This is a genomic window from Cupriavidus sp. SHE (assembly GCF_000812445.1).
Lineage (GTDB): Bacteria > Pseudomonadota > Gammaproteobacteria > Burkholderiales > Burkholderiaceae > Cupriavidus > Cupriavidus metallidurans.
The window spans coordinates 1-57,671 of the sequence record NZ_JWMB01000020.1 but is presented as its reverse complement, the minus strand read 5'-3'; the positions used below and the strand labels follow the sequence as shown (position 1 = coordinate 57,671).

At 64.0% G+C, this 57,671-nt stretch carries 50 protein-coding genes and 1 tRNA gene (1 of these 51 running past the window's edge); 33 read left to right on the top strand and 18 right to left on the bottom strand.

Features of this window, described 5'->3' with window-relative positions; genetic code table 11:
* From RN01_RS10800 to RN01_RS10775, 6 genes are all read right to left on the bottom strand, one after another.
* Nucleotides 1–308 carry the 5' portion of a hypothetical protein gene (locus tag RN01_RS10800; RefSeq protein WP_017515614.1) on the bottom strand. 382 nt of this gene lie to the left of the window's left edge, so 308 of the gene's 690 nt are visible here — the first part of the coding sequence; the start codon lies at nucleotides 306–308; the stop codon falls past the left edge of the window.
* Nucleotides 309–450: 142 nt separating this feature from the next.
* A complete protein-coding gene (locus RN01_RS10795; RefSeq protein WP_024570374.1) occupies nucleotides 451–1,638 on the bottom strand; it encodes a cytochrome c in 1,188 nt (395 codons plus the stop codon).
* Between the two features lie 15 nt (nucleotides 1,639–1,653).
* On the bottom strand, nucleotides 1,654–2,442 hold the full coding sequence (locus RN01_RS10790; protein ID WP_011516928.1) for an ABC transporter ATP-binding protein: 789 nt from the start codon (nucleotides 2,440–2,442) through the stop codon (nucleotides 1,654–1,656).
* Nucleotides 2,436–3,479, bottom strand: a complete 1,044-nt coding sequence (locus RN01_RS10785; protein ID WP_024570373.1) for an ABC transporter permease — start codon at nucleotides 3,477–3,479, stop codon at nucleotides 2,436–2,438. Before RN01_RS10785 ends, RN01_RS10790 begins: the two co-directional genes overlap by 7 nt.
* A 4-nt stretch (nucleotides 3,480–3,483) precedes the next feature.
* Entirely contained in the window at nucleotides 3,484–4,509 is a 1,026-nt protein-coding gene (locus tag RN01_RS10780) for an ABC transporter substrate-binding protein (RefSeq protein ID WP_008641586.1), read from the bottom strand.
* A 36-nt stretch (nucleotides 4,510–4,545) separates the two neighbouring features.
* Nucleotides 4,546–5,637, bottom strand: a complete 1,092-nt coding sequence (locus tag RN01_RS10775) for an LLM class flavin-dependent oxidoreductase (RefSeq protein ID WP_017515339.1) — start codon at nucleotides 5,635–5,637, stop codon at nucleotides 4,546–4,548.
* Between the two features lie 194 nt (nucleotides 5,638–5,831).
* On the opposite strand from RN01_RS10775, the gene RN01_RS10770 reads away from it, so the two are divergent.
* From RN01_RS10770 to bluB, 5 genes are all read left to right on the top strand, one after another.
* Nucleotides 5,832–7,040, top strand: coding sequence for an acyl-CoA dehydrogenase family protein (locus RN01_RS10770; protein ID WP_024570372.1), 1,209 nt, complete (start codon nucleotides 5,832–5,834; stop codon nucleotides 7,038–7,040).
* Nucleotides 7,041–7,142: 102 nt separating this feature from the next.
* A complete protein-coding gene (locus RN01_RS10765) occupies nucleotides 7,143–7,763 on the top strand; it encodes a cysteine dioxygenase (RefSeq protein ID WP_017511737.1) in 621 nt (206 codons plus the stop codon).
* Nucleotides 7,760–9,358, top strand: coding sequence for a rhodanese-related sulfurtransferase (locus RN01_RS10760; RefSeq protein ID WP_017511736.1), 1,599 nt, complete (start codon nucleotides 7,760–7,762; stop codon nucleotides 9,356–9,358). The genes RN01_RS10765 and RN01_RS10760 overlap by 4 nt, the downstream gene beginning before the upstream one ends.
* 164 nt (nucleotides 9,359–9,522) lie before the next feature.
* Nucleotides 9,523–10,119, top strand: a complete 597-nt coding sequence (locus tag RN01_RS10755; RefSeq protein ID WP_017511735.1) for a ParB-like protein — start codon at nucleotides 9,523–9,525, stop codon at nucleotides 10,117–10,119.
* Between the two features lie 103 nt (nucleotides 10,120–10,222).
* Nucleotides 10,223–10,912: a 5,6-dimethylbenzimidazole synthase gene (gene bluB / locus RN01_RS10750; protein ID WP_017511734.1), complete on the top strand. Its 690-nt coding sequence runs from the start codon at nucleotides 10,223–10,225 to the stop codon at nucleotides 10,910–10,912.
* Between the two features lie 123 nt (nucleotides 10,913–11,035).
* Here bluB and RN01_RS10745 read toward each other — a convergent pair whose 3' ends face one another.
* The 6 genes from RN01_RS10745 to RN01_RS10720 all read right to left on the bottom strand — a co-directional run bounded on the left by RN01_RS10745 (nucleotide 11,036) and on the right by RN01_RS10720 (nucleotide 17,508).
* Nucleotides 11,036–11,923 (bottom strand): universal stress protein, encoded by an 888-nt coding sequence (locus tag RN01_RS10745; protein WP_038315058.1) that lies wholly within the window; start codon nucleotides 11,921–11,923, stop codon nucleotides 11,036–11,038.
* Nucleotides 11,924–11,953: 30 nt separating this feature from the next.
* The gene (locus tag RN01_RS10740; protein WP_024570371.1) at nucleotides 11,954–14,692 is read right to left on the bottom strand and encodes a cation-transporting P-type ATPase; all 2,739 of its coding nucleotides are present in this window, start codon (nucleotides 14,690–14,692) and stop codon (nucleotides 11,954–11,956) included.
* 618 nt (nucleotides 14,693–15,310) lie between these two features.
* Nucleotides 15,311–15,385: transfer RNA gene (locus RN01_RS10735), tRNA-Val, on the bottom strand.
* Between the two features lie 124 nt (nucleotides 15,386–15,509).
* Entirely contained in the window at nucleotides 15,510–16,235 is a 726-nt protein-coding gene (dnaQ, locus tag RN01_RS10730; protein ID WP_017511732.1) for a DNA polymerase III subunit epsilon, read from the bottom strand.
* A gap of 22 nt (nucleotides 16,236–16,257) precedes the next feature.
* Nucleotides 16,258–16,695: a ribonuclease HI gene (gene rnhA / locus RN01_RS10725; RefSeq protein ID WP_008641621.1), complete on the bottom strand. Its 438-nt coding sequence runs from the start codon at nucleotides 16,693–16,695 to the stop codon at nucleotides 16,258–16,260.
* 18 nt (nucleotides 16,696–16,713) lie between these two features.
* Nucleotides 16,714–17,508: a methyltransferase domain-containing protein gene (locus RN01_RS10720; RefSeq protein ID WP_035835790.1), complete on the bottom strand. Its 795-nt coding sequence runs from the start codon at nucleotides 17,506–17,508 to the stop codon at nucleotides 16,714–16,716.
* A 12-nt stretch (nucleotides 17,509–17,520) separates the two neighbouring features.
* On the opposite strand from RN01_RS10720, the gene gloB reads away from it, so the two are divergent.
* The 16 genes from gloB (at nucleotide 17,521) to RN01_RS10640 (ending at nucleotide 37,922) form a co-directional block, all read left to right on the top strand.
* Entirely contained in the window at nucleotides 17,521–18,321 is an 801-nt protein-coding gene (gloB, locus tag RN01_RS10715) for a hydroxyacylglutathione hydrolase (protein WP_017511730.1), read from the top strand.
* A gap of 137 nt (nucleotides 18,322–18,458) precedes the next feature.
* The gene (locus RN01_RS10710) at nucleotides 18,459–20,171 is read left to right on the top strand and encodes a transglycosylase SLT domain-containing protein (protein WP_017511729.1); all 1,713 of its coding nucleotides are present in this window, start codon (nucleotides 18,459–18,461) and stop codon (nucleotides 20,169–20,171) included.
* Between the two features lie 171 nt (nucleotides 20,172–20,342).
* On the top strand, nucleotides 20,343–21,302 hold the full coding sequence (locus RN01_RS10705) for a glycerophosphodiester phosphodiesterase family protein (RefSeq protein ID WP_017511728.1): 960 nt from the start codon (nucleotides 20,343–20,345) through the stop codon (nucleotides 21,300–21,302).
* An 82-nt stretch (nucleotides 21,303–21,384) separates the two neighbouring features.
* Nucleotides 21,385–23,274: a propionate--CoA ligase gene (locus RN01_RS10700; protein ID WP_024570370.1), complete on the top strand. Its 1,890-nt coding sequence runs from the start codon at nucleotides 21,385–21,387 to the stop codon at nucleotides 23,272–23,274.
* Between the two features lie 148 nt (nucleotides 23,275–23,422).
* Nucleotides 23,423–25,798 (top strand): bifunctional salicylyl-CoA 5-hydroxylase/oxidoreductase, encoded by a 2,376-nt coding sequence (locus RN01_RS10695; RefSeq protein ID WP_024570369.1) that lies wholly within the window; start codon nucleotides 23,423–23,425, stop codon nucleotides 25,796–25,798.
* 2 nt (nucleotides 25,799–25,800) lie between these two features.
* Complete coding sequence (locus RN01_RS10690; RefSeq protein WP_035835788.1) at nucleotides 25,801–26,595, top strand: SDR family NAD(P)-dependent oxidoreductase; 795 nt, start codon at nucleotides 25,801–25,803, stop codon at nucleotides 26,593–26,595.
* Between the two features lie 30 nt (nucleotides 26,596–26,625).
* Nucleotides 26,626–27,477, top strand: a complete 852-nt coding sequence (locus RN01_RS10685; RefSeq protein WP_017514508.1) for an enoyl-CoA hydratase family protein — start codon at nucleotides 26,626–26,628, stop codon at nucleotides 27,475–27,477.
* Between the two features lie 9 nt (nucleotides 27,478–27,486).
* Nucleotides 27,487–28,653, top strand: a complete 1,167-nt coding sequence (locus RN01_RS10680) for an acyl-CoA dehydrogenase family protein (RefSeq protein WP_017514509.1) — start codon at nucleotides 27,487–27,489, stop codon at nucleotides 28,651–28,653.
* A gap of 21 nt (nucleotides 28,654–28,674) precedes the next feature.
* A complete protein-coding gene (locus RN01_RS10675; RefSeq protein ID WP_017514510.1) occupies nucleotides 28,675–30,336 on the top strand; it encodes an AMP-binding protein in 1,662 nt (553 codons plus the stop codon).
* Between the two features lie 2 nt (nucleotides 30,337–30,338).
* The gene (locus RN01_RS10670; RefSeq protein WP_017514511.1) at nucleotides 30,339–30,758 is read left to right on the top strand and encodes a thioesterase family protein; all 420 of its coding nucleotides are present in this window, start codon (nucleotides 30,339–30,341) and stop codon (nucleotides 30,756–30,758) included.
* Between the two features lie 35 nt (nucleotides 30,759–30,793).
* Nucleotides 30,794–31,207, top strand: coding sequence for a RidA family protein (locus tag RN01_RS10665; RefSeq protein WP_011516903.1), 414 nt, complete (start codon nucleotides 30,794–30,796; stop codon nucleotides 31,205–31,207).
* A gap of 320 nt (nucleotides 31,208–31,527) precedes the next feature.
* The gene (gene carA, locus RN01_RS10660; protein WP_011516902.1) at nucleotides 31,528–32,676 is read left to right on the top strand and encodes a glutamine-hydrolyzing carbamoyl-phosphate synthase small subunit; all 1,149 of its coding nucleotides are present in this window, start codon (nucleotides 31,528–31,530) and stop codon (nucleotides 32,674–32,676) included.
* 34 nt (nucleotides 32,677–32,710) lie between these two features.
* Nucleotides 32,711–33,382: a leucine efflux protein LeuE gene (gene leuE, locus RN01_RS10655; protein ID WP_024570366.1), complete on the top strand. Its 672-nt coding sequence runs from the start codon at nucleotides 32,711–32,713 to the stop codon at nucleotides 33,380–33,382.
* A 70-nt stretch (nucleotides 33,383–33,452) separates the two neighbouring features.
* Entirely contained in the window at nucleotides 33,453–36,701 is a 3,249-nt protein-coding gene (carB, locus tag RN01_RS10650; RefSeq protein ID WP_008641645.1) for a carbamoyl-phosphate synthase large subunit, read from the top strand.
* 237 nt (nucleotides 36,702–36,938) lie between these two features.
* Nucleotides 36,939–37,415: a transcription elongation factor GreA gene (gene greA, locus RN01_RS10645; RefSeq protein ID WP_008641647.1), complete on the top strand. Its 477-nt coding sequence runs from the start codon at nucleotides 36,939–36,941 to the stop codon at nucleotides 37,413–37,415.
* 15 nt (nucleotides 37,416–37,430) lie between these two features.
* Nucleotides 37,431–37,922 carry a DUF4149 domain-containing protein gene (locus RN01_RS10640; RefSeq protein WP_017513923.1) on the top strand — a complete coding sequence of 164 codons (492 nt, stop codon included), beginning with the start codon at nucleotides 37,431–37,433 and terminating at the stop codon, nucleotides 37,920–37,922.
* Nucleotides 37,923–37,987: 65 nt separating this feature from the next.
* Here RN01_RS10640 and RN01_RS10635 read toward each other — a convergent pair whose 3' ends face one another.
* Entirely contained in the window at nucleotides 37,988–38,497 is a 510-nt protein-coding gene (locus RN01_RS10635) for a YhbY family RNA-binding protein (protein ID WP_011516897.1), read from the bottom strand.
* Nucleotides 38,498–38,653: 156 nt separating this feature from the next.
* Between RN01_RS10635 and RN01_RS10630 the strand changes: the two genes are divergently transcribed.
* From RN01_RS10630 to phoR, 11 genes are all read left to right on the top strand, one after another.
* Nucleotides 38,654–39,319 (top strand): RlmE family RNA methyltransferase, encoded by a 666-nt coding sequence (locus tag RN01_RS10630; protein ID WP_017513922.1) that lies wholly within the window; start codon nucleotides 38,654–38,656, stop codon nucleotides 39,317–39,319.
* A 201-nt stretch (nucleotides 39,320–39,520) separates the two neighbouring features.
* Complete coding sequence (gene ftsH / locus RN01_RS10625; RefSeq protein WP_008641654.1) at nucleotides 39,521–41,422, top strand: ATP-dependent zinc metalloprotease FtsH; 1,902 nt, start codon at nucleotides 39,521–39,523, stop codon at nucleotides 41,420–41,422.
* A gap of 112 nt (nucleotides 41,423–41,534) precedes the next feature.
* Nucleotides 41,535–42,404, top strand: coding sequence for a dihydropteroate synthase (folP, locus tag RN01_RS10620; protein ID WP_024570365.1), 870 nt, complete (start codon nucleotides 41,535–41,537; stop codon nucleotides 42,402–42,404).
* 5 nt (nucleotides 42,405–42,409) lie between these two features.
* Nucleotides 42,410–43,753, top strand: a complete 1,344-nt coding sequence (glmM, locus tag RN01_RS10615) for a phosphoglucosamine mutase (RefSeq protein ID WP_017514654.1) — start codon at nucleotides 42,410–42,412, stop codon at nucleotides 43,751–43,753.
* Nucleotides 43,754–44,056: 303 nt separating this feature from the next.
* The gene (gene pstS / locus RN01_RS10610) at nucleotides 44,057–45,088 is read left to right on the top strand and encodes a phosphate ABC transporter substrate-binding protein PstS (protein ID WP_017514653.1); all 1,032 of its coding nucleotides are present in this window, start codon (nucleotides 44,057–44,059) and stop codon (nucleotides 45,086–45,088) included.
* A gap of 113 nt (nucleotides 45,089–45,201) precedes the next feature.
* On the top strand, nucleotides 45,202–46,167 hold the full coding sequence (pstC, locus tag RN01_RS10605; protein WP_024570364.1) for a phosphate ABC transporter permease PstC: 966 nt from the start codon (nucleotides 45,202–45,204) through the stop codon (nucleotides 46,165–46,167).
* Complete coding sequence (gene pstA / locus RN01_RS10600; RefSeq protein WP_017515597.1) at nucleotides 46,164–47,075, top strand: phosphate ABC transporter permease PstA; 912 nt, start codon at nucleotides 46,164–46,166, stop codon at nucleotides 47,073–47,075. The genes pstC and pstA overlap by 4 nt, the downstream gene beginning before the upstream one ends.
* Nucleotides 47,076–47,096: 21 nt before the next feature.
* Entirely contained in the window at nucleotides 47,097–47,885 is a 789-nt protein-coding gene (gene pstB / locus RN01_RS10595) for a phosphate ABC transporter ATP-binding protein PstB (protein ID WP_008641660.1), read from the top strand.
* A 70-nt stretch (nucleotides 47,886–47,955) separates the two neighbouring features.
* A complete protein-coding gene (phoU, locus tag RN01_RS10590) occupies nucleotides 47,956–48,660 on the top strand; it encodes a phosphate signaling complex protein PhoU (protein WP_008641661.1) in 705 nt (234 codons plus the stop codon).
* 36 nt (nucleotides 48,661–48,696) lie between these two features.
* Entirely contained in the window at nucleotides 48,697–49,404 is a 708-nt protein-coding gene (gene phoB / locus RN01_RS10585; RefSeq protein WP_008641662.1) for a phosphate regulon transcriptional regulator PhoB, read from the top strand.
* Nucleotides 49,405–49,527: 123 nt separating this feature from the next.
* Nucleotides 49,528–50,880 (top strand): phosphate regulon sensor histidine kinase PhoR, encoded by a 1,353-nt coding sequence (gene phoR, locus RN01_RS10580; protein ID WP_017514150.1) that lies wholly within the window; start codon nucleotides 49,528–49,530, stop codon nucleotides 50,878–50,880.
* 89 nt (nucleotides 50,881–50,969) lie between these two features.
* On the opposite strand, the gene ppk1 is transcribed toward phoR, so the two are convergent.
* Entirely contained in the window at nucleotides 50,970–53,090 is a 2,121-nt protein-coding gene (ppk1, locus tag RN01_RS10575; RefSeq protein ID WP_080672868.1) for a polyphosphate kinase 1, read from the bottom strand.
* Between the two features lie 110 nt (nucleotides 53,091–53,200).
* Between ppk1 and ppx the strand changes: the two genes are divergently transcribed.
* On the top strand, nucleotides 53,201–54,733 hold the full coding sequence (gene ppx / locus RN01_RS10570) for an exopolyphosphatase (RefSeq protein ID WP_024570363.1): 1,533 nt from the start codon (nucleotides 53,201–53,203) through the stop codon (nucleotides 54,731–54,733).
* A gap of 122 nt (nucleotides 54,734–54,855) precedes the next feature.
* On the opposite strand, the gene RN01_RS10565 is transcribed toward ppx, so the two are convergent.
* The 4 genes from RN01_RS10565 to RN01_RS34285 form a co-directional block, all read right to left on the bottom strand.
* Nucleotides 54,856–55,707 (bottom strand): GNAT family N-acetyltransferase, encoded by an 852-nt coding sequence (locus tag RN01_RS10565; RefSeq protein WP_080672867.1) that lies wholly within the window; start codon nucleotides 55,705–55,707, stop codon nucleotides 54,856–54,858.
* Between the two features lie 248 nt (nucleotides 55,708–55,955).
* Nucleotides 55,956–56,432, bottom strand: coding sequence for a histidine phosphatase family protein (locus RN01_RS10560; RefSeq protein WP_008641667.1), 477 nt, complete (start codon nucleotides 56,430–56,432; stop codon nucleotides 55,956–55,958).
* A 162-nt stretch (nucleotides 56,433–56,594) separates the two neighbouring features.
* Entirely contained in the window at nucleotides 56,595–56,816 is a 222-nt protein-coding gene (infA, locus tag RN01_RS10555; protein ID WP_008641674.1) for a translation initiation factor IF-1, read from the bottom strand.
* A gap of 429 nt (nucleotides 56,817–57,245) precedes the next feature.
* On the bottom strand, nucleotides 57,246–57,398 hold the full coding sequence (locus RN01_RS34285; RefSeq protein ID WP_011516884.1) for a hypothetical protein: 153 nt from the start codon (nucleotides 57,396–57,398) through the stop codon (nucleotides 57,246–57,248).
* Nucleotides 57,399–57,671 lie beyond the last annotated feature (273 nt).

Below are 57,671 nucleotides of genomic sequence, written 5' to 3'. Positions count from 1 at the left end.
GCCTTCCACAAGCCGCCCACTACCATCAACGAGTCACGTTCCTCCGGTGGTGGCAGTGCCGTCATGGCTTCCCATACACCAAGCATGTCGCCATTCAGATCGAAGAGATGGCAGCGATCGGCGAATGCGCGCTGGTAGCCGACGATACAGTCGAGGTCGTCGTCAAACACCGGCAACACGTCGCGCGGCATTCGCGCAGGGCGGACTTCGAAGAGCCCGGACGAGACGGGATAGCGGCCCGTCCAGGGCTTGGCAGCCCCCACGGCAAAGCCGGGGCCGGCATCCGCGGGCAGAAAATCCAGTGACATCGGAATCAGTCCGTAGCGATTGAGGATTGCATACGCTACGGGGGGCGAACGGGCGCGACATGAGGATTTTTCGACGCGCGATGGCGGCCCTTTCTGAAGCTGCCCCGTGACTTGATCCGACGCAACCAGATGCCTGGGTGGACTAGTGAATAACGCCTCCCTGGACGAATCGGACGGGTTCGGCATCCATGCGCAACAGCAGTGACGTGAGGCCATCCGTGCCGGGCGATGTCGGGCCACGGTCCTTGTTGACCTGACCGGTCGAACAGAGCAGATCGGCGGTACCCCACGCATCTCGGCCCGGCAGGGATCGTGCGCGCAGCCAGCCATCGCGATCGGCCAGGAACTCGGTGCCAGCCAGCCTGTTGGGGGCAACGCCGGCGATGCGGGCGTATGCGTCCCAGGCCAGCGGTGATGCGGCGACGCACCCGGCGCGAAACTGTGGGACGTTGACGGGCGGTTGCCCATCGCGCGTTAGCAGCAAAGTCAGGAAGCGTGGGTCTTCCAGTGGCAACCCGCCGGCATCACCCTCGAACGCCACCACACGGACGCGCTGATGTCCGCGCCAGTCGGCCATCGGGCGGCCCCCATCCTGTCCGCAGCGTACCGTGACATCGAACAGACGCAATGGGATCGGCCAGTTCCCGAACGTGCTGGCGGCAGTGCCGGCTGCCAGCGCCTTGGTGTATTCGATGACAGCCCAGGTGTCGGCATCGTCGAGCTTTCGCGAGAAAGCGGGCATCGTCTGCCGGCCGTCGCTATCGCGCATCCCATTGGCGATATGCCAGAACAGATCGCCGTCGGCGCGACGTCCCAATAACGGGCCGACAAACGTTGGCGGCCAACGCGACAGCCCGGCCGCGAGCGGTCCTTCACCCCGGCCATCCTCGCCGTGGCAAGCGGCGCAATGTTGCGCGTAGAGGCGTGCGCCATGCGCGATGCTTTCGGTTGAGAAGCGGGTGGGGCTGATGTGAAAACTGGTGGGTGCGGCAGGCGTGAACAACAATGCCGGCGATGGCCAGGGTGCGAGGATAAGCGTCAGCGCCGCGGCAGCGAGCCAGGTCAGCCGCTTGCCACGCCAGATGCTGGCGACGGCGAGGCAGGCCAGCGCCACGGAGATTGCCGCAAGGCGCCATGCGACCTGACGTGCCAGACCGAGATCGATCAGCAGCGTTTCCCCTGCGATTCTTCGGGCCCACGGCCAGGCGGGCTGGCCATGCGCGTCACCGGAGAGGTGCAGCACATGCCAGAGCCGCAATAGCGCAAGCTGCCCGTCCTGCAACAGCGTGAGCAGCGTGTTGAGCCACGCCTGTGCCGGTGGTCCATTCATGCGTTGCGCTGCCAGTTACCAGCTGGCATCCAGACCCAGATGCCGCAACGCTTCGTGCCGCAGTTCGGTCAGCCGAGGGTCGCCGCGATGCCGTGGGTAGGGCAGGTCCACCTCGATCTGCGCGGTGATCTTGGCCGGACGCTGGCTGAACACGATGACGCGTTGCGCCAGGAACAGCGCCTCCTCGACATCATGCGTGACCAGCAGGGCGGAGAATCCAGCGCGTTGCCACAGTTCGACCAGATCGCTCTGCATGGCCAGGCGCGTGAGCGAGTCCAGTTTGCCGAGCGGTTCGTCGAGCACGAGCAGCCGTGGATCGTTGACCAGCGCGCGGGCCAGCGCCACGCGTTGCGCCATGCCGCCGGAGAGTTGATGCGGGAAGGCATCCGCGAACGCTTCGAGGCCCACGCGTCGGAGCGCGGCGTCGACGCGATGGCCTTCACGTCGCAACAGGCCGCGAGCCTGCAGGCCGAGCGCGACGTTGTCACGCACGCGCCGCCACGGGTACAGCGTGGGGTCCTGGAACACCACGATGCGGGAGGGATCGGGGTGGTCGATGGGCGTGCCATCCTGCCGGATCTCCCCGGCGTTCGGTGTTTCGAGCCCGGCCACCAGCCGCAGCAGCGTGGACTTGCCGCAGCCACTCGGGCCGAGCAGCGCGACGAACTCGCCGGGCGCGACGTCGAGGCTGACGTCGTCCAGCACCGGCAGCCGCCGCGCGCCGTCGCCGAAGGCGTGGCTGACACCGCGAATGTCGATCCGGGCGCCAGCGGCCTCGGGGGCGTGTTCCAGTACAGCTACCATTTGACGGTTCCTTTCTGCCAGGAGAGCGCGCGGTCGCGCACGGCGAACAGCAATGTGATAACCCCCGAGAACAGCAGCGCCATGACGATCAGCGCCGCATACATGTTCACGTACGATGCCCACCCCTGAGCCCAGGTCAGGTACCAGCCCAGACCGGATTTCACGCCCATCATCTCGGCCGTGACGAGCACGGAGAACGATGCGCCAAGCCCCATGAACAGGCCGACGAATACCTGCGGCAGCGCGGCGGGGATCGCCACGCGCAGCACCAGGAACCAGCCCGATGCGCCCATCGTGCGCGCCACGTCGTAGTAGCTCTTGTTGACGCCGGCCACGCCCGACCACGTCAGCACCGCCACCGGAAACGCGGTGGCCAGCGCGATCAGGAACACCGCTGCGGAATAACTCGACGGAAAGAAGTAGAACGTGAGCGGCAGCAGCGCCGTGGAGGGCAGGGGGCCAAGCACGCGCAGCACGGGGTGAACCCAGTAGCCGATGCGGCGCGACCATCCGATCGACACACCGATCAGGAAGCCGGCCAGCGCGCCGTAGCCCACGCCAAGGCCGAGCAGCTTCAGCGTGTTGAATGCGCTGTCGCCCAGACGTTGCCAGTCGTCGAGGTAGACCTCGATCAGCGCCTGGGGCGGCGCGAAGAATGGCGTCGGCAGGATCGCCGTCTTTGCGGTCAGGATCTCCCAGGCGGTGAAGACCAGAGGCAGGGCGACAAGCCAGGGACCGGCTGCCCGCAGTGCGGCGACCGCGCGCTGAAGCGGCCCGCTTCGGCTTGCGTACCCGCCCGTCAGGGCCAGCAACAACAGCGCGGCGGATACACCGAGCACGACGATGCCGAGTTCCTCCGTATAGGCCCAGTCGTTGAACCCGGCCATCTTGTTGGGCCAGCGCCAGGTCACGGCGCCGAACACGCCCCAGGCCAGTGCTGCCACGATGCCCGTGGGCCAGACCGTCACGCGTGGGGCGACGGTCCTGGGGGCGGGTTGCGCGAGCCGCGCGTCGAGCGTGCTTTGGTTGGTCGTCATGGTCTTACCCCAGCACGTTGGCGTAGACATGCTGCGCCAGGCGTTTGGCATCGGTGGACTTCTTGAGCACGCCAATGCGGCGGAAGTCGTCGGCGTAGAACGCGATCTCCTCCTGCAGATCCACGCCGGTCGGGTGGTGTGTGTAAGTGAGCGTGGCGTAGAGCTTGCGCAGATCGTCCGGGCTGATCTTGGGCGAGTACTTGGCGAACACCTTTGCCGCCTCGTTGGGGTTCTCGTTGACGTAGTCCGTCGCCTGCACGATCGAACGCGCCAGCGCGGCCGCCGTCGGGCGATCGTTGCGAACCAGCTCGCCCCGCGCCCCCACCACGCAGCAGACCTTCCGTGCGTATTCGCCCGTCAGGTTGGTGGCCAGTTCCACGTACGCGCCGTTGGTGCGCTTCTCCAGCAGGTAGAGGTTCGGGTCGCCATCGGCGATTGCCTGGATCTCGCCCTTGTCGACGGCCACGCCGAGCAGGTCGGCCGGGTACTGCCGCCAGGTGATGTCGCGGTCGGGGTCGATGCCGTTCTTGGCCAGCAGGATCGTGAAGAAATGCTTGCCCGGTGCGGCCAGGTCGCTGACGCCGACGGTCTTGCCCTTGAGTGCCTGAAGATTCGTGACGCCGGCCGCCTTCGCGCCAACCAGCCGCACGCAGCCGCCGTGCGAGCTGCCGATGATCTTCACGTCGAAGCCGGCTTCGAGCGGCTTGAGCCAGCGATGGATCATGCCCACGGCGGCATCGGCCTTGCCGGTGGCGATCGACTCGAGCAACTGGTCCGTGGACCCGCTGTAGTTGATCAGATCCACCTGCAAGCCGTTCTTTTCGAAGAAGCCTTTCTCCTGCGCCACGACGATGGGCGTCAGGCAGAAGGAATTCTGGTTCCACGCGAAGGTGAGCTTGCGCGGGGCCGACCACGCCTGACGGCCCAGGATCAGCGCGGGTGCGGCGATGGCCGTGGTGCCGGCCAGGCGCAGCAGGCTGCGGCGACGATTGTCAGGGCGGGACGATTGTTGGGACGGCTTCTGGCTCATGGTTTTTTCTCCCCGTTTTCAGTTGTTCAGGCCGGCTCAGGCTGCCTTGCGCTGGCGCTCGGCATCGCGTTGCGCAACGAGCGCGCGCACGCGCGGAATCAGTTCGCGACCGTAGTCGACGGCATCGTCAAGCGGATCGAAGCCGCGGAGCAGGAATGTGCTGACGCCGAGGTCGTAGTAGGCCAGCAGCGCATCGGCCACCTGTTCCGGCGTGCCGACCAGACCGGTCGAATTCGAACGGCCGCCGGTTTCGCGCGCGATGGCGGTCCACAGACGTTGATCAACGCGGTCGCCCTTGTCGGCGGCGGCGAGCAGGCGACGCGCGCCCTCGCTCTGCTGCGGGCCGCCACGGCTGTAGCCGGCCTGCACGCGCAACGCGCGCGTGCGTTCCAGGATGCTGTCGGCGCGGGCCCACGCCTTTTCCTCGGTGTCCGCCAGCACGGGCCGGAACGACACCGAGAAACGCACCTCGCGGGCATGCCTGGCGGCCTCGGCACGCACGCGCGTGGTCAGCTCGCGTACCTGGTCGAGGGATTCGCCCCACAGTGCGTAGACGTCGGCATGTTTGCCGGCCACGGCGAGTGCTGCCTCGGAAGCACCGCCGAAGTAGATCGGTACATGTGGCTGCTGGGCGGGTTTGACTTCGGAGAAGCCGCGCTGGAAGCGGTAGAACGTGCCCTCGTGATCGAAGGGCTGGTCCTCGGTCCAGAGGCGGCGCAGGATGCCAAGGTACTCGTCGGTACGGGCATAGCGCTGGTCGTGATCGAGATAGTCGCCGTCGCGCCGCTGTTCGTCGTCTGACCCGCCCGAGATGAAATGCACCCCTAGCCGGCCGCCGCTGAACTGGTCGAGCGTGGCGATCTGCCGGGCGGCCAGCGTCGGCGCCGTGAAGCCGGGCCGGTGCGCCAGCATGAAATGGATGCGCTCGGTCACGGTGGCCGCGTAGGAGATCGTCAGCGTGGCCGATGGCCCGGTGGAGTGGTGAGGCACCAGGATGCGGTCGAACCCGGCCTGCTCATGGGCCTGCGCGAACGCGCGCACGTAGTCGCGATCGATCACGGGCCCGTCAGGAGGGTGAATCTCGGACTGCTTCTGGCTCTGGATCATGCCGATGATGTCGACGCTCATGGGTGACGCTCCTGGTTCGTGAAACGGTTCGAGCCGCCACCGTAAGCCAGCGCGCGCCGTGCGAGAACGAATAAAAACGCGACTCCATATGCGCTGGGAACCGATGCTCGATATGCGAATTGCGTCGTTATCGCCAGCCCACTTCGGGCGGTACGCTATGCAGCGATTCGTTCACGTCTTCCGAAGGATTCCCGATGTCTTCGTCCCCCTTGCGCCGGCTGCCGACCAGTGAGGCGCGGCTGGCCAAAGCTCTTGCAGAACTCACGCCGCGCCTAGCTGCCACGGCTGCCGATCACGACTCGCGCGGCACATTTCCCCACGACAACTTCGCGTTGTTGCACCAGTACGGCCTGATCTCACAGGCGGTACCTGTGGCTTCGGGAGGCGGTGGTGCCGGGCTGGCAGAGGCGCGCCGCATCATCGCCGCCGTGGCCGGTGGAGACGCCGCGACGGCGCTGGTGTTGACGATGACCTACCTGCAGCACCGCGCGATCGGCCGGGACGAGGCACGCTGGCCGGAGGCGGTGCGCGAGCAGGTGTTCCGCTCGGCCGTGGAAGAGGGGGCGCTGATCAACTCGCTGCGTGTGGAGCCGGAACTGGGCTCGCCGGCGCGGGGTGGTCTGCCGGGCACCGTGGCCACGCGCGTGGGCGATCGCTGGCGGCTGCGGGGGCACAAGCTCTACAGCACCGGCATCCCCGCGCTGCGCTGGCTGGCGGTCTGGGCGCGCACGCACGAACCGGAGCCGCGGATCGGGGTGTTCCTTGTGCCGAAGCCCGAAGCCGATACGCCGGGCATCCGTGTGCTCGAAAGCTGGAACCACATGGGACTGCGGGCATCGGGCAGCCATGAGACCTTGCTGGAGGACGTGTGGATCCCGATCGAGCATGCGGTGGATATCCGTCCGCCATCGGCCTGGGCCCCGGCGGGCGCGAGCCAGGCCGATATCGACGGCAATATCGACCAGCAGGCGTGGATGGTGGTGCTGCTCGGCAGCCTCTATGACGCCGTGGCGCGTGCCGCGTACGACTGGATTCGGGATTTCGTGCGCGAACGCGCACCTGGCAGTCTTGGCAAGCCGCTGGCAACCCTGCCGCGTGTGCAGGAGACCATCGGCGAGATTGCCGCGCTGCTGCGCGCCAACGAAGTGCTGCTGGACGATGCGGCGGGGCGTACCGACGCCGGCACGCCGCCGTCGGCCGAAGATAGCGGGCTGCTCAAGTTCACGGTGACCGGGAATGCCATCCGCGCAGTGGAGCTGGCGCTGCAACTCTCCGGTAATCAGGGGTTGAGTCGCAATAACCCGCTGGAGCGGCATTATCGCGATGTGCTCTGCAGCCGCATCCACACGCCTCAGAACGATTCGATCCTGACTGCCGCCGGCCGCGCGGCGCTGGCCGACTGATCCCCGCAACGGAACGTCGCCGTCGTGCTATGTTTGCGGCAAACGTTATCGGCCGCGACGCCTTGCCCAGGCACGACGGCCGAATGATCCAGGAGACATGGCATGTCCACATCGCCAACCCCTGCGCAGGCGCTCAAGCCCCTGCGCGATTTCATTACCGCCTTCACGGCGCTGCTCGACCAGCGTCCCGACGAAGCTCGCATTCTCGACGAGGGCGGCAGCCTGCTGGCCAAACTCGTGGCCAGAGACGATTGGTTGCCCGATGCCTACGCGCAGCCGCATCCCGAGTACTACCAGCAGATGCTGCTGCACTGCGACTCCGCCGAACGCTTTTCGATTGTCAGTTTCGTGTGGGGGCCGGGCCAGCGCACGCCCATCCACGATCACACCGTATGGGGGCTGATCGGCATGTTGCGCGGGTCCGAGTACGCGCAGCCGTTCGAGATCGATGCCGATGGCACGCCACGGCCACAAGGCGAGGCAACGCGGCTGGAGCCCGGTGACGTGGAGGCGGTGTCGCCGACGGTGGGCGACATCCATCGCGTGCACAATGCCTACGACGACCGCGTATCGATCAGCATCCATGTGTACGGGGCCAATATCGGCGCGGTACGCCGGCATGTCTTTCCGGAGACCGGCGGCAGCAAGGCATTCATCTCCGGCTATTCCAATTCCACCTTGCCCAATCCATGGGATCGTTCGAAGGACCCCATCGCGTCATGACTGAAGTTCAATCGTTTCCGACGACAACCAGCCTGGCTGTGCGTCAGGCATTGCTGGACCGCACCGAGATCGCCTTGATCGACGTGCGGGAGGAAGACCCCTATGCGCAGCAGCATCCGTTGTGGGCGGCCAACTTTCCGCTGTCGAAGCTCGAACTCGAAGCCTGGGCGCGCATCCCGCGCCGCGACACGCGCATCGTCGTGTACGGCGAGCACGATGGCGAGGATCTGGCCCCGGGCGCGGCGGCCAGACTGCGGGAACTTGGCTACACCGACGTCTCGTTGCTGGATGGTGGTCTGACCGCATGGATCGCTGCAGGCGGTGAGGTCTTTCGTGACGTGAACGTGCCGAGCAAGTCGTTCGGTGAACTGGTGGAGGCGAAACGTCACACGCCGTCGCTGGCCGCACCCGAGGTGCAGGCGCTGATTGACGGCAAAGCCGACGTGGTGATCGTCGACGCGCGCCGCTTCGACGAATATCAGACCATGAGCATTCCCACGGCCACGAGCCTGCCCGGTGCCGAACTGGTGCTGCGGATTCGCGAGTTGGCCCCTAACCCGGCGACGCAGGTGATCGTCAATTGCGCGGGCCGCACGCGCAGCATCATCGGCACACAATCGCTGGTCAACGCCGGAATTCCGAACCCGGTGGCGGCGCTGCGCAATGGCACGATCGGCTGGAAGCTGGCCGGCCAGGAACTGGACCACGGCGCGAGCCGTGTGGGGCCGGTACAGGTGGATGCCGCCAACCACGACAAGGCGCGCGAAGGCGCCCGTGCCATTGCCGCGCGGGCTGGGGTCCGTCGTGTCGGATTTGGCGAATTGGCGTCCCTGCATGTGCCCGGCCGCACGGTCTACCAGTTCGACGTCCGCACGCCCGAGGAATACGCGGCCGGCCATCTGCCGGGATTCCGCAGCGCGCCCGGTGGACAACTGGTGCAGGAGACCGACCATCAGGCGCCAGTACGTGGCGCGCGCATCGTGCTGGCCGATGACGATGGCGTACGCGCGAACATGAGCGCGTCGTGGCTGGCGCAGATGGGGTGGGAAGTCTATGTTGTCGATCCCGTTGGCGAACATGAGCGCAGCGAACGTGGATTGGCGGCCGCGAACGTTCCGCCATCGCCCGAGGTGGCGACCGTTTCGCCTGCCACGCTGGCCGCATGGCTGAAGGAAGGCGACGTCGCCGTGATCGACGTGACCGCCAGCGTCAACTACGTCAAGCGCCATATCCCCGGCGCATGGTTTGCCATCCGTGCCCAGTTGGCTCAGGCGATCAAGGCGATTCGGCCAGCGAAGCGCTATGTGCTCACCTGTGGATCGAGCCTGCTGGCGAGGTTCGCAGCGGTTGATCTGCGGGCGCTGACGTCGGCCGAGGTCTTCGTGCTCGAAGGCGGCACGGCGGCCTGGGTGGAGGCCGGTTTGCCGGTAGAGCAGGGGGAAACTCGTCTCGCCGTACCGCGCACGGATCGGTATCGCCGGCCCTATGAAGGCACCGACAATGCCGCGGCTGCCATGCAGGCGTATCTCGACTGGGAGTTTGGCCTGATCGCCCAACTCGACCGGGACCGCACGCACTTCTTCGAGGTGGTCTGACACGGGTAACGCCGAACGCACGTGCCGAGCGGAGGGGCGGCCCTGGTTTCCTATACTTGCGGGAACCAGGGCCGCTTTCTTTATGAGACGTACGTTGCGAGACGCGGCTTTCACGCTTCCGATTGCGGCCCTGGATCGAACCATGTGCCAGGAGGGCGACCGCCGTGCCGAAGATCCGAGAATCACTGATCCACGATCTGCATCCCACCCAGCTGACAGTGGGCATGATCGAAGTGCAGGACAAGAAGACGCACCTGGCCTCGCTGAAGCCCAAGGATCAGCAGGCGTTCATGGAGGCGCATCCGATTCCGGCCGTCGAAGGCCCCGGAGGCAAGCTCTACATCACCGATCACCATCACCTTGGCCGGGCGGCGCTGGAGGCGGGCCTTACGTCCGGCTTCTTTATGGTGGAGGCCGATCTCTCCAGCAGCGCGCCAGGCGATTTCTGGGGGGAGATGGACAAGAACCAGTGGGTGCATCCGCTGGACGAGAACGGGGTGCGCCACTGCTACACCCTGATCCCGTCCCATCTGGAAAAACTGATCGACGATCCGTACCGGTCGCTGGCCGGCTACGTGCGCGATGCCGGTGGGTATCAGAAGACGCCTACGGCCTTCGCCGAGTTCGTCTGGGCCGATTTCTTTCGTCGCCACATCGCCGTTGAGGACCTGAAGGCCGACTTCCAGGCCGCCGTCAAATGCGCGAAGGTGCTGGCCGCCAGCAAATGGGCGTCGAGCCTGCCGGGGTTCCAGGCGAAGTAGCCTGCGACTTGCGCTTGTCGCTGCTGTTTGGTATTTGTCGGGCGTCCAGGCGTTGCATTCCGTTTCGGGATAACGCGGACATCGACAACAAGGAAGAAAAAGCATGTCAGGCCCGCACGTTGAAGCTTCCGAGCGCGAAGCGCTCTACCGCATCATGGCGTTGCGGCGCGATTGCCGTCATTTCACGCCCGGGCCGTTGCTTGGCGATGACCAGTTGGAACGGCTGCTGGATGCGGCGCACCAGGCGCCCTCGGTGGGCCTGATGCAGCCGTGGCGCTTCATGCGCCTGAGCACGCCAGCCTGGCGCGAGCACCTGATTCCATTCGTGGAGGCCGAGCGACAGGCCACGGCACAGGCTCTGGGGGAACGGGCCGCGGAATTCCTGCGGATCAAGGTGGAGGGTATTCGCGATTGCGCTGAACTGCTGGCCGTGGTGCTGGCGCCCGATGACGGTACCGTCTTTGGACGGCGCAGCATGCCGCGTGAGATGGCGTGGGCGTCCGCTGCGTGCGCCGTGCAGAATCTCTGGCTGGCGGCTCGCGCCGAAAACCTGGGGCTAGGCTGGGTCTCGATGTTCGACCCCGAAGCGCTGGCACGCGAACTTCAGCTTCCCGCAGGCGCCACGCCGTTCGGGCTGCTGTGCCTGGGGCCGGTGCCGGCATTCTATGAAAAGCCGATGCTCGAGCAGATTGGCTGGCGGCAGCGCCGCCCGCTGCAGGAGATGTTGTGGGCATCCCCGGACCTGCCGCCTTCCTCTGGTTCTGGTGGCGGGGAACAGGCCGGAGGCGACTGACAGCGGCGGGCGACCGCTTGCGGCATGGGGTGGCTATCGCAAAGGCTCCCGGCCGTGAGAACGTCGCGGGCGTCGGTGTTGTTGACGCTGCGTCTGGCCGGGTTGCCTCTATCCCCGATACCTTCAACCCGCCGAGCGCGGCCGGGGCACGACCATTGAGTCGCAGGGCAGGCAGTCGAGCAGTTTTGCGGCAGTGCTGCCCAGCAACGCGCCAGTCAGGGCATCGCGACCCTGCGCGCCCATCACCACCAGGTCGACATCGTGCTGGCGGACGTGCTGGGTCAGGTGCAATTCCAACCCACCACGCACGATCTGCGGTGTGACGCGCGTTCCAGCGGGCAAGGCGGTGGCAGCGATGAACGCGTCGTACTGCGCTCGCTCCTGCGCTTGCGCAGAGGCAGGCTGCGGTTGCGTGTCGGTCAGCCCCGCGAAAGGCGGCAGGTAGGCGTGAAAAGCCGTTAGTTCGCATCCCGGGAAAAGCTGCGCCGCCGTCAGCAGCGCATTACGCGAGGCTTCGGAGAAGTCGGTCGCCACAACGATTCGGCGGTAGGGCGCGTGCGGGCGATTGCGCACTATCAGCAACGGCTGCGCGAGCGTGCGCGCCAGGCGCTCGACGCTAGAGCCGAGCAGGAACCGGCCAAGCAGCTCATACCGCGCAACGCCGGTGACCACCAGGCCGACGCCGGAAACGGTTGCCATGTTGCGGATCGTCTCCGAGATATCCCGGGACTTCATGATCCGCACCTCGGCACGTACGGGGAGTCCGGCCAGGTCACGATCGATCTGTTGGCGGGCGATATGCAGGGCATCGCCGTCACCGCCGGTATCGGCAGCCCAGGCCAGTGCCTGGTCCGGGTGCGCGGCGGGGTCGAGTACATGGGCCACGATCAGTTCGGCCTTCCATGCCTGGGCCAGTCCCGCTGCACGGTCCAGGGCGCGATCGCAGCGTGGGCTCAGGTCGGTGGCCAGCATCAGGCTTGCGGGCGGGGAGGTTGCGGGGAGAGTTGTCATGGGCATCTCGCTAATCGTTCAATGGCAGATTCAATCGGCAGCCAGACGCTTACCAGCCGGTTTGCGTCGGATCAGGATCTTTTCGAGTTCGGCGACGCAGAACACCAGCAGGCCGGCGCCGATCACCTTGCACCATTCCAGCGCGGACAGGTCGGTGGAATCAAACACTGCCTGCATCAGTGGCAGGTGTGTGTAGGCTAGCTGCAGCGGCACGCAGGCGGCAATGGCCAGCAGCACATACGGGTTGCCGAACAGCCCCTCGCGGTTGAGCACGGTCTTCAGGGTATGCCGACTGTTGAGCAAGTAGAACATCTCGGCGGCCACCACTGCGTTGACGGCCATCGTGCGCGCGGTTTCCAGGCTGGTGCCGTCGGATAGCTCCCACAGGAACAGACTGAGCGCCCCCGCCATCATCAGGATGGATACCATCGTTACGCGCCAGACAAAGAAGCCCGACAGCAGCGTTTCTCCAACCGGGCGTGGAGGCTTCGCCATGATGCCGGCCTCGGCGGGCTCGAAGGCCAGCGCCAGCCCCAGCGTGCTGGACGTGACCATATTGATCCAGAGTACCTGGGCAGGGGTGACGGGCAATGGCAGGTCGAACAGGATCGCGGCAATCACGATCAGCGCCTCGCCGCCGTTCGTCGGCAACATGAAGAGGATGAACTTCTTCAGGTTGTCGTAGACCGCGCGGCCCTCGCGCACCGCGTGGGCGATCGACGCGAAGTTGTCGTCGGCGAGCACCACGTCGGAAGCCTCCTTGGCTGCCTCGGTGCCCTTGAGCCCCATCGCGACGCCAACGTCGGCCCGCTTGAGCGCGGGCGCGTCGTTGACGCCGTCCCCGGTCATCGACACGACCTGGCCGCCGTCCTGAAGCGCGCTGACCAGGCGCAGCTTGTGCTCCGGACTGGCGCGCGCGAATACGTCCACCTCCATCGCCACCCGGCGCAGTGCGGCATCGTCCATCAGTGCCACCTCGCTGCCGGTCAAAGCGGGCTTGCCGACGCCGATCGCCAACTGCGCGCCGATCGCGCGTGCTGTTTCGACGTGGTCGCCGGTAATCATCTTGACCCGGATGCCGGCGTGGTGGCACTCGTTGACGGCGCGGATGGCTTCCTCGCGCGGGGGATCGATGATGCCGACCAGCGCCAGCATCGTGTAGCCGGTTTCCATATCGGAGAACGCGAGCTTGTCGCCCGCGGGCGCCGCGCGCTTGCAGGCCAGGGCGAGCAGGCGTAGGCCCTGCGCCGCGGTGTCGGTCGCCATGCGGCGCCAGTAATCCACGTCCAGCGGGCGCTCCCCATCGAGATTCCACTGCCGCGCGCACATGTCGAGGATGCGCTCAGGCGCACCCTTTATCAGGATCCACGGCGCATGATCGGCATCGTGGTGGTAGGTGGCCATGAAGCGGTGCTCGGATTCGAAGGGGATGGAATCGAGTCGATGCCAGCCGGATTCAGGATTCTGGTGTTCCACGCCCGCCTTGGCGCCAGCCACCAGCAATGCACCTTCGGTCGGGTCGCCCTCGACGTGCCACATGCCTTCGTCATTGCGCATGTTGGCGTCGTTGCAGAGTACGCCGGTGCGCAGGGCCATGGCCAACGGCGCGCAACTCATGGGGTCGACGATGTGCCCGTCGATGCTGAAGTCTCCCACCGGCGCATAACCGACGCCCCCGACATCGAATACATGGCCCGCGCAGACCATGCGCTGCACGGTCATCTCATTGCGCGTCAGCGTGCCGGTCTTGTCGGAGCAGATCACCGTCACCGATCCCAGCGTCTCCACCGCCGGCAGGCGCCGCACGATGGCATGGCGCCGGGCCATGCGCTGCACGCCGAGCGCAAGCGTGACGGTCATGATTGCAGGCAGCCCTTCAGGGATGGCGGAGGCCGCCAGCGCCACGGCCATCATGAACATGTCAGCTGCAGAGTGGCCACGCCAGAGAATGCCGGCCACGAACACCACGGCGGAGAGCAACAGGATGGCTACCGCCAGACCGCGCCCAAAACGATCGATCTGCCGTACCAGCGGCGTTGACAGGCTTTCGATGCTGCTGAGCATCTCGTTGATCCTGCCCAGTTCCGTGGCGCTACCCGTCGCGACCACGATGCCGGTCGCCTGTCCGTAGACCACTAGCGTGCCGGAGTACGCCATGTCGAAGCGATCGCCCAGCGGCGCGTCTTCCGCCACGGGCGCGGCATTCTTTTCCACGGGCAACGATTCGCCGGTGAGCGCGGCCTCCTCGACCCGCAGTTCTTTGACCGAGGTCAGGCGCAGATCGGCGGGCACCCGGTCCCCCGAAGCCAGCGCGACCACATCGCCCGGCACCAGATCCGCAGCGGCGATTTCGTGCCGCTGGCCATCGCGAATCACGAACGCAAGCGGGGCGAGCATGGCGCGGATGGCATCAATGGCGGCTTCGGCCTTGCCTTCCTGGATGAACCCGATGACGGCATTGATCACGACCGCCACGAGCAGCACGGCCGCATCGACCCAGTGACCGAGAATCGCCGAGACGATCGACGAGCCGAGAATGATGTAGAGGAGGATGTTGTGGAACTGCAGCAGCAGCCGCATCAGCGGGCCGCGGCGCTTGGGTGGTGCGAGACGGTTGGGACCGTACTCGTCCAGTCGACGGGAGGCTTCGGCTGCGCTCAGACCGGCTGCGCTGGTCTGCAAGGTCTGCCCGACCTGTGTGTCGGTGAGCGTGTGCCAGATGGGGGGCGATTGGTTTTCGGTGTCGTGGCTGGCAGGAGGACCAGTCATGTGGAGTCGGGGCCTTTTTCTGCAACCGGGCGGGCCGGTCTCGCGTTTCGATCGGAGGCGCGCATCGCCTAGTCAAGCCGCAGGCATCTTCTGGGGGGCCTGCGACACGGCGACGGCCTGACGGAGAAAGGGCGTATCAGATACTAGCTTGCTTCGATCACGCCCCGATGACAACACCTTGGAATGCACTGCACATCTCTATTTCAACATCGCTTGGCGCTTGAGGGAGATGATCTGCGTCAAAGTGGTCAAAGCTCTTCTTCGCGAATTGGGGCAGGGCGGAGTCACCGTCAACGGCGCATTCGGAGCCGTCAATCCGCCAGGGAGGTGCGATATCTGCAGGCTCGGCGCCCGCCCGCGAGCCTCATCCGGGATGAGCAAGCCGCAGCGTCGCAAGGCATGGGTTTGCCGAAGCGGCAAGAATCACCAGCCATGATCGGCAGGTCGAGAGGGTGGATAGGGAGTCGACGTTATCGATGAGCGTTCGATGGGCGCGCCCAGTATCGTGATCGGTGAAGGATGACGAATACCTTCGGCCATCGACAGACAACAAAAAACCCGGAAAGCTCGTCAGCTAACCGGGTTCAGGGCAACGTAAGGCGTTGCTAGCCAATAATTTGGTGGGTGGTACAGGGATTGAACCTGTGACCCCTGCCGTGTGAAGGCAGTGCTCTACCGCTGAGCTAACCACCCATGCTGCTTCGTCATCGTTGCTGCTGATGTCGTGCAGTGGAGAAACGAGATTATGCCGATGGGCCGGTATCTTGTAAAGCCCTTTTTCGAATTTTCTTCGAGATCCCTCGGGAGGCGCCAGGCCCTACTGCGTGGCGGCTTCGGCAGGAGAGGCCTCTTGCCAGACCGTCTTGCCGCCACTTGCCTTGTCGAGTTCCTTGAGCACGCCCATGTGCGCCGAGATTTCTTCCTCGGAGGCCAATAGCACGGGCAGCGTCATGGCGGACAGGTCGGCGGTGCTACGCGTCTCGCCATCCGTGGTGGCGCCGTCGAGCATGTCGATGACCAGTGAGTTCTGGCCGCGCGTCATCGCCAGGTAGACCTCGGCGAGCAGTTCGGCATCGAGCAGTGCGCCGTGCAGCGTGCGGTGGGAATTGCTGACGCCCAGTCGGTCGCACAGCGCATCCAGCGAGTTGCGCTTGCCCGGGAACATCTGGCGGGCTTCACGCAGCGTATCGATCACGTTGCTGGCGTGCTGGCGGAACGGCGGCAGGTCCAGGCGCTGGAATTCCATATCCAGGAAGCCAAGGTCGAAGGGCGCGTTGTGGATGATCAGTTCGGCGTCCTGCACGAAGTCACGGACCTCGTTGACGACCTCGGCGAACTTGGGCTTGTCGGCCAGGAAATCGAGCGTGATCCCGTGCACGGCGATGGCATCCTCATGGATGTCGCGCTCTGGATTGACGTAGAAGTGGAGGTGGCGGCCTGTCAGGCGGCGATTCACCAGTTCCACACAGCCGATTTCGATCAGGCGGTCGCCTGTTGCGTGATTGAGGCCGGTGGTTTCGGTATCGAGAACGATTTGTCGCATGGGCGGGATTGTAAACGACGGGTCAGGTATTGATCGACGCCACCCCGCGATTGGCCAGCGCATCCGCGCGTTCGTTGCCGGGGTGCCCGTTGTGACCGCGCACCCAGTGCCACGTGATCTGGTGAGGTTTCTGGGCTTCGTCCAGTACCTGCCAGAGGTCGGCGTTCTTGACCGGCTTCTTGTCCGCCGTCTTCCAGCCGCGTGCCTTCCAGCCGTGAATCCACTCGCTGATGCCTTTCTGCACGTATTGCGAGTCCGTATAGATATTGACGATGCATGGGCGCTTGAGCGCGCGCAGCGCCTCGATGACCGCCATCAGCTCCATGCGGTTGTTGGTGGTGGGGCTTTCGCCGCCGAACAGTTCTTTCTCGTGGCCGCCGGCGACGAGCACGGCGCCCCAGCCGCCGGGGCCGGGATTGCCCTTGCAGGCTCCGTCGGAGTAAATCGTGACTTCTTGCATGTATATAAGGTGATGGTCCTAGCTGTCCTGGCCAGGGGTCTTGCCGTGTGTGCCCGTGGGCGTGGCAACCGGAGCCGCTACTGGCTTCAGCGCTGACTTGGGCGTTTTCCAGGCCGGGCCCACCAGGCGGATATTCTTGACGCGCTTGACCGCCGAGATCATATAGACCGCGCCGAAGATCGGCCACCAGCGGTCGCCTGCCTTTTCCATGAATGCCGCGCGCTGCAGCCAGCGCTCCGTGCGATAGGGCGGGCAGTAGCAGCCGAAGCGGCCCCGGATGATCTCGAACCCGAGCAGCTTGAGCCAGTCCTTGATCCGCACGAACCCGATGGTCTGGGCGTCACTTGGCAGGAAGGGCATGGCGCCAACGCGGTTCAGGCCCTGCCGCGCCCCCCACAGGCTCATCGGGTTGAAGCATGTCACCACCACGCGCCCTTCGGGCATCAGCACGCGCGAGACTTCGCGCAGCACTTCGTGCGGGTCTTCCGAGAATTCGAGGACGTGCGGTAGCGTGACGAGGTCGATGCTCTGCGTATCAAAAGGCAGTTCGTCGAACCGGCATAGCAGTTGCCGCGCATCGGGATGGGTCTCCCTTGGCCCGTGCGGGCCCGCGCGGCCGTCCAACGCCAGCGCCGAGAACGGCATCCGGTTCTCGCGCAACGTGTCGATGGCGGGCAGGCCGAACTGCACCGCGTGATAGCCAAAAATGTCCGCTACCGTCCGGTCGTACTGCTGGCCTTCCCACTCGAGCACATACTGCCCGGGTGGCGAGGCTAGCCATTCTTCCCAATCTATAATCGGTCGGTTGGACATAGAGGAGCACGCATGTTGAAAGTGGAGCCGATCCCCGCCTTTCAGGACAACTATATCTGGGCAATCCACGACGGGCATAGCGCGGCCGTGGTGGACCCAGGCGAGGCCGCACCGGTCGAGCAGTTTCTGGCGCAACGCGGGCTGGCACTGGGCGCTATTGTAATCACCCATCACCATGGGGATCACCAAGGTGGTGTATCAGACCTCCTCGCGCGTCATCCGAGTGGGCCGAACGGCGAGCCGCTGCCGGTGATCGGCCCGCAGGGCGAGCGAATCGGCCACCGGACGCAGGCCGTGCGCGAAGGCGACACGGTCACGCTGCGTCATCCGGCAGTGACGTTCCGGGTACTGGATGTTCCCGGCCACACTGCGGGCCATGTGGCCTATGTCGGCGACCTGCCTGGCGCCGGCCCCGTGGTGTTCTGTGGCGACACGCTGTTCGCCAGCGGCTGCGGGCGCCTGTTCGAAGGCACGCCGGCCCAGATGCTGGCATCCCTGGACAAGCTCGCGGCACTCCCCGGCGACACGCGCGTCTACTGCGCCCACGAGTACACGCGCAGCAACGTCCGCTTTGCCCGGGCCGTCGAGCCGGCCAACCCCGATCTGGCGGCGTGGGCGGCGCGGGTGGATATCCTGCGCGAGGCCGGCACGCCTACCGTGCCAACGACCGTGGCGCATGAGCGCGCGGTCAATCCGTTCTTGCGGTCCCGCGAGTCCACGGTCCGCCATGCTGTGCGGGCGCAGGGCGGAGACGTGAGCGATGACGCGGCGGCTTTTGGTGCGCTGCGAGGCTGGAAGGACGGCTTTCGTTAACGCGGATGGGACAATCCGATCGCAGGCTGGCCGGGGGCAATTGATTCAAATTGCATCATGGGGAAAATCTCATTGACGCGAGGGGGGCTTTTCCATAGCATCAGGCCAACTTTTTGGCGTCACTTTCAGAGAACTTAATGCGATTTGGTCGATTTCTGGCGGTAGTTGCGTGTGCCACGCTGCTTGCAGCCTGCGCCAGCACACCCACACCGCCCGCCGGCGAATTGTCCGGCACGCCGACCGCCCTGGAATCCGGTCCGAAGAAGGACCCGCTCAATACCCTTAACAGCACCGGCCGCGCCGGTACGTTATCCCGTTCCACCGTCGTGAATGTCGACCAGTCCAGCGTGGACTGGCTGCGCGGGCCGTCCAGCGATATCTGGGACCGCATTCGCAAGGGTTTCGCGATGCCTGACCTGGAAGGCACGCTGGTCGATGATCGCACGCAGTGGTACGCGGCCCGCCCTGACTATATGGAGCGGATGGTGGGGCGGTCGAGCCGCTACCTCTACCACATCGTCGAGGAACTCGAACGGCGCAAGATGCCGACCGAGCTGGCCCTGCTGCCATTCGTGGAGAGCGCATTCAATCCCCAGGCGGAATCCACGGCCAAGGCGGCCGGCATGTGGCAGTTCATCCCGAGCACGGGCAAGACGTACAACCTCAAGCAGAACATGTTCCGCGACGAGCGGCGCGACGTGCTGGCATCGACCGACGCTGCGCTCGACTATCTGCAGCGGCTCTACGACATGTTCGGCGACTGGCAACTGGCGCTGGCCGCCTACAACTGGGGCGAAGGCGCCGTGTCGCGGGCCATCGCGCGCAATCAGGCCCGGGGGCTGCCCACGGACTACGCCAGCCTGACCATGCCGACCGAGACGCGCTATTACGTGCCGAAGCTCCAGGCGGTCAAGAACATCATCGCCAACCCGGCCGCGTACGGCGTCAGGCTGCCTGAGATTCCCGATCATCCGTACTTCGTGACGGTCACGACCTCGCGGGATATCGACGTGGCGCTGGCGGCCAAGCTGGCCAACATGCCGCTGGACGAGTTCAAGGCGCTCAATCCGTCGTTCAACCGACCGGTGATCCTGGGTGCGGCCAATCCGCAGATCCTGCTGCCGTTCGAGAACGCCGAGCGCTTCCAGTACAACCTCAATACCTATCGTGGCGGGTTGTCGAGCTGGACGGCGGTGACCGTGGATAGCCGCGAACGTGTGGAGTCGCTGGCCGCGCGGCTCAACGTGGATGTGGACACGCTGCGCGAGATCAACCGGATTCCCAAGGGAATGCGCCTGAAGGCCGGTTCGACCGTCATGATTCCGCGTACCGAGCGCCACGACCAGGACATCAGCGCATCGCTGGTCGATACGGCCATGCTGGCCGTGGAGCCAGACGTGCCTGACGCCAAGCGCGTCGTGGTGCGGGCGGGGCGCAAGGATACGGTGTCCACGGTGGCGCGTCGCTATGGCGTGTCGGTCAAGCAGGTGCAGTCGTGGAACAAGCTCTCCGGCAGCAAGCTTGTTGCCGGCCAGAGTCTGGTGCTGATGCTGCGTCCGAACTCCGCCGCCGCCATGCGGGCGGAGCGCGCCGGGGACGAAGACGACACGCCAGCCAAGGCCGCGCCACATGGCAAGTCGGGTGGCAAGACACAGGCCGCGGCAAAGTCGGAGAAATCCGATAAGGTCGAGAAGTCGTCGCGATCGGCCAAGGCCGAACCCCGCAAGCGGGTGGTGGTGGAGGCCTCGCCGCACAGCTCCACGAGCAAGTCGTCGGGCAAGTCCGCCACGCGCGAAAGCAAGTCGTCGCCGACGCCAGCGACCAAATCCAAGTCGAGCCGCGCGCAGTAGTATCTGCGCGCGGCCACCTCCTGACGCCACGAAATTCTGGCAACCCGGTTCCACGCTAGACGCTGGGCCGGGGACGCGCCGTGCCTCCGTCATGCAAATTGATGGGCATCAAGAACGTAGTCGGCGAAGGGTGGCAAAAAGGGCAGTCTGATCCACCACTGGAACTGCCCGATGTCCTTCCCCAAAACCGTCTGTTGCCTGCCGATTCTCTTGGCGTGCCTTGGCGCGTCATGCGAGCGCGCGCAGGACGATGACGAACCCGATTACCCTCTGCCCAAGCTCGTGGCGCATCGCGGTGGCACGGCGGATCGCCCGGAAAACACGCTTGTGGCGATCGAGTCGGCATTGCGCCAACGTGCCGACATGATCTGGCTGTCAGTGCAAACGAGCCTCGATGGCGTGCCGGTGCTGTACCGCCCGAGCGACCTGTCCGCGCTGACCAATGGATCGGGCAAGGTGGCCGATTTCAGCGCCGCCACGCTTGCGACGCTCAATGCCGGATGGTCCTTCGCCGAAACGGGATCGGATGGCGTGAAGCGCTACCCCTATCGCGACAGTCCGGTCGGCATTCCCACGCTGAGGCAGGCATTGCGTGCCATCCCGGCCAACGTGCCGATCATCCTCGACATGAAGTCGATGCCGGCGGCGGCGCAGACGGCCGCGGTGGCTGCAGTGCTGGATGCCGAAAACGCCTGGAGCCGCGTGCTGATCTACTCGACCGAGGCCGATTACCAGAATACGTTCGCAGCCTGGCCACGCGCGCGGCTGGCCGAGGCGCGTGACGTGACCCGGCGTCGACTGGTCTCCGCAACGCTTGGCCAGCGCTGCGATGCGCCATCCGTTTCAGGTGTGTGGGCGGGATTCGAGATGCGGCGCAACGTGGACGTGGTTGAGACCTTCACGCTCGGGGAGGGGCATTCGCCGGTCCAGGCGGTGCTCTGGACCAAAGCCTCTGTCCAGTGCTACCGGTCGAAAGTGGCGGCCAACCTCGTGGCATTCGGCGTGAATGATCGGGCTGACTATTGCGAGGCAAAGCGTTTGGGGCTGGATGCTGTCATGGTAGATTCTCCAGAAAAGATGGCGGGCATCCGAACGCAGGTGGAAACGAACCCCGCGTCGTGCAACCAGTAGGGCAGTCGGCAGGTTTCCGCCTGTCGAACTGTTCAAGCCATCAACACCGCACTGATCACCCATATAGCGGAGGAGACATACCATGACGGCAAGCCGCGCACTGCACGCGCGCTCCCTTTCCGACCCGGCAGGATTCTGGGCCGAACAAGCCGCACGTATCGATTGGGAGACCCCCTTCGAACGCGTGCTCGACGACAGTCGCCCACCTTTCGCCCGCTGGTTCGTCGGCGGGCGCACCAACATCTGCCATAACGCCATCGACCGGCACCTGGCCGCGCGTGCCGACCAGCGGGCGCTGGTCTATGTCTCGACCGAAACGGATACCGAACGCACCTACACCTACCGCGAGTTGCATGACGAAGTCACGCGCATGGCGGCGACGCTCCAGGGGCTGGGCGTGCAGCGCGGCGACCGGGTGCTGATCTACATGCCGATGATTCCGGAGGCAATGTTCGCGATGCTGGCCTGCACGCGCATCGGCGCCGTGCATTCGGTGGTGTTCGGTGGGTTTGCTTCGGTCAGCCTGGCAGCCCGTATCGACGACGCCAAGCCACGCGTGATCGTGAGCGCCGATGCTGGCTCGCGTGCGGGCAAGGTGGTGCCGTACAAGCCGCTGCTTGATGAAGCGATCCGGCTGGCTGGTCATCATCCCGAAAAGGTGCTGCTGGTGGACCGCAAGCTGGCGGAGATGCCGCTGGTCAGCGGCCGCGACGAGGACTACGCGGCCTGGCGGGACAAGGTGGCCGGTCAGGCCGTGCCATGCGTCTGGATGGAATCGAGCGAGCCGTCCTACGTGCTCTACACGTCGGGCACCACGGGCAAGCCCAAGGGCGTGCAGCGAGACACCGGTGGCTACGCGGTGGCGCTGGCCACGTCGATGGAAAACATCTTCTGTGGCAAGCCGGGCGACACGATGTTCACCGCGTCCGATATCGGTTGGGTGGTGGGCCATAGCTACATCGTCTATGGGCCGCTGCTGGCTGGCATGACCACGGTCATGTACGAAGGCACGCCGATTCGTCCTGATGGCGCGATCCTGTGGAAGATCGTCGAGCAGTACGGCGTCAACATCATGTTCAGCGCGCCTACGGCGATCCGTGTACTCAAGAAGCAGGACCCGGCGCTGCTCACGCGTCACGACCTGTCCAGCCTGCGGCTGTTGTTTCTGGCGGGCGAGCCACTGGACGAACCTACCGCGCGCTGGATTCAGGACGGCATCGGCAAGCCCGTGGTCGACAACTACTGGCAGACCGAATCGGGCTGGCCGATCATCGCGATCCAGCGCGGCGTGGAAGCGCTGCCACCCAAACTGGGATCTCCCGGGGTGCCGGCCTACGGTTACGACCTGCGCATCGTCGATGAGGTCACCGGCGAGGAGTGCCCGCCAAACACCAAGGGCGTGGTGGCGATCGACTATCCGCTGCCACCGGGCTGCATGTCGACGGTCTGGGGCGACGACGACCGCTTCATTCGCACGTACTGGTCGGCGGTGCCGAATCGTCAGTGCTACTCCACATTCGACTGGGGTATCCGCGACGAGGATGGCTACGTCTTCATCCTCGGCCGCACCGACGATGTGATCAACGTGGCGGGCCACCGGCTGGGCACCCGAGAGATCGAGGAAAGCCTGTCGTCGCACCCGGGCGTGGCCGAGGTGGCCGTGGTCGGCGTGCAGGATGCGCTGAAGGGCCAGGTCGCCATGGGCTTCTGCATTGCGCGTGACGCCGGGCGCACGGCGACCGAAGCGGACCGGATGGTATTCGAGGGGGAGTTGATGAAGACGGTGGAACAGCAGCTCGGCGCGGTGGCGCGACCGGCGCGCGTGTTCTTCGTCAATGCGCTGCCCAAGACACGCTCGGGCAAATTGCTGCGCCGCGCCATTCAGGCGGTGGCGGAAGGCCGTGATCCGGGTGACCTGACCACGATCGAGGACCCGACGGCGCTGGAGCAGGTGAAGGAGTCGCTGGCCTGACGCAGGCATAGAAGGGCAGGGAGCCCGGCACTTGCGGGCTCCCTGAAAAACCCCTTGCCAGATCCCGGCATGCCGCCTAATATTTTAAGCATAAAATATTTAACCCTGATGTAGAGCCGTCGACTGACGGCTTGCAGGAGGCGATCAGATGCGCGTGCTATGTATTGGTGGCGGCCCGGCGGGCTTGTACTTCGGCTTGCTGATGAAGCTGCAGAATCCGTCCCACGAGGTGATCGTGGTCGAACGCAATCGGCCATACGACACCTTCGGCTGGGGGGTGGTGTTCTCTGATGCGACGCTCGAGAACCTGAAACAGGCCGATCCGGTCAGCGCGGCCGAGATCAACGCGGCATTCAATCACTGGGACGACATCGACATTCATATCGGTGGGCGCACCATCCGATCCGGTGGGCACGGATTCATCGGCATCGGCCGCAAGCGCCTGCTCAACATCCTGCAGGCACGCTGTGAGGCGCTCGGCGTGAAGCTGGTGTTCGAGACCGATGTCAGCGATGACCAGGCGCTGGCGCGGCAGTACAACGCGGATCTCGTGATTGCTTCGGACGGCCTTAACAGCCGCATCCGCACACGCTATGCCGAGAGCTTCCAGCCAGATATCGACACGCGCCAGTGCCGCTTTGTCTGGCTCGGCACGCACAAGCTGTTCGACGCCTTCACGTTCGCATTCGAGAAGACCGAGCATGGCTGGTTCCAGGCGCACGCCTATCGCTTCGACGACAACACGTCGACGTTCATCGTTGAGGCGCCTGAGCCGGTATGGAAGGCCGCCGGCATTGAACAGATGAGCCAGGAGGAGGGCGTGGCCTACTGCGAGAAGCTGTTCGCCAAGTACCTCGACGGCAACAGGCTCATCAGCAACGCCGCGCATCTGCGTGGCTCGGCGATCTGGATTCGCTTCCCGCGGGTGATCTGCCATCACTGGGTGCACTGGAACACCCTGGACGACGGCCGCCGCGTGCCGGTGGTGTTGATGGGGGACGCGGCGCATACCGCGCACTTCTCGATCGGATCGGGGACCAAGCTGGCGCTGGAAGATGCGATCGATCTGGCGGAGGCGATCGGCGAGCATCGCGCCGCCGGTGTCGACGGCTTGCCCGAAGCGCTGGCCCGCTACGAGGCCACACGCAGCGTGGAAGTGCTCAAGATCCAGAACGCGGCGCGCAATTCGACCGAATGGTTCGAGAACGTCGAGCGCTATGCCGGAATGGCGCCCGAGCAGTTCGCCTATTCGTTGCTGACGCGCTCGCAGCGGATCTCGCACGAGAATCTGCGCGTGCGCGATGCGCAATACGTCGACAACTTCGAGCAATGGCTGGCCGCGCAGGCCGGCGTGCCACAGGAGACGCTGAAACTGCGCGCGGCTGCCGGCGATGCTGCCTTGCCGCCGATGTTCACGCCATTCACGGTGCGCGGCGTCACGCTGAAGAACCGCGTGGTGGTGAGCCCGATGGCGATGTACTCGTCGGTCGATGGCGTGCCCGGCGATTTCCACTTGGTGCATCTCGGTTCCCGCGCCCTCGGTGGCGCCGGCATGGTTGTGGCCGAGATGACCTGTGTGTCGCCAGACGCGCGCATCACGCCGGCTTGCCCGGGTTTGTGGAATGACGCGCAGCGCGATGCGTGGAAGCGCATCGTCGACTTCGTGCACGCCAACGGCGATACGAAGATCGCCATGCAGCTTGGCCACGCCGGGCGCAAGGGATCGACCCAGCTTGGCTGGGAGAAGATGGACTACCCGCTGGCGGACGGAAACTGGCCGTTGATCTCCGCGTCGGCGTTGCCGTACATGCCCGATGTGTCGCAGGTGCCACGCGAAATGACGCGGGAAGACATGGACCGCGTGCGTGATGACTTCGTGGCCAACGCGAAGCGCGCGGCGGAAGCTGGCTTCGACTGGCTTGAGCTGCACTGCGCCCACGGCTATCTGCTTTCGAGTTTCATCTCGCCGTTGTCCAACACGCGTACCGACACGTACGGCGGATCGCTCGCCAACCGTCTGCGCTATCCGCTGGAAGTGTTTGCAGCCGTGCGGGCCGTGTGGCCGCAGGACAAGCCTATGTCGGTGCGGATCTCGGCGCACGATTGGGTCGAGGGCGGTATCACCGCCGACGATGCGGTGGAGATCGCACGCGCCTTCAAGGCGGCCGGCGCGGACATGATCGACTGTTCATCAGGCCAGGTCAGCCCGGATCAGGCGCCGGTCTACGGCCGGATGTACCAGACGCCATTCTCCGACCGCATCCGCAATGAGGCGGGCATCCCGACCATCGCCGTGGGCGCGATCTTCGAGGCCGATCATGTCGATAGCATCGTCGCGGCTGGCCGGGCCGATCTTTGCGCGATTGCGCGTCCGCATCTGGCCGATCCGGCGTGGACGCTGCACGAGGCGGCCAGGCTGGGCTATCGCGATGTCACGTGGCCGAAGCAGTACGTGTCTGGCAAGCGGCAACTGGAAACCAACCTCGCCCGCGCCGCATCGTACGCGCAGCAGCCGGGAAAATGATCATGGGCAATGCATTGCAAGGGCGTCACGCCCTGGTGACTGGCGGTGGGCGTGGCATCGGTGCCGCCATCGCGCGCCGGCTGCTGGCCGATGGCGCTAGCGTCACGCTGCTGGGTCGCGAGCAGGCAGGGCTTGATGCGACCGTTCACGCGCTGCAGTCGTGCGTGACCGAAGGCGCGGCGCTGGGCGCGGTCAGCGCGGACATCACGGATGCCGATTGGGTGAGCGGAGCCTTTGCCGGTGCCACTGAAGCACGCGGGCCGATCACGCTGCTGGTCAACAACGCCGGTCAGGCGCACAGCGCGCCGTTCGGCAAGACCGATCTCGCGCTCTGGCAGCGGATGCTCGAGGTCAACCTGACCGGCACCTTTATCTGCACGCAGGCGGCGCTGCCGGCGATGCTCGAGGCAGGCTGGGGGCGCATCGTGAATGTCGCCAGCACGGCCGGCCTGATCGGGTACGGCTACGTCAGCGCCTATTGCGCGGCGAAGCACGGCGTGATCGGCCTGACCCGCTCGCTGGCGCTGGAACTGGCGACCAAGGGCGTGACGGTCAACGCGGTGTGCCCGGGCTATACCGAAACCGACATCGTGCGCGACGCGGTGGCCAATATCGTCGGCAAGACGGGGCGCTCGGAAGAACAGGCGCGCGCGGAACTGGCCGCGCGTAACCCGCAGCGGCGTCTGGTACGGCCCGATGAAGTGGCTGACGCGGTGGCCTGGCTGTGCCAGCCCTCGGCGTCCGCGATCACGGGGCAAGCCGTGCCGGTGGCCGGCGGCGAGGTGATGGCGGGCTGAACGATCAAACAGAGTGGAGTGAGACAACACATGAGCGATATTGCACTGGACATGCGCCACCACAAGCGCGCCTTTGCGGACTATCAACCGAAGCACTTCCTGTGGTCCGTCTCGGCGGACGGCAAGGTCGGCACGATCACGCTGAACCGGCCGGAGCGCAAGAATCCGCTGACGTTCGATTCCTACGCCGAGCTGCGCGACCTGTTCCGTAGTCTGTGCTACGCCACCGACATCAAGACCGTGGTGGTGACCGGCGCGGGCGGGAATTTCTGCTCTGGCGGCGATGTACACGAGATCATTGGCCCGCTGACGCGCATGACCATGCCGGAGCTGCTCGACTTCACGCGTATGACCGGCGACCTGATCAAGGCCATGCGCGCCTGCCCGCAGCCGATCATCAGCGCGATCGACGGCATCTGTGCCGGCGCCGGCGCGATGATCGCGCTGGCCTCCGACATGCGTCTGGGTACCGCGCTGGCGAAGACCGCGTTCCTGTTCGTGCGCGTTGGTCTGGCTGGCGCCGATATGGGCGCCTGTTCGCTGCTGCCCCGCGTGATCGGGCAGGGGAGAGCGAGCGAACTGCTTTACACCGGCCGCTCGATGAGCGCCGAGGAAGGGCTGCAATGGGGCTTCTTCAACGCGCTGCACGCTTCCGAAACGCTGCTGGCCGAGGCGCAGTCGCTGGCCACGCAGATCGCCGCGGGTCCGACTTTCGCACATGGCGTTACCAAGAAGCTGCTCCATCAGGAGTGGAATATGGGGCTCGACGAAGCAATCGAGGCCGAGGCGGAGGCCCAGGCCATCTGCATGCAGACGCGCGACTTCCGGCGGGCCTATGACGCGTTCGTCGCGAAGCAGAAACCGGTGTTCGAAGGCGATTGAGGGGCTGGCATGAGCGACAAGACCTACCTTGAACTACCGTTCTTCGACGATGCGCACCGTTCGCTCGAGCGCGATCTGGATGCCTGGTGCGGCGAGAACCTGCGGGACGTCGATCACCACAATGCCGACGCGGCGTGCCGCACGCTGGTGCGCCAGCTTGGGCAGGCGGGATGGCTCCGCTACTGCGTGCCGGCGGCGTTCGGCGGCGCGCTGCCCGCGCTCGATTCGCGTGCGCTCTGCCTGCTGCGCGAGACACTGGCGCGCCACGACGGCCTGGCTGATTTTGCCTTCGCGATGCAGGGCCTTGGCTCGGGCGCGATCACACTGGCGGGTAGCGACGCGGTGCGCGAGCGCTATCTGCCGCGCGTGGCGAAGGGCGAGGCCATTGCGGCATTCGCGCTGTCCGAGCCCGAGGCGGGTTCCGACGTGGCAGCGATGCAATGCAGCGCGAAGCTGTCCGATGACGGCACGCACTACGTGCTAAACGGCGCCAAGACGTGGATATCGAACGGCGGCATCGCCGACTTCTATTGCGTGTTCGCACGCACTGGGGAGGCAGCCGGCGCGCGCGGCATCACGGCGTTCGTGGTGGATGCCAATACTCCGGGCCTGTCTATCGCGGAGCGCATCGACGTGATCGCGCCCCATCCTCTGGCAACACTGCGTTTCGATGACTGCCGCGTACCCGTTGGCAACCGTCTGGGCGAGCCGGGGCAGGGCTTCAAGGTGGCGATGATGACACTCGACATCTTCCGGGCCTCGGTGGCCGCCGCCGCGCTTGGCTTTGGTCGCGCGGCGCTGGACGATGCGCTGGCACGCGCCACGTCGCGCCCGATGTTTGGCGGCGTGTTGGCGGATCTGCAACTCACGCAGGCGGCGATCGGTGACATGGCTACGGCCATCGATGCCGCCGCGCTGCTGACCTATCGCGCCGCCTGGCTGCGCGACGTGAGGCAGCAACGCACGACGCGCGAGGCGGCGATGGCCAAGATGGTCGCCACCGAGAACGCGCAGCAAGTCATCGACCGGGCCGTGCAGATGTTCGGCGGCCTGGGCGTCAAGGTTGGCACGCGAGTGGAAAGTCTCTATCGCGAGATTCGCTCGCTGCGGATCTACGAAGGCGCCACCGAAGTGCAGAAGCTGATCATTGCGCGCGAGACGCTGGCAGCCCGATAGAACACGAGACAGGAGACAAGTATGGCCGCCCCCCAACCAGCCACCGCTCATGTTGATACCTTCGCACGGGACAGGTTGCCGCCGCCGCAGACGTGGCCGGTGTTCCAGTTCAACGACGACACGCGCTACCCCGATCGCCTCAACGCGGCAGTGGAGCTTGTGGACCGACATGTGGCGGCCGGCAACGGTGGCCGCGTGGCGGTGCGCCATGAGCGCGCGGGCCGTATCGAGACCGTGACCTATGCCGAGCTGGCGGCGCTTGTGGATCGCATCGCGCATGTGCTGGTCGAGGACATGGGGCTGGTGCCGGGCAATCGCGTGCTGCTGCGCGGCCCGAACAACCTGATGATGGCGGCGAGCTGGCTTGCCACGCTCAAGGCAGGACTGATCGCCGTGCCGACGATGCCGCTGCTGCGCGCCAAGGAGCTCAAGCAGATCATCGACAAGGCGCAGGTGACGGCTGCACTCTGCGATGCACGTCTGCGCGACGAGCTGGACGCGAACCGGCGTGCCGATGGCGAGTACTTTTGTCCGACGCTCGAACGCGTGCGCTACTTCCACGGCGAGGGTGCCGATGCGCTCGAAACCGCGATGGCGGGCAAGCCCGACACGTTCACCGCGTGCGACACGGCCGCCGATGACATCTGCCTGATCGCGTTCACGAGTGGCACCACGGGGCAGCCCAAGGGCACGATGCATTTCCACCGCGATGTGCTGGCGATGTGCGACCTGTTCCCGCGCCACGTGCTCAAGCCCACGCCGGACGACGTCTTCTGTGGCACGCCGCCAATCGCATTCACATTCGGGCTGGGCGGCATGCTCTGCTTCCCGCTGCGCATTGGCGCCAGTACCGCGCTGTCGGAAAGGCTTACGCCGGAACTGCTGCTCAAGCTGATCCAGGACCATCGCGCAACGATCGTTTTCACCGCGCCGACGTTCTATCGGCAGATGGCGACGCTGGTAAAGAACTTCGATCTGTCGAGCCTGAAGAAGAGCGTGTCCGCTGGCGAGGCGCTGCCGGATGCCACGCGGCAGGCCTGGAAGGCAGCCACTGGCATCGAAATGACCGACGGCCTCGGCGGCACGGAGATGATGCATATCTTCGTTTCCAGTGCTGGCGCCGATGTGCGTCCGGGCGCAGTGGGTCGCGTGGTACCGGGGTACGAAGCCCGTATCGTCGACGAGAACATGCAGCCGGTGCCGCCGGGCACGGTAGGCAAGCTCGCGGTGCGCGGGCCCACGGGCTGCCGCTATCTGGACGATCCGCGCCAGGAGGCGTACGTGCGCGACGGGTGGAATCTGCCCGGCGACACATTCATGGCCGACGCCGATGGCTACTACTTCTATCAGGCGCGTTCGGACGACATGATCATCTCGGCCGGGTACAACATCGCCGGCCCCGAGGTCGAGGGATCGCTGATGCGGCATGAGTGGGTGGCCGAATGCGGGGTCGTCGGCGCGCCGGACGCGGAGCGTGGCCAGGTCGTGACGGCGTACGTGGTACTGCGTCCCGGCGTGGAGCCCTCCGACGCCACGCGGGCGGCGCTGCAAGACTATGTCAAGCGCGAGATCGCCCCGTACAAGTATCCGCGTCGCATCGAGTTCGTGGCGGCGCTGCCGCGTACCGAGACGGGCAAGCTGCAGCGCTTCCGCCTGCGGCAGATGGCGGCAGAGGGCGCGTAGCCATGAACGACGTGTTCACCAATCAGGTGCGTGTGCGTTTCAAGCATTGCGATACCGCCGGCATCGTTTTCTACCCGCGCTATTTCGAGATGCTGAACGACTTTATCGAGGACTGGTTCGCCGAAGCGCTCGACTGGCCGTTCGATGCGATGCATCTGACCGGTCATGCGGGGTTGCCGACGGCCGAACTGCAGTGCCGCTTCGAGGCGCCAAGCCGGCTTGGCGAACTGCTCACACGAGAACTGCGCGTGTCCCATATCGGCCGAAGCAGCTTCTCGGTCGAGGTCCGCCTGGCGGGGCCGGACGGCGGCACGCGTATGCACATCTCTCAGCGGCTCGTCTGCGTCGACACACGGACGATGACCGCGCAGGCCCTGCCTGACCCCGTACGACATGCAATGGGACGCTTCCTGGCGGCCTGACGGATAACTCTGAACTCTGGATTGGAATCGACATCATGCTGAAGACATTGCAGCCGCCCGACTGGGCACCTCCGAAGGGATACGCCAACGGCATGCTCGCCGAGATGCAGGTGGGCAGCCGCCTGATCTTTGTCGGCGGGCAGATCGGCTGGAACGGCCAGTGCGAGTTCGAAACCGACGATTTCGGGCTGCAGGTGGCGCAGGCATTGCGCAATATCGTCGCCGTGCTGGAACAGGGCGGGGCGCGGCCCGAGCACATCGCGCGCATGACTTGGTATGTGAAGGACAAGGCCGAGTACGTGGGTGCCTACAAGGCGATCGGACAGCACTATCGTGACATCATCGGCCGCCACTTTCCTGCGATGACCGCGGTAGAGGTGGCAGACCTCGTCGAGCCGCGCGCGAAGGTGGAAATCGAGGTCACCGCCGTGGTACCAGCCACGGCATGACCGGCCTGCCGGGCGGTCGCGAATGACGGACCGCCTGGCAGCCATGGCAAACGCAAGTCCTTGAAAACTTGAGAAATTGGGTGCGGCGGGATATAATTCGAAAGTTTCGCTTTCAGAACCCTTCACCCTAGCGCCTACCGTATTCCACCTTCCGCCGCCCCCATATTCGCGAGGGCTTTTCGTGCACCACGCAGACATTGTGCGAAGTGACGAAAGAGCCTCCGCCGGGAGTCTCGCCATGCACATGGCTGAGGACTCGCCCACGGGGCACGAGGCGTTGAGCAGGTCGGTCACGGGGTGAATCCAGCAGGAGCCTACCCGTGTTACCGTCTTTTCCGTCCGCCATCCTCGCGCTTGCAGACGGCACGGTCTTTCGTGGCTATTCCATCGGCGCTTCCGGCCATACGATCGGCGAAGTGGTGTTCAACACCGCTATCACCGGTTATCAGGAAATCCTCACCGACCCGAGCTATTCCCGGCAGATCGTCACGCTGACGTATCCGCATATCGGCAATTACGGCGTCAACCCTGAGGATGTAGAAGCCACGAAAGTCCATGCCGCCGGCCTGATCATCAAAGATCTGCCGATTCTGGCCTCGAACTTCCGCAAGGAACATACCCTCGCCCACTACCTGAAGCAGGAAAAGGTCGTGGCGATCGCGGGCATCGACACCCGCAAGCTGACCCGTATCCTGCGCGAGAAGGGCGCCCAGAACGGCTGCATCCTGGCCGGTGAGGACAATGTCCAGAAGGCCATCGACCTGGCGCGCTCGTTCCCGGGCCTGGCAGGCATGGACCTGGCCAAGGTCGTCTCCGTCAAGGAGCCGTATGAGTGGACCCAGACCGAGTGGAAGCTCGGCGAAGGCTACGGGAAGCAGGACAAGCCGCAGTTCCACGTGGTCGCTTTCGACTTCGGCGTCAAGTTCAACATCCTGCGCATGCTGGCCGAACGCGGCTGCAAGGTGACCGTGCTGCCGGCGCAAGCCAGCGCGGCCGATGCCCTGGCGCTGAATCCGGACGGTATCTTCCTGTCGAACGGCCCTGGCGACCCGGAGCCGTGCGACTACGCGATCGCCGCCACGCGCGAGTTCATCGCTCGCGGTATCCCGACCTTCGGCATCTGCCTGGGCCACCAGATCATGGCCCTGGCCGTGGGTGCCAAGACGCTCAAGATGAGCACGGGCCACCATGGCGCCAACCATCCGGTCAAGGACCATGATGATGGTCGTGTGGTGATTACGTCGCAGAACCATGGCTTCGCAGTCGATGCATCGACGCTGCCGGCCAACGCCCGCGTCACGCACACGTCTCTGTTCGACGGCACGCTGCAAGGCTTCGCGCTGACCGACAAGCCGGCTTTCTGCTTCCAGGGTCACCCGGAAGCGTCGCCGGGCCCGCACGACATCGCGTACCTGTTCGACCGCTTCACCAAGCTGATGCAGGACGCCCGCGCCAAGGCCGCTGCCTGAGATCGAGAAACGAGAGCCTGAACGGGAAACGCCCATGAACGCCTTCATGCATGCCAACCTCGGCATCACTGATTTCTGGACCTTTGTGCTCGGTACGATCTTCATCGTACTGCTGCCGGGGCCGAATTCGATGTATGTGCTGTCGGTGGCCGCGCAGCGCGGTGTGCGCGCCGGCTACAAGGGGGCATGCGGCGTTTTCCTCGGCGATGCGATCCTGATGGTGCTGTCGGCCGCTGGCGTGGCATCGCTGCTGAAGGCCAGCCCGGGGCTGTTCCACGTCGTCAAGTACGTAGGTGCGGCCTACCTGGCCTGGATCGGCTTCCAGATGCTGCGTGGCGCGGTGCGTAACTGGTCGGCGCAAGCCGATGTCGCCACGAAGGCGGTTGCGTCGCTGGATCGCGCGTCGAACCCGTTCAGCAAGGCGCTGGTCATTAGCCTGCTGAACCCGAAGGCCATCCTGTTCTTCATCTCGTTCTTCATCCAGTTCGTGGACCCGCAGTTCGCCGTTCCGGCGCTGTCGTTCGTGGCGCTGGGCCTGGTCTGCCAGATCTGCAGCTTCGCCTACCTGACCACGATCATCTTCGTGGGCGCAAGGCTGGCCGATGCGTTCCGCCGCCGCCGACGCCTGTCCGCAGGTATGTCGAGCGGGGTCGGGGCGATGTTCATTGGCTTCGGCGCCAAGCTGGCCACGGCCACACTGGGCTGACGGCCTACAACCTGATTACCGGCCCGGCCCGCGCCCAACCGCGCGAGCCGGCCAACAAAGAGAGCGTGCAATGCCAAAGCGCACAGATATCAAGAGCATCCTAATCATCGGCGCGGGCCCGATCATCATCGGTCAGGCGTGCGAATTCGACTACTCCGGCGCACAGGCCTGCAAGGCGCTGCGTGAAGAGGGCTTCAAGGTCATCCTGGTCAACTCGAATCCGGCGACCATCATGACGGACCCGAACACGGCCGACGTGACCTACATCGAACCCATCACCTGGGAAGTGGTCGAGCGCATCATCGAGAAGGAGCGCCCGGACGCGATCCTGCCGACCATGGGTGGCCAGACCGCGCTGAACTGCGCGCTGGACCTGCACCGCCATGGCGTGCTGGACAAGTACAAGGTCGAGCTGATCGGCGCGTCGCCGGAAGCCATCGACAAGGCCGAGGACCGCCAGAAGTTCAAGGACGCGATGACCAAGATCGGTCTCGGTTCGGCCAAGTCTGGCATCGCCCACTCGATGGACGAGGCCGTGGCCGTGCAATCGCGCATCGCCCAGGAGACCGGCACCGCCGGCTACCCGATCGTGATCCGCCCGTCGTTCACGCTGGGCGGCACCGGCGGCGGTATCGCCTACAACCGCGAAGAATTCGAGGAAATCTGCAAGCGTGGCCTGGACCTGTCGCCGACGCGCGAGCTGCTGATCGAAGAATCGCTGCTGGGCTGGAAGGAATACGAGATGGAAGTTGTTCGCGACAAGGCGGACAACTGCATCATCATCTGCTCGATCGAAAACCTGGACCCGATGGGCATCCACACCGGTGACTCGATCACGGTGGCCCCGGCCCAGACGCTGACCGACAAGGAATACCAGATCCTGCGTAACGCCTCGCTGGCCGTGCTGCGCGAGATCGGCGTGGACACCGGCGGTTCGAACGTGCAGTTCTCGATCAATCCGACGGATGGCCGGATGATCGTGATCGAGATGAACCCGCGCGTGTCGCGTTCGTCTGCCCTGGCCTCGAAGGCCACTGGCTTCCCGATTGCGAAGGTTGCCGCCAAGCTGGCCGTCGGCTACACGCTCGACGAACTCAAGAACGAAATCACCGGCGGCCAGACCCCGGCCTCGTTCGAGCCGTCGATCGACTACGTGGTCACCAAGGTGCCGCGTTTCGCGTTCGAAAAATTCCCGGCCGCAGACAGCCACCTGACCACCCAGATGAAGTCGGTGGGCGAGGTGATGGCCATGGGCCGTACGTTCCAGGAATCGTTCCAGAAGGCACTGCGTGGTCTGGAAGTGGGCGTGGACGGCCTGGACGAAAAGTCGACCGATCGCGACGAAGTGATCGAGGAAATCGGCGAAGCCGGCCCGGACCGCATCTGGTACGTGGGCGACGCATTCCGCCTCGGCATGTCGCTGGAGGAAGTGCAGAGCGAGACCGATATCGATCCGTGGTTCCTGGCCCAGATCGAAGACATCGTGAAGACCGAAGGGCTGGTGCGTAATCGCACGCTGGAGAGCCTGTCGACCGCCGAACTGCGTCACCTGAAGCAGAAGGGCTTCTCGGATCGCCGCCTGGCCAAGCTGCTGAAGACCGACGCGAAGGCCGTGCGTCTGGCGCGCGTGGCACAGAACGTGCGCCCGGTCTACAAGCGCGTGGACACCTGCGCGGCCGAGTTCGCCACGAACACCGCGTACATGTACGGCACCTACGAGGCCGAGCATGGCGAGTGCGAAGCCGACCCGACCAGCAACAAGAAGATCATGGTGCTGGGCGGTGGCCCGAACCGGATCGGCCAGGGTATCGAGTTCGACTACTGCTGCGTGCACGCCGCGCTGGCGCTGCGCGAAGACGGGTACGAGACCATCATGGTCAACTGCAACCCCGAAACCGTGTCGACCGACTATGACACCTCGGACCGCCTGTACTTCGAGCCGCTGACGCTGGAAGACGTGCTGGAAATCGTCGACAAGGAAAAGCCGGTTGGCGTGATCGTCCAGTACGGCGGCCAGACTCCGCTGAAGCTGGCGCTGGATCTGGAAGCCAACGGCGTGCCCATCATCGGCACGAGCCCGGACATGATCGACGCCGCTGAAGACCGCGAGCGCTTCCAGAAGCTGCTGCAGAACCTGGGCCTGCGCCAGCCGCCGAACCGTACCGCGCGCGCTGAAGACGAGGCGCTGCGCCTGGCCGAGGAAATCGGTTATCCGCTGGTGGTGCGTCCGTCGTACGTGCTGGGTGGCCGCGCGATGGAAATCGTGCACGAGCCGCGCGACCTCGAGCGCTACATGCGCGAGGCCGTGAAGGTGTCGAACGACTCGCCGGTGCTGCTGGACCGCTTCCTGAACGACGCCATCGAGTGCGACGTCGACGCCCTGTGCGACGGCAATCGCGTGTTCATCGGCGGCGTGATGGAGCACATCGAACAGGCAGGCGTCCACTCGGGCGACTCGGCCTGCTCGCTGCCGCCGTACTCGCTGTCGCAGGCAACCGTCGACGAACTGAAGCGCCAGACCGCCGCGATGGCCAAGGCGCTGAACGTGGTGGGTCTGATGAACGTGCAGTTCGCGATCCAGCAGCGGAATGGCGAGGACATCGTCTACGTGCTGGAAGTGAACCCGCGCGCGTCGCGTACCGTGCCGTACGTGTCGAAGGCCACCGGCCTGTCGCTGGCCAAGATCGCCGCGCGTTGCATGGCCGGCCAGTCGCTTGATTCGCAAGGTATCGGCGAAGAGGTGGTGCCGCCGTACTACAGCGTCAAGGAAGCCGTGTTCCCGTTCAACAAGTTCCCGGGCGTGGATCCGGTCCTCGGACCTGAAATGCGTTCGACCGGCGAAGTGATGGGCGTGGGCAAGGTATTCGGCGAAGCGCTGTTCAAGAGCCAGCTGGCCGCCGGGTCGCGCCTGCCCGAGAAGGGCACCGTGCTGATCACCGTCAAGGACAGCGACAAGCCGCGCGCCGTGACCGTGGCCCGCATGCTGCACGACCTTGGTTACCCGATCGTCGCCACGCGTGGCACGGCATCGGCCATCGAAGCCGCCGGCATCCCGGTCCGGGTTGTCAACAAGGTGAAGGACGGTCGTCCGCACATCGTGGACATGATCAAGAACGGTGAACTGGCGCTGGTCTTCACGACGGTCGACGAAACGCGCACGGCCATCGCCGATTCGCGTTCGATCCGTATCGCCGCGCTGGCTGCCCGCGTGCCGTACTACACCACCATCGCCGGCGCCAACGCCGCGGTGGAAGGCCTCAAGCACATGCAGAACCTGGAGGTCTACGACCTGCAGGGCCTGCACAAGCAGCTGGCCTGACATGCCTGATGCTGCGGTGCGGGGAATGTGATCCCGTACCGCAGTAGTCCGTCCGTCGGGTTGATACCGGCGGCGGTTCTGGCCTACACTACGTCGAATTCGCCGATTGCACCGGCCTTGCTGGCCGCTGTGTGATCCCATCTGAAAGCCGCGGTTGAGCGGAAGTGCTGCCTGGCAGGTGACTGCCGGCGCATGGTTCCAGCTCCGCTGCGGCTCATTTTTTTGTTGAACAAGACAATGAGCACCATTCCGATTACCAAGCGTGGCGCCGAACTCCTGAAGGAAGAGCTGCAGCGCCTCAAGGCCGTCGAGCGTCCTGCGGTGATCAACGCCATCTCCGAGGCGCGTGCCCAGGGCGACCTGTCGGAAAATGCCGAATACGACGCCGCCAAGGAAAAGCAGGCGTTCATCGAAGGCCGCATCCAGGAAGTGGAAGCGAAGCTTTCGGCCGCCCAGGTGATCGATCCCACCCAGCTGGACACGGACGGCCGCATCGTTTTTGGCGCCACCGTGGATCTGGAAGATCTGGAATCGGGCAGCCCCGTGAGCTACCAGATCGTTGGTGACGACGAGGCGGATCTCGATACTGGCAAGATCTCCGTGAGCTCGCCGATCGCGCGCGCGCTGATCGGCAAGTTTGAAGGCGACGTAGCAGTCGTGCTGGCCCCGGGTGGCGAGCGCGAATACGAAGTCATCACGGTTCGCTACATCTGACGGCGCGGGACAGGCGTGTTCTCCTCGTCTTACTCGAATCTGCCGCCGTTGCCGCATCGTCTGTTTCTGCTGCTGACCGTGATCTGGGCCGGCAGTCTGTGGACGATCGGCTATCTGGTGGCACCGACGCTGTTCTCGGTGCTGCCGAGCCGCGAAACAGCCGGCATGATCGCCGGGCATCTGTTCCGCTATGAGGCGATCCTCGGCATGACCGTGGGCGTGCTTCAACTCGTGCTCTGCAATGTGCTGATCCGCCGTGGCGCCGAGCGTTATCGCTCGCTGCGCTGGATCGTCCTGGCTATGCTGGTATGCGTGCTGGCCGGCTATTTCGGTGTGCAGCCGTTCATGGAAGGACTCAAGGTCAAGGCTCAAGCGCTGAATCTGGGCGTGTCCGAATCACCGTATAAGGCCGAATTTGGCATGTTGCACGGGGTGTCCAGCGTGATCTATCTGGTTCAGAGTGTGCTGGCACTCGTGCTGGTGTGGCGGGCTAGCGCGCCACGCTGAGCAAAGGTGTGAAAAAAGGCGGCCTCGGCCGCCTTTTTGGTGGAACTGGCCGATTCGGCCACTGGTCAACCCAGTGCTTTCTTCTTCTGGCTGGCCGGGCGGGCGCGGGAACGCTTGACGTTACCACCCTGGGTCACACGTTCGTTGCCCAGTACGGTGACTGCCGTGCTCTTGGGGCGGCGTTGACCGGAGGTGCTCGGCTTGCGGACCACTACGGTACGTGGCGCGGCGCCTGTGCCGGTAGCACGGCGACGCGCGGCGGCGCCCAGTTCCTCCGGCTGGTTCTCCTTCAGGAGGGCAGGGCCCGGACGCCAGATCACGAGCAACTTGCCGATGTGCTGGATCGGCGCGGCGCTGAGTTCGTCACAAATGGCGTCGTAAATGGCGATGCGTGCGTCGCGTTCGTCACCGAGGACGCGAATCTTGATCAGATCGTGAGCCGCCAGGCTCCGGTCGATCTCGGCCAGGACCGCAGGGGTCAGGCCTTCCGCACCGATCATGACCACGGGATTGAGGCTGTGGGCGCGCGAGCGCAGGTCGGAGCGTTGGGCGGAAATCAGTTGTAGGGCTGGCATGAGAGGGCAAATAGCGATTTGGCGCGTATTATCCGCCAAAATATCGCCGGCAGGCGGTAAAGATCTCCAAATCGGGAGAAAAAGCTCCGCACGGTCGTTCGACTTGCGGTGCCAATCCCGCCAAACCGGTAAGTAGCAAGTAGGCAAGTCTCATCAATGGCCAAGAACAAATTCAATCAGTCGTGGCTGCACGACCACATCAACGATCCGTACGTGAAGATGGCCCAGCGCGAGGGCTATCGCGCCCGCGCGGCCTACAAGCTCAAAGAGATCGACGATCAGGACAAGCTGATCCAGCCAGGCCAGGTCATCGTGGATCTGGGCGCCGCGCCGGGCAGCTGGAGCCAGTACGCCCGGAACAAGCTGGCCGCGTCGCCCCGCGCGAAAGACGGCCGGATCGACGGCGCCGTGGTGGCGATCGACATCCTGCCGATGGAGCCGGTGGCCGACGTAACCTTTATCCAGGGCGACTTCCGGGAAGAAGAGGTGTTCCGTCAGCTCGAACAGGTGGTGCTCGATGCGTCTGGCGGCTCCCGAATCGACCTTGTTATCTCCGATATGGCCCCCAACTTGTCTGGCGTGGCCTCGGCCGATGCCGCGCGGATCGAGTATCTGTGCGATCTGGCGCTGGAGTTTGCCCAGGCCCACCTGAAGCCGGAAGGTTCCTTGCTGGTCAAGTGCTTTCACGGCTCGGGCTACAGCCAGATCGTGGAAAAGTTCAAGCGGCAGTTCAAGGTCGTCGCGAGCCGCAAGCCCAAGGCGTCGCGTGACAAGTCCTCGGAAACATTTATTCTTGGGCGCTACCTGAAGTCGGTGGACTGACGCGGGCCCAAAACGTGCCGCAGGCGCTCCCAGTGCTCCCAAAAGGGGGCAGGGTACGCCCGGGCGGTGCGCGACTTGCCCTGAATGGGCCGTATCAGGCACTATCAGGTCCATAGATTCAGATTTCCCTGCGGGGGCGGGGGCTGCATTACAATGCAATGCAGCTACCCGTTGGCAAGGCAATTGGAAAGGAGTTCGGCCTTGAATAACAACCTGTTTCAAAAGGCGGCAATCTGGCTCGTAATCGCGCTGGTATTGTTCACCGTCTTCAAGCAGTTCGACAAACCGCGTGCCCAGGACAGTGTCACCTATTCGCAGTTCATGGATGACGCCAAGAACGGCAAGGTGTCGCGTGTCGACGTGCAGGGCCGCAACCTCGTGGTTTCGCCCAAGGAAGGCTCCAAGTACACGATCATTTCGCCGGGCGATATCTGGATGGTCGGCGACCTGATGAAGTACGGCGTCCAGGTGACCGGCAAGGCTGACGATGAGCCCAACGTGCTGGTCCAGGCGCTGTACTACCTCGGACCGACGCTCCTGATCATCGTTTTCTGGTTCTACATGATGCGGCAGATGCAGGGCGGGGGGAAAGGCGGAGCCTTCTCCTTCGGTAAATCCCGCGCGCGCCTGATCGACGAGAACCAGAACGCCGTTACCTTCGCTGACGTCGCGGGTTGCGACGAATCGAAGGAGGAAGTGGTCGAACTGGTCGACTTCCTGAAGGACCCACAGAAATTCCAGAAGCTGGGCGGACGTATTCCGCGCGGCGTGCTGCTGGTCGGGCCTCCGGGTACCGGCAAGACGCTGCTGGCGCGTGCCATCGCCGGTGAGGCCAAGGTGCCGTTCTTCAGCATCTCGGGTTCGGACTTTGTGGAAATGTTCGTCGGCGTGGGTGCGGCTCGTGTGCGCGACATGTTCGAGAACGCCAAGAAGCAGGCCCCCTGCATCGTGTTCATCGACGAAATCGACGCGGTCGGCCGCCATCGTGGCGCCGGCATGGGCGGCGGTAACGACGAGCGCGAGCAGACCCTGAACCAGATGCTGGTCGAGATGGATGGCTTCGAGGCCAACTCTGGCGTGATCGTGATCGCCGCGACCAACCGTGCCGATGTGCTGGACAAGGCACTGCTGCGTCCGGGCCGTTTCGACCGTCAGGTCTATGTGGGCCTGCCGGACATCCGCGGCCGCGAGCAGATCCTGAAGGTCCATATGCGTAAGGTGCCGATCGGCAACGACGTGGACGCATCGATCATCGCTCGTGGTACGCCTGGCTTCTCGGGTGCGGACTTGGCCAACTTGGTCAACGAGGCTGCGCTGTTCGCCGCCCGCCGCAGCAAGCGCGTGGTGGACATGCAGGACTTCGAGGACGCCAAGGACAAGATTTATATGGGTCCGGAGCGCAAGTCGACGGTCATGCGCGAGGAAGAGCGCAAGGCCACGGCTTACCACGAGTCTGGCCATGCTGTGGTTGCCAAGTTGCTGCCGAAGGCCGATCCGGTCCACAAGGTCACGATCATGCCCCGTGGCTGGGCGCTGGGCGTGACCTGGCAGTTGCCGGAGCATGACAAGTACTCGAAGTACAAGGACAACATGCTTGAGGAAATCGCCATCCTGTTCGGCGGCCGCGCTGCCGAAGAGGTGTTCCTCAATGCCATGAGTACCGGTGCTTCGAACGACTTCGAACGTGCCACCAAGATCGCCCGCGATATGGTGACCCGCTTTGGCATGAGCGATTCGCTCGGCGCGATGGTCTACGTGGACACCGAGCAGGACGGCATGTTTGGCAAGCTGTCGTCGAAGACCGTGTCCGAAGCGACGCAGCAGAAGGTTGACGCAGAGATCCGCCGCATCATCGACGATCAATACGCGCTGGCCAAGCGTCTGCTCGAAGAGAACCGCGACAAGGTCGAAGCGATGACCAACGCGCTGATGGAGTGGGAAACGATCGACGCCGAACAGGTGAACGACATCATGGCGGGCCGTCCGCCGCGTCCGCCGCGTGGCGCGCAGGGTCCGAACAGCGGTGGCAATACGCCTCCTGGCGGCTCCCCGGTGGCACCGACCAATGCACCCGCAACGGCACGTGCCGACGAAACGGTTTGATACGGATGTGACATGAGGTGACACGCAGAGACCAGCTCGCAAGGGCTGGTTTCTGATAGCCTCTCAGGCCGGTGCCTTGCGCGCCGGCTTTTTTGTTTTCAGGACGCGAATCTTGTCGACCGAGTTCTTCCAGTGCGGGCGCTATCGTTTTTCCCGCCGCCGCCGCCCACTCGTGATGGGTATTCTCAATGTGACTCCCGATTCGTTCTCCGATGGCGGGCAGCACGCCACCCGTGACGCCGCGCTGCGCCATGCGGAGCAATTGATTGCGGAGGGTGTCGACATCATCGATATCGGTGGGGAGTCCAGCCGACCTGGGTCGGCCGCGCTGCCGCTCGATCAGGAACTAGATCGCGTGATGCCGATCGTCGAGTCGCTGGCCGATTGCGGTAAGCCGCTTTCGATCGACACCTACAAGCCGGAGGTTATGCGTGCAGCGCTGGCGGGCGGAGCAGATCTGATCAATGATATCTGGGGCTTCCGAATGCCGGGTGCGGTTGAGGCAGTTGCCGCAGGGCAGTGCGGACTATGCGTCATGCATATGCAGCGTGATCCCCAGACGATGCAGGAAGATCCGCACTACACCGATGTGGTTGCCGAGGTGGCATCTTTCCTGGAAGAGCGGGTGTCAACCCTGCGTGCGGCGGGCATCGACACGGCGCGTATTTCCCTTGATCCAGGTTTTGGATTTGGCAAGACTCCAGATCATAATCTGAGGTTGCTCGGACAATTACCTAGCCTTGCTGTTGATGGCCTGCCGATCCTGGTGGGCCTGTCGCGCAAATCGACGCTGGGTGCAATCATCGGTGGCAAACCTCCACAGGCGCGCGTAGCTGCCAGTGTGGCGGCAGCCGTGTGCGCAGTTGAGCGCGGCGCATATATCGTCCGGGTACATGATGTTGAACAAACAGTGGACGCCCTCAAGGTGTGGTGGGCCGTCCGCCAAGAATCAGTTGCCCCCGATGGGCAACACGGAGAATGAGAAACATGACACGCAAGTATTTCGGGACAGACGGCGTGCGGGGTCGGGTCGGCGACGCGCCGATCACGCCGGATTTTGTGATGCGACTTGGCCATGCGGCCGGCAAGGTGCTGGCGCTGGGGCAGAAAACTTCGCAGGGCAAGCCCACCGTCCTGATCGGCAAGGACACGCGGATCTCGGGCTATATGCTGGAGGCGGCACTTGAAGCCGGCTTTACAGCGGCGGGCGTCAATGTGCTGCTGACTGGCCCGTTGCCCACGCCGGGCATTGCCTATCTCACGCGAACGCTCCGGTTGGCGGCGGGCGTGGTGATTTCCGCAAGCCACAACCCGTACTACGACAACGGTATCAAGTTCTTTTCGGCATCGGGTGACAAGCTGCCCGATGACGTGGAATCGCAGATCGAGGCGATGGTCGAAGAGCCGATGACCTGCGTGCACTCGGATGAACTCGGCCGCGCTCGCCGGATCGACGACGCTGCGGGTCGCTACATCGAGTTCTGCAAGAGCACGTTCCCGTATGAGCATGACCTGCATGGTCTGAAGATCGTAGTCGATTGCGCTAATGGTGCCGCTTATCACATCGCCCCGCATGTGTTCCACGAGTTGGGCGCCGAGGTGATCTCGATCGGCAACCAGCCCAATGGCCGCAACATCAACGCCGGGTATGGCGCCACCGCGCCCGAGAAGCTGATCGAAGCAGTCAAGGCTAACGGTGCGGATCTCGGCCTGGCATTCGACGGCGACGCCGACCGCCTGCAGGTGGTGGACGCCGATGGCCGGTTGTACAACGGCGATGAGTTGCTCTATCTGATCGTGCGCGATCGTCAGGCGTCTGGCCAGCGGGTAGAAGGCGCGGTCGGCACGCTGATGACGAACATGGCGGTCGAACTGGCGCTCAAGCGCATTGGCGTGTCGTTCGTGCGCGCCAAGGTTGGCGACCGTTACGTGCTCGAGGAACTCAATCGGCACCACTGGCAACTCGGTGGCGAGGGCTCCGGGCATCTGCTGTGCCTGGACCGGCATACCACGGGCGATGGCATCGTGTCCGCGCTGCAGGTGCTGGCCGCGCTACGCCGCAGTGGCAAGACGCTGCCGCAACTGCTGGATGGCGTGAGCTTGTTCCCGCAGACGCTTATCAACGTGCGCGTCGAGAAGGGTTTTGACTGGCAGAATCACGCTGGACTCAAGGCTGTCCGGGAGCGTGTGGAGCCCGAGCTGGAAGGCCGGGGACGGGTGCTGATCCGCGCCTCCGGAACGGAGCCCGTGGTCCGTGTGATGGTGGAGGCCGAGCAGGTGGAAACCGCTGAGCGCGCCGCGCAGGAGCTTGCCGCCGCATTGCGCGCCTGAGCATTCCTCTGGGCAGCCCAACGCTGTCGAAAGGCCACGGCACTGTGTCGTGGCCTTTCCTTTTTCGCAAATAAAGCAATTAACCGCAATATTCCACCACCATCCATAGAGAAATTGCTATCAGTATCGGGGTGGTGATTGATGCACAAATGTATGCCGGCGCATTGACAAGCCCTTGAATATCGGGGGCTTCGGGTGGCGTTTGAAGAAGATTTGGCGATGTCATGGAACTGTCATATGGAGAGCATACAGTTCGCCTTGTCAAAAATTTGTCATTCCCAACCCATGTTCTCTGGAGGACATATGAAGCTGGTCAAGACTGCCGTAGCAGGCATCGTGTCGATTGTGGTGGCGGGTACTGCGTTCGCGGCGGAAATTACCGGTGCTGGCGCTTCCTTCCCGGCGCCTGTGTATTCCAAGTGGGCTGATGCCTACCAAAAAGCAACGGGCAACAAGGTCAACTATCAATCTATCGGTTCGTCGGGCGGTATCAAGCAGATCGGCGCCAAGACCGTCGATTTCGGCGCTTCGGACGCTCCGCTGAAGGACGATGAACTGGCAAAGGGCAACCTGATCCAGTTCCCGACCGTGATCGGTGGCGTGGTGCCGGTGATCAACCTGCAAGGCGTGAAGCCGGGCGAGCTCATCATCACGGGTGACGTGCTGGCCAGCATCTACCTGGGCAAGATCAAGAAGTGGGACGATCCCGCGATCAAGGCCCTGAACCCGAAGGCCCACCTGCCGAGCCAGGACATTCTGCCGGTGCGTCGTGCCGACGGCTCGGGCACGACGTTCATCTTCACGAACTATCTCTCGAAGGTCAGCCCTGACTGGAAGAACTCGGTGGGCGAAGGCACCACGGTGAACTGGCCGGGCGGTGGCACGGGCGGCAAGGGTAACGAAGGCGTGGCCGCCTTTGTGCAGCGTCTGAATGGCGCCATCGGCTACGTCGAGTATGCCTATGCCAAGCAGAACAAGATGACGTACCTGACGATGAAGAACTCGGCAGGCGAGATCGTCAAGCCTAGCGACGAAGCCTTCAAAGCGGCCGCTGCCGGCGCTGACTGGAGCAAGTCGTTCTACCAGATCCTGACGAACGAGCCGGGCAAGACTGCATGGCCGATCGCTGGCGCCACCTTCATCCTGCTGCACAAGACGCAGGATAAGGCGGCACAGGGCCAGGAAGTCATGAAGTTCTTCGACTGGGCCTACAAGAGCGGTGGCACGATGGCTGCTGAACTGGACTACGTACCGCTGCCGGAATCGGTCGTGAACCAGATTCGCTCGACCTGGAAGAGCAGCGTCAAGGACGGTTCGGGTAAGGCACTGTACTAATCCCGAAGTCTGTCCGGTCACGTAGTCCGGGGTCGTGCCCCGGCGTTGCGTGACGGGTGCCGCGGCGGCTGATATGCCGCCGCGGCTCCGATTCACCCATCGATCTTTTCATCATGGCGACCTCGTCCGATCTTCCCGTCGTCCGGCCTCCCAGCCGTCTTGGCGACATCCTGTTCGGCGGCCTGACCCGCGGCGCCGCCATCGTGACGCTGTTGCTGCTTGGCGGCATCATCGTGTCTCTGGCCATCAGCGCCTGGCCCTCGATCAGCAAGTTCGGCATTTCGTTCCTCTGGAACTCGGAATGGGATCCACCCGCCGACGTCTACGGCGCGCTTGTTCCCGTCTATGGCACGATCGTCACGTCGCTGATCGCGCTCATCATCGCCGTGCCGGTCAGCTTCGGCATCGCACTGTTTCTTACCGAGCTGTCGCCCGCCTGGTTGCGCCGGCCGCTCGGCACCGCCATTGAGCTGCTCGCCGCAGTGCCGTCGATCGTCTACGGCATGTGGGGTCTGCTCGTGTTCTCGCCGATCTTCGGCGAGTACTTCCAGAAGCCGCTGGGCAACACCATCGGTCAGGTACCCGTGATCGGCAAGCTGTTCCAGGGCGCTCCGCTCGGCATCGGTCTGCTCTGCGCGGGCGTGATTCTGGCGATCATGATCATCCCGTACATCGCCTCTGTGATGCGCGACGTGTTCGAAGTCACCCCGGTGCTGCTGAAGGAATCGGCCTACGGCATTGGCTGCACTACCTGGGAAGTGATGTGGCGCGTGGTGCTGCCCTATACGCGTGCCGGCGTCATCGGTGGCGTCATGCTTGGCCTGGGTCGCGCGCTGGGCGAAACGATGGCGGTCACGTTCGTGATCGGCAACACCAATATCCTCGACAACGTGTCGCTGTTTTCGCCGGGCAACAGCATTACCTCGGCGCTGGCGAACGAGTTCGCCGAAGCCGGCGCTGGCCTGCATACCGCCGCGCTGATGGAACTGGGCCTGATCCTGTTCTTCATTACGTTCGTGGTGCTGGCGCTGTCCAAGCTCCTGCTGCTGCGTCTGGCCAAGAATGAGGGTGGAAAATGAACCAAGCCAGTCAAGCCAGTCAAGCCGTGTCAACTTCGTCCATCCCCGCCGTACGTCCTGACTCGGACGCCGTGCGCACGCGCCTGCAGGGCTCGCGCCGCCGCATGAACATGTACGCGCTGACCGCGTCGCTGGCCGCGATGGGTTTCGGCCTGTTCTGGCTGGCATGGATTCTCTGGACCACCATCTCGCTGGGCGTCGGCGGCCTGTCGCTCGACCTGTTCACGCAGATGACGCCGGCCCCGAACACCGCCGGCGGCGGTCTGGCCAACGCCATATTCGGCAGCTTCGTGCTGGTGGGCATGGCCACGCTAATCGGCACGCCGCTGGGTATCCTGGCCGGCATCTACCTGTCCGAATATGGCAAGAAGTCGCCGCTGGCCAGTTTGATCCGTTTCATCAACGACATCCTGCTGTCGGCCCCGTCGATCGTGATCGGTCTGTTCGTCTATGCCATCGTGGTGACCCGCATGGGCCATTTCTCGGGCTGGGCCGGTGTCTGCGCGCTGGCACTCCTGCAGGTGCCGATCGTGGTCCGTACCACCGAGAATATGCTGAACCTGGTGCCGAACGCACTGCGTGAAGCTGCCGTTGCGCTTGGCACGCCCAAGTGGAAGATGGTGATGTCGATCACGATCAAGTCGTCGTACGCGGGCATCGTGACCGGCGTGCTGCTGGCCGTGGCCCGTATCGCCGGCGAAACCGCACCGCTGCTGTTCACCGCGCTGTCCAACCAGTTCTGGAGCGCTGACCTGAACAAGCCGATGGCCAACCTGCCGGTGACAATCTTCCGCTTTGCCATGAGCCCGTTCACCGAATGGCAGCAACTGGCATGGGCCGGCGTGTTCCTGATTACGATTGGTGTGCTTGCGCTGAACATCATCGCGCGCATGCTTTTCAAGAAGTAACAATACAAGCGAGACATCAGCATGACCTCTACCGTCATCGATATTCCCGATACCGTGCGCGCCAAGATCGACGTTCGGAACCTGAACTTCTACTACAACCAGTTCCACGCGCTCAAGAACATCAACATGTCGATCCCGGATCGGAAGGTGACCGCCTTCATCGGTCCGTCCGGTTGCGGCAAGTCGACGCTGCTGCGTACGTTCAACAAGATGTACGCGCTGTACCCCGAGCAACGCGCCGAGGGCGAGATCAGCATGGATGGCGAGAACCTGCTGACGAGCAAGCAGGACATTTCGCTGCTGCGCGCCAAGGTCGGCATGGTGTTCCAGAAGCCGACGCCGTTCCCGATGTCGATCTACGACAATATCGCCTTTGGCGTGCGCTTATTCGAGAAGTTATCGCGCTCGGAGATGGATGATCGCGTCGAGTGGGCGCTCTCCAAGGCAGCGCTCTGGAACGAGGCCAAGGACAAGCTGCACCAGTCGGGATACGGCCTCTCCGGTGGCCAGCAGCAACGTCTGTGCATTGCGCGTGGTATTGCGATCCGCCCGGAAGTGCTGCTGCTGGACGAGCCGTGCTCGGCGCTGGACCCGATTTCGACGGGTCGCATTGAAGAACTGATCGCCGAGCTCAAGGACGAGTACACGGTCGTGATCGTGACGCACAACATGCAGCAGGCTGCACGCTGCTCGGACTACACCGCCTACATGTACCTGGGCGAGCTGATCGAGTTCGGCGAGACCGAGAAGATCTTCATCAAGCCGCATCGCAAGGAAACCGAAGACTACATTACCGGCCGCTTCGGTTAATCGAAGCCGGACTGAATTGCAGGACTCGAACATCCACGCTTAGCATACGATTAGCGGCCAGGAGAACACCATGACTGACAAGCACCTGTCGACCCAGTTCGACGCAGACCTCAACGCGATCAACACCAAATTGCTGCAGATGGGTGGTCTGGTCGAGTCCCAGATCGAACTCGCCATGCGCGCGCTGGCGGACTTTGACGGCGATCTCGCCGATCAGGTCATCACCCGCGAGCAGCAACTCAACGCGCTTGAAGTCGAGATCGATGCCGATTGCGGCAACATCATCGCGCGTCGCCAGCCCACCGCGCGTGACCTGCGTCTGGTGATGGCGATTTCGAAGACGATCACTAATCTCGAGCGCGCCGGTGACGAGGCCGAGAAGATCGCCAAGCGGACCAAGCACATCATGGAAGATGCCGCGGCCCATACGATCAACTACGCCGAGGTGAAGCTCTCCGGCGAGATGGCCATCACGCTGCTGCGCCAGGCACTGGATGCCTTCGCACGGCTGGATACCGTGGCCGCCGCGCGCATCGTGAAGGACGACAAGGCCATCGACGAGGAATTCCGGGCCTTCGTGCGCAAGTTGATCACCTACATGATGGAAGACCCGCGCACGATCTCGGTGGCGCTGGACTTCCTGTTCATCGCCAAGGCCGTCGAGCGTATCGGCGACCACGCGAAGAATATTGCAGAATTCATCATCTACATCGTAAAAGGCACGGACGTTCGTCATGCCTCGCGCGAGGACATGGAGCGCGAAGCGCTAAGCTGATAACGCGCCCGGACTGAGTTTGCGGAGAACAATTACATGCCAAGCAGTATTCTCGTTGTCGAAGACGAACCGGCAATCGCCGAGTTGATTGCCGTCAATCTGCAGCACGCCGGGCACTATCCCATCCGCGCATACAACGCCGAACAGGCGCTGTCGCTGATGAGTGACGTGCTGCCGGATCTCGTGCTGCTGGACTGGATGCTCCCGGGCAAATCCGGTGCCACCTTCGCCAAGGAGTTGCGCAACAACGATCGCACCAAGCAGATTCCGATCATCATGCTCACTGCGCGCAGCGAGGAGCAGGACAAGGTGATGGGCCTGGAAGCTGGCGCGGACGACTATGTGACCAAGCCTTTCTCGCCCAAGGAACTGCTGGCCCGGATCAAGGCGGTGTTGCGCCGCCGTGCGCCGCAGCTGACCGACGACGTGGTGGCGATCAACGGCCTGCGTCTTGACCCGGCCACGCACCGCGTTACCGGCCAGGATGACGGTGGTCCGATCAAGCTGGATCTGGGACCCACGGAGTTCCGTTTGCTGCACTTCTTGATGACGCATCCGGAGCGTGTGCATAGTCGTTCACAGTTGCTGGATCAGGTTTGGGGCGACCACGTTTTCGTGGAGGAGCGGACCGTGGACGTGCACATCAAGCGCCTGCGCGCCGCGCTGACCCCGGGTGGATACAGCAACATGATCGAAACCGTGCGTGGCAGCGGCTATCGCCTGGCGCGATCGCCAAGCCACTGAGCGTAACCGGCCGGCGGCGGTGCGACGAGGGCCCCGTCCGGTCGAACAGGATCATGCCGGCCACGGCTGTTTCGTGGCAAACTCCGTCGCAATGCGACCGCCGCTCGAACTTCCTACCCTCGCATGAATGTCATCTGGGCCCGTTCCGTGGCCATTCTCGTCAGCCTGACGGTCATCGCCGCCGGACTGTACGTCTTTGCCGGCCCTGTCTCCGGTCTGCTGTTCCTCTGCATTGCGCTGTTTCTGCTGCTCGGCTACTACCTGTTCCAGATCAACCGGCTCTGGAAGGTGCTTGATGCGCCCGCATACGGCGAGATTCCCAGCGCGCTGGGTCTGTGGGGCGAGGTCTACTATCGCCTGCACCGTCTGGTGAAGCGCTGGCGCACCCAGGTCTTGCAAGTGGAGCAGCAGCACACCCGCTTTATCCAGGCGATCCAGGCATCGCCCTATGGCGTGCTGATGCTTGACGACGCCGACCAGATCGAATGGTGCAACGACGTGGCCGAGCAGCATTTCGGCCTCAACGCGAAGCGCGACGTGCGTCAGCGCATCACGCACCTGATTCGGCGCCCGGAGTTCGTGCACTACCTGACGCGCGAACGCTATGACGAGCCTCTGATCATGCGTGATATGGGCGAACACAAGCGCAGCAGCACCTCGGTACAGATTCTTCCCTACGGCGAGAATCGCAAGCTCGTGCTGACGCAGGACATCACCAAGGTCGAGAACACCGAGGCGATGCGGCGGGACTTCGTCGCCAACGTCTCGCACGAGTTGAAGACGCCGCTGACCGTGCTGACCGGATTCCTCGAGACCGTTCGCGACCTGCCGGTGTCGGAAGAAGATCGCAAGCGCTACATCGATATGATGCTGGTGCAGTCGATGCGGATGCAGCATATCGTGGAGGATCTCCTGGCGCTGGCCAAGCTGGAATCGGATGTCCAGCCGCCGACGCTCGACCCAGTGGACGTCGGTGGGCTCGCCGCACACCTCGTACATGACGCCGAGGCGCTGTCCCAGGGGCGCCATGACATCCACGTGGAGATCGATACCGCCGTGGTGCTGCGCGGCTCGGAAGGCGAGCTGCTGTCGGCGCTCGGCAATCTGGTGTCGAACGCGGTGCGCTATACGCCGGACGGCGGGCGCATTGCCATCCGTATGACATACACGGACGGGCATTCGGTATTTTCGGTGAGCGATACGGGGCTGGGGATTGCACCCGAGCATATCCCGCGCCTGACCGAGCGCTTCTATCGCGTTGACCGCAGCCGCTCACGGGATACCGGCGGCACGGGGCTGGGCCTGGCGATCGTCAAGCACGTGCTGTCGCGTCACCACGCGGATCTGCGAGTGACCAGTGAAGTGGGGCGGGGCAGCACGTTCCGCATCGTGTTCCCGGTGGATCGCAGCGGGTATGAACCTGAATCGGCACAGCCGATGCCGCAACTGGGCGATGCCCCGCGTCACGCCGCCTGACATCAACTGCACGCTGCTTCAGCGAATCCAATACAAAAAGGGCCGCTTCCTTTCGGGGAAGCGGCCCTTTTGCTTGCAAGGTGCGCCGTTTAGGTGCCGAACCGCGCCAGCAACTCTACCTGGCTTACGCGCTGCTCCTTGGCGCGCGATGGCTTGCGCACATACTCGCCGTCCGATTGCATGATCCACGCCGAGGCGTTATCGCGCAGATGCACCTGCAGCCCCTCCTTGATCACGCGTGCCTTGAGCGTGCGATCCAGTATCGGGAAGGCCACCTCCACGCGGCGGAACAGGTTGCGGTCCATCCAGTCAGCGCTCGACAGATACAGCACGTCATCGCCACCGGCATGGAAGTAGTAGACGCGATGGTGCTCGAGGAAGCGGCCAACAATCGAACGTACCGAAATGTTCTCGGACATCCCTGGCACTCCTGGGCGAAGCGCGCAAACGCCGCGGACGATCAGGTCGATCTTCACGCCCGCACGCGATGCCTTGTACAGCTCGTCGATGATCGTCGGCTCCAGCAGCGCGTTCATCTTCGCGATGATGCGCGCCCGCTTGCCCGCGCGTGCGTTGCGGGCCTCGGCACGGATGTGCTCGACGAGATTGCTGTGCATCGTGAACGGCGACTGCCACAGGTGATTCAGGCGGATCGTGCCGGCGGTGCCGGTCAGAAGCTGGAACACGTGATGCGCGTCTTCGCAGATCTTTTCGTCGGCCGTCAGCAGCCCGAAGTCGGTGTACAGCCGGGCCGTGCGCGGATGATAGTTGCCGGTGCCAAGGTGGACGTAGCGGCGCAGCATGAAGTGCTTCGCCTTGGGCGTGGCCGGCTCGCGGCGCACGATCAGCAGCATCTTGGCATGGCACTTGTGGCCGACCACGCCATACACGACGTGGGCGCCAACTGATTCCAGCCGTTCGGCCCAGTTGATGTTGGTTTCCTCGTCGAACCGCGCCAGCAGTTCCACCACCACCGTCACTTCCTTGCCGTTGCGGGCGGCGGTCATGAGCGCTTCCATCACCGCAGATTCGTTCCCCGTGCGGTAGACAGTCTGCTTGATCGCCACGACGTTTGGGTCGTTGGCGGCAAGCTGCAGCAGGTCGAGCACAGACGAGAAGCTCTCGTACGGGTGATGCAGCAGCACATCGCGCTGACGGATCACGTCGAACATGTTGGAACCCGCTGGAAGTGCCTTGACCGCTGCCGGCACATGGGGCGGGTACTTGAGGGTAGGGCGGTCCACCATGTCGGGAATCTGCATCAACCGCGCAAGGTTGACCGGACCGCTCACGCGGTACAGATCCTGTTCGGTCAGGCCAGACTCGAGCAGCAGCCGGCGCGTCAGCGCGGGCGGCGTGTCGGACGACACTTCGAGGCGGACCATATCGCCGAAGTGACGTGTCGGCAGTTCGCCCTGGAGGGCTTCGCGCAGATCGGTAATGTCGTCTTCGGACACGAACAGGTCCGAATTACGCGTTACGCGGAACTGATAGCAGCCTTCTACCTCGATTGCGGGGAACAGCTCATGCACAAATGCCTGCATGAACGACGACAGCATCACGAACCCGTACGGGTACCCCGAAAGCTGCTCGGGCATGCGCACCACGCGCGGCAGCGCGCGCGGGGCCTGCACGATGGCGAGATCGGCATCGCGTCCGAACGCGTCCTTGCCGGACAGTTCGATCACGAAATTCAGGCTCTTGTTGAGCACACGCGGGAACGGGTGGGCAGGGTCGAGCGCGATCGGGGTGAGCACCGGGCCCAGTTCGCGTACGAAGAAATCGCGCGCCCAGGCGCGCTGCTGCTCGGTCCAGGTGCTGGTCAGGTGGAAGAACACACCTTCCTGTTCCAGCGCGGGGAAAATCACGTTCTGCAGCATGTCATACTGCGAGGCAACCAGTCGCTGGGTGCGCTCGGTGACAAGCTGGTAGGTTTGAAGGAATGAGAGACCGTCGGGCGTGAGGCCCGATGCGTTTTCCCGCATCTGTTCCTTCAGACCCGCCATCCGGATCTCAAAGAATTCGTCCAGGTTGCTGGATACGATACAGATGAACTTCAGCCTTTCCAGCAGGGGAACATTAGGGTCGGCGGCCTGCGCGAGTACGCGCGCATTGAACTCCAGAATGCCCAACTCGCGATTGAGAAGCGTGCCGGGCGGCGTCGTCGACATGTCTATGACCTTATTTTGGCGATGTGGCGACTTTTTCATAGAATCGTGTCAGTTTAATGACACTTTGATTTTGTCATGATGCGGACATGGCTACGACATAATCTTACGGGTTTGGCTCACCAGAGCCTAGCTCGCGCTTGACAGACGCAATGACACAGACTCCCCGCTTGCTGGCCGCCGTCGACATGGGCTCCAACAGCTTCCGCCTGATGATTGGGCGGGTGGATGAAACCCCCACGGCTTCCGGCCCCGCCAGCCAGATCTTCCAGGTCGACGCGCTCCGTGAGCCGGTTCGCCTGGCCGCCGGCCTGACTCCCGACAAGTATCTGGATCAACCGGCCCGCCGCCGCGGTATCGAGGCCCTGCGACGCTTCGGTGACCGCCTGCGTGACTTCTCTCCCGACCAGGTACGCGCCGTGGCGACAAATACGCTGCGCGTGGCCAAGAATGCCTCTGAGTTCCTGATCGAGGCCGAGGCGGCGCTTGGGTTCCCCATCGAAGTCATTGCCGGCCGGGAAGAGGCGCGACTGATCTACCTGGGCGCCTCGCACGACGCGCCCGCCTGCCAGGGCAACCGGCTCGTCGTCGATATCGGCGGCGGCTCCACCGAGTTCATCGTCGGTAGCGGCTACCAGTCGAAGTTGATGGAAAGCCTCTACATCGGTTGCGTGTCTCACAGCCGCCAGTTCTTTCCAAGCGGCAACGTCGATGAATACGCAATGAAGCAGGCCGAGCTTGCCGCGCGTCGCGAGATCCAGGTGCTGGTCCGCCAGTATCGGGCCGCAGGCTGGCAGCAGGCGGTGGGCTCGTCAGGCACCGCGCGGGCGTTGGCCGAGCTGATCGAGCTGAACGGCATGAACGACAGCGCGTCCGAGCATGGCATCACGCGTGAAGGTCTGGAGCGGCTAAAGCGCGCGCTGGTTAAGGCCGAGAACGCCAACCGCGTGAAGCTCGCAGGCCTCAAGGCAGACCGTATTCCCGTGCTACCTGGCGGATTGTCGATCATGCTTGGCGTGTTCGCGGAACTCGATCTCGACCGCATGGACGTGACCGATGGCGCGTTGCGGCTCGGTGTGTTGTACGACCTGCTCGGCCGCAGTCATCACGAGGATATGCGCACGGTTACCGTGGATCAGTTCATGCGCCGCTACGGTGTCGATCGCGCGCAAGCGGGCCGGGTAGGGGTGGCCGCACGCGACCTGCTTTCGCAGTTTCCCGATCCGCCCAACGAACGCCGCTCCGATAACCTGGCACTGCTGGGCTGGGCCGCAAGCCTGCACGAGATCGGCATGACGATCTCGCACAGCGGCTATCACAAGCACTCGGCCTACATCGCGACGCATGCTGACATGCCCGGGTTCTCGAAGACCGATCAGGCGCGTCTTGCCACGCTGCTGCTCGGACACGCGAGCAAGCTGAGCAAGCTCTCGGGCAGCGGAAAGTTTCTCGACTGGCGCATGCTGTTCAGCCTTCGACTCGCTTTCGTGTTGTGCCGTCGGCGTGCCGATGTGAAGCTGCCCGAGATTCAGGTTGGCCAGCGCTCCGACGAACTCGACGAAGGGTTTGAAGTACGGTTGCCGAAGTCGTGGATCGACATGAATCCGCTCGTCGAATACAGCCTGGCGCAGGAGGCTGATGAGTGGGAGCGCATCGGCAAGCGGTACAAGGTGGTCTACGTCTGAGGTACGTCTGACCGGGAGCCATCTCGGGCTTCAGATTGACGTGGCCTGCGATGCAAAACGGCGACTCCAAGGAGTCGCCGTTTTGTTTGCCGGGTCAGAGGGTCAGCCGATCCGACCTGGGATCAGTCGCGATTTAGGCCCAGGAAATGGCGTGCATAACGCGGATTCATGTCGCGCACGCGCAACAGCGTCAGGAAATCCGCTACGTTGAAATCGGGATCCCAGGCGGGCAGGCCGCAGATCTTCGCGCCCAGGCGCAGGTAACCCTTGATCAGCGCTGGCGGTTCGACATCCAGCGTCTGGTTCAGGTCTTCGACCGGCAGCGGTACCCGCGGGAAGGCGTGGTACTCGATCGGCGCCAGCGATTTTTCCGCGAACAGGCGATAGAGGCTGGCAGCGTAGTGGCCGCCATCGCTCATCGGCACGCTGGCGCAGCCCAGCATGGTTTCGAGGTTGTAGCGTTGCAGGTACTCTCCGAGCCCGCCCCACAGCGCCATGATGACGCTGCCCGAGCGATAGTCGCGGTGCACGCAGGAGCGGCCCAGTTCGAGCATCTTGGGGCGCAGGTGCGAGAGACGAACCAGATCGAACTCCGATTCGGCATACAGGCAACCGATGCGCTTGGCCTGATGCGGTGGCAGCACGCGATAGGTGCCCACTACCCTCAGCGTCTCCTGATCACGAACGATCAGGTGGTCGCAGTAGGCGTCGAACATGTCGACATCGGTTTCGGTGGCCGACGATTGCAGTCGCGCGCCCATTTCCTCGGCAAAGACCTTGTAGCGCAGGCGCTGGGCTTCGGCTACTTCGTCCTGGTGACGCGCCCACGCCACGCTGAAAGCAGGCGTTGCAACTTGTGTTTCGGTTTGGCGTTGTGTTGGCTGACGAGGAAGACGCCTCCGCGCCGACTGGCCGGTCAGGCCAGTGGGCAAGGAGTCGAAGAGCGGCTGGGTAGGCGTCGGAAGGTCTCGCATCAGGTGTGTCCTTTCGGTGACGAAACGGCTTTGAAACAATGTAGAGATGCCGGGTGACAGCGCCGTGAATTGATGGTGACGCTTCAGTGACGGCCACGCGCCTGCGTGCGCGGTACATTGATTGCTGAGGCCCAAACCTTAGGTGAGGGGCCGTTTCGCGGCTATCGCCGATATCCGAAATGTGAACGTCCAGATGGAAGGCGTGACAAGCAACTGCTCGGTTGCGGGTGTCGGAATTGGAGTTGGTGCTAGAGAAGTTCGGGGGGGATCACCGCGCGCAACACAACCTGCGCTTCGCTTTCGCGGGTGCGGGCAGTCAGCCACCAGATGCCGCTCTTCTTGACACTCCAGTTGATCTCCTGCCCGGCCAGCAGCAAGCTGGCGAGTTGGCCGATCCAGGGCTGGTGTCCCACGACGACGGTGTATTCGTGCCCCTGGGGCCAATCGATCGCCGCAAGCACGGCGCCGACATCCGCCCCTGGGGCGAGTTCATCGAGGATCTCGGCCTTGCCCGTCAGTGCGGCCGCCGTTTCCCGGGTACGCAGCGCCGGACTACAGACAACCCGATAGTCGGCCGGCAGGCGGGCGCGTAGCCACGCGGCCGATGATTCGGCCTGCTTGCGTCCGCGGCGGGTCAATGGTCGCTGAAGGTCGGCCGAGCGTGAGATGCTCAGCACGTCAGGCAGGTCTTCCGCCTCGGCGTGGCGCCACAGAATCAGGTTCATGTTCGGGGCAGGGGCTTCGTACGAGCCTTGAGTATGGTGAAACGGGCTGCCGCCATCAAGGCGGGGATCGCCGCAAACAAAAACGGGCTATCCGGCGGGATTGCCCCCGGATAGCCCGTCAGTGTCCGTAGCGGCCATGTCAGCCGCGTGACAGGATCGAACTCAGGATTTGTGGCGGAAATTGATGCGGCCCTTGGTCAGGTCGTAGGGCGACATTTCCAGGGTCACGCGGTCGCCTGCCAGGATACGGATGCGGTGCTTCTGCATCTTGCCGGAGGCGTATGCCCAGATTTCCACGCCGTTTTCCAGCGTGACGCGATAACGGTTGTCGGGCAGGGCTTCCGACACCACGCCGCCAAATTCAATGAGTTCTTCCTTAGCCAATCTGTTTTCCTTTGCGGCAGCACCCTAGGCTGCATGAGTTAAAGGGATCGAGGGGACCCTGAGGACGTTCACCCGCGGGCGTGCCACAACGGCGCGACCGTGTGCGTCACGGGGAAAGGCGGGCAATGTGTTTCCGGGTCTGACCGGTCCCAACTCCCCCGATATGGGGTGTGGAGGCCAAATGTTCCAGTGCGCCTGGCGGCGCCGACCCGGTTACAGGGCATGCTCAGATACCCCAAACTGACGCGGGATTATAGCACGATCGCAGGCGCAGCATCGGACGCGGAGGATCGTACGTCTTCAGGTACCTGGAACCGTGTTGCGGCGCGACATCGGCGCATCAAATGGCCGAAGCGCTACAAGCAGCTGATTGTGCAGTGCAAGTTTCATTTCGAGTCGCTGCCTTTGCGCCTTCTGACGCGCAACGTGCTACGGTTTCCGGACCAGCCAGCGCGCCAGCACGACCGCGGCAGCGAAGCCGACCATGATGATGGCCTCCTCGTATTGCGGCAGTTGCCGGGCCAGCAGGCCGACGAGAGCAACGCAGATCAGTACGGAGACGATGGCCTTTACGTAACGCATGATTCACTTTATGGGGTTGGTTCCTGCGTATGGTACTGCGCGGGCAGGAGCAATGCAGCGGGGTCCGTACGGCGTTGCGCGTACTTGGGTGCGACATCAACGATGTAGGGAGCCGTACGACAGGCAAGAAAAAACGGCCTACGCCGTGAGGCGTAAGCCGTTCAATCTTCTGCCAAAACTTCTTGCAAATATGGTCGGAGCGATAGGATTCGAACCTACGACCCTCTGATCCCAAAGCAGAAGAAAAATAGCCTTGCAGGCCGCGCCAGATAA

Excerpts from the sequence above, each read along its gene's own strand:
- RN01_RS10795 (WP_024570374.1), bottom strand. The coding sequence starts at position 1,638 with ATGAATGGACCACCGGCACAGGCGTGGCTCAACACGCTGCTCACGCTG.
- RN01_RS10790 (WP_011516928.1), bottom strand. The coding sequence starts at position 2,442 with ATGGTAGCTGTACTGGAACACGCCCCCGAGGCCGCTGGCGCCCGGATC.
- RN01_RS10785 (WP_024570373.1), bottom strand. The coding sequence starts at position 3,479 with ATGACGACCAACCAAAGCACGCTCGACGCGCGGCTCGCGCAACCCGCC.
- RN01_RS10780 (WP_008641586.1), bottom strand. The coding sequence starts at position 4,509 with ATGAGCCAGAAGCCGTCCCAACAATCGTCCCGCCCTGACAATCGTCGC.
- RN01_RS10775 (WP_017515339.1), bottom strand. The coding sequence starts at position 5,637 with ATGAGCGTCGACATCATCGGCATGATCCAGAGCCAGAAGCAGTCCGAG.
- RN01_RS10770 (WP_024570372.1), top strand. The coding sequence starts at position 5,832 with ATGTCTTCGTCCCCCTTGCGCCGGCTGCCGACCAGTGAGGCGCGGCTG.
- RN01_RS10765 (WP_017511737.1), top strand. The coding sequence starts at position 7,143 with ATGTCCACATCGCCAACCCCTGCGCAGGCGCTCAAGCCCCTGCGCGAT.
- RN01_RS10760 (WP_017511736.1), top strand. The coding sequence starts at position 7,760 with ATGACTGAAGTTCAATCGTTTCCGACGACAACCAGCCTGGCTGTGCGT.
- bluB (WP_017511734.1), top strand. The coding sequence starts at position 10,223 with ATGTCAGGCCCGCACGTTGAAGCTTCCGAGCGCGAAGCGCTCTACCGC.
- RN01_RS10745 (WP_038315058.1), bottom strand. The coding sequence starts at position 11,923 with ATGACAACTCTCCCCGCAACCTCCCCGCCCGCAAGCCTGATGCTGGCC.
- RN01_RS10740 (WP_024570371.1), bottom strand. The coding sequence starts at position 14,692 with ATGACTGGTCCTCCTGCCAGCCACGACACCGAAAACCAATCGCCCCCC.
- dnaQ (WP_017511732.1), bottom strand. The coding sequence starts at position 16,235 with ATGCGACAAATCGTTCTCGATACCGAAACCACCGGCCTCAATCACGCA.
- rnhA (WP_008641621.1), bottom strand. The coding sequence starts at position 16,695 with ATGCAAGAAGTCACGATTTACTCCGACGGAGCCTGCAAGGGCAATCCC.
- RN01_RS10720 (WP_035835790.1), bottom strand. The coding sequence starts at position 17,508 with ATGTCCAACCGACCGATTATAGATTGGGAAGAATGGCTAGCCTCGCCA.
- gloB (WP_017511730.1), top strand. The coding sequence starts at position 17,521 with ATGTTGAAAGTGGAGCCGATCCCCGCCTTTCAGGACAACTATATCTGG.
- RN01_RS10710 (WP_017511729.1), top strand. The coding sequence starts at position 18,459 with ATGCGATTTGGTCGATTTCTGGCGGTAGTTGCGTGTGCCACGCTGCTT.
- RN01_RS10705 (WP_017511728.1), top strand. The coding sequence starts at position 20,343 with ATGTCCTTCCCCAAAACCGTCTGTTGCCTGCCGATTCTCTTGGCGTGC.
- RN01_RS10700 (WP_024570370.1), top strand. The coding sequence starts at position 21,385 with ATGACGGCAAGCCGCGCACTGCACGCGCGCTCCCTTTCCGACCCGGCA.
- RN01_RS10695 (WP_024570369.1), top strand. The coding sequence starts at position 23,423 with ATGCGCGTGCTATGTATTGGTGGCGGCCCGGCGGGCTTGTACTTCGGC.
- RN01_RS10690 (WP_035835788.1), top strand. The coding sequence starts at position 25,801 with ATGGGCAATGCATTGCAAGGGCGTCACGCCCTGGTGACTGGCGGTGGG.
- RN01_RS10685 (WP_017514508.1), top strand. The coding sequence starts at position 26,626 with ATGAGCGATATTGCACTGGACATGCGCCACCACAAGCGCGCCTTTGCG.
- RN01_RS10680 (WP_017514509.1), top strand. The coding sequence starts at position 27,487 with ATGAGCGACAAGACCTACCTTGAACTACCGTTCTTCGACGATGCGCAC.
- RN01_RS10675 (WP_017514510.1), top strand. The coding sequence starts at position 28,675 with ATGGCCGCCCCCCAACCAGCCACCGCTCATGTTGATACCTTCGCACGG.
- RN01_RS10670 (WP_017514511.1), top strand. The coding sequence starts at position 30,339 with ATGAACGACGTGTTCACCAATCAGGTGCGTGTGCGTTTCAAGCATTGC.
- RN01_RS10665 (WP_011516903.1), top strand. The coding sequence starts at position 30,794 with ATGCTGAAGACATTGCAGCCGCCCGACTGGGCACCTCCGAAGGGATAC.
- leuE (WP_024570366.1), top strand. The coding sequence starts at position 32,711 with ATGAACGCCTTCATGCATGCCAACCTCGGCATCACTGATTTCTGGACC.
- carB (WP_008641645.1), top strand. The coding sequence starts at position 33,453 with ATGCCAAAGCGCACAGATATCAAGAGCATCCTAATCATCGGCGCGGGC.
- greA (WP_008641647.1), top strand. The coding sequence starts at position 36,939 with ATGAGCACCATTCCGATTACCAAGCGTGGCGCCGAACTCCTGAAGGAA.
- RN01_RS10635 (WP_011516897.1), bottom strand. The coding sequence starts at position 38,497 with ATGCCAGCCCTACAACTGATTTCCGCCCAACGCTCCGACCTGCGCTCG.
- RN01_RS10630 (WP_017513922.1), top strand. The coding sequence starts at position 38,654 with ATGGCCAAGAACAAATTCAATCAGTCGTGGCTGCACGACCACATCAAC.
- glmM (WP_017514654.1), top strand. The coding sequence starts at position 42,410 with ATGACACGCAAGTATTTCGGGACAGACGGCGTGCGGGGTCGGGTCGGC.
- pstS (WP_017514653.1), top strand. The coding sequence starts at position 44,057 with ATGAAGCTGGTCAAGACTGCCGTAGCAGGCATCGTGTCGATTGTGGTG.
- pstC (WP_024570364.1), top strand. The coding sequence starts at position 45,202 with ATGGCGACCTCGTCCGATCTTCCCGTCGTCCGGCCTCCCAGCCGTCTT.
- pstA (WP_017515597.1), top strand. The coding sequence starts at position 46,164 with ATGAACCAAGCCAGTCAAGCCAGTCAAGCCGTGTCAACTTCGTCCATC.
- pstB (WP_008641660.1), top strand. The coding sequence starts at position 47,097 with ATGACCTCTACCGTCATCGATATTCCCGATACCGTGCGCGCCAAGATC.
- phoU (WP_008641661.1), top strand. The coding sequence starts at position 47,956 with ATGACTGACAAGCACCTGTCGACCCAGTTCGACGCAGACCTCAACGCG.
- phoB (WP_008641662.1), top strand. The coding sequence starts at position 48,697 with ATGCCAAGCAGTATTCTCGTTGTCGAAGACGAACCGGCAATCGCCGAG.
- phoR (WP_017514150.1), top strand. The coding sequence starts at position 49,528 with ATGAATGTCATCTGGGCCCGTTCCGTGGCCATTCTCGTCAGCCTGACG.
- ppk1 (WP_080672868.1), bottom strand. The coding sequence starts at position 53,090 with ATGAAAAAGTCGCCACATCGCCAAAATAAGGTCATAGACATGTCGACG.
- ppx (WP_024570363.1), top strand. The coding sequence starts at position 53,201 with ATGACACAGACTCCCCGCTTGCTGGCCGCCGTCGACATGGGCTCCAAC.
- RN01_RS10565 (WP_080672867.1), bottom strand. The coding sequence starts at position 55,707 with ATGCGAGACCTTCCGACGCCTACCCAGCCGCTCTTCGACTCCTTGCCC.
- RN01_RS10560 (WP_008641667.1), bottom strand. The coding sequence starts at position 56,432 with ATGAACCTGATTCTGTGGCGCCACGCCGAGGCGGAAGACCTGCCTGAC.
- RN01_RS34285 (WP_011516884.1), bottom strand. The coding sequence starts at position 57,398 with ATGCGTTACGTAAAGGCCATCGTCTCCGTACTGATCTGCGTTGCTCTC.